Origin of the sequence: Pseudoalteromonas sp. PPB1 (genome assembly GCF_015356275.1) — a bacterium.
Taxonomy (GTDB): Bacteria; Pseudomonadota; Gammaproteobacteria; order Enterobacterales; family Alteromonadaceae; genus Pseudoalteromonas; species Pseudoalteromonas rubra_D.
The window spans coordinates 164,475-218,185 of record NZ_JACEQV010000008.1; the positions used below are offsets into that span (position 1 = coordinate 164,475).

At 45.7% G+C, this 53,711-nt stretch carries 42 protein-coding genes, 1 tRNA gene and 2 pseudogenes; 42 read left to right on the forward strand and 3 right to left on the reverse strand.

Annotated features, from left to right (window positions below; translation table 11 throughout):
* Positions 1 to 549: 549 nt before the first annotated feature.
* Together IY568_RS10500 and IY568_RS10505 are read left to right on the forward strand one after the other, a co-directional pair.
* Positions 550 to 1,251 (forward strand): hypothetical protein, encoded by a 702-nt coding sequence (locus IY568_RS10500; RefSeq protein WP_194867511.1) that lies wholly within the window; start codon positions 550 to 552, stop codon positions 1,249 to 1,251.
* An 80-nt stretch (positions 1,252 to 1,331) separates the two neighbouring features.
* Positions 1,332 to 1,469, forward strand: coding sequence for a hypothetical protein (locus tag IY568_RS10505; RefSeq protein WP_171045019.1), 138 nt, complete (start codon positions 1,332 to 1,334; stop codon positions 1,467 to 1,469).
* 51 nt (positions 1,470 to 1,520) lie between these two features.
* Here the strand turns inward: IY568_RS10505 and IY568_RS10510 are convergent, their stop codons facing one another.
* Positions 1,521 to 4,514, reverse strand: a complete 2,994-nt coding sequence (locus IY568_RS10510; protein ID WP_194867512.1) for an EAL domain-containing protein — start codon at positions 4,512 to 4,514, stop codon at positions 1,521 to 1,523.
* Positions 4,515 to 4,958: 444 nt separating this feature from the next.
* On the opposite strand from IY568_RS10510, the gene mraZ reads away from it, so the two are divergent.
* The 16 genes from mraZ (at position 4,959) to lpxC (ending at position 22,647) form a co-directional block, all read left to right on the forward strand.
* Positions 4,959 to 5,417, forward strand: coding sequence for a division/cell wall cluster transcriptional repressor MraZ (gene mraZ / locus IY568_RS10515; protein ID WP_040644569.1), 459 nt, complete (start codon positions 4,959 to 4,961; stop codon positions 5,415 to 5,417).
* Positions 5,418 to 5,438: 21 nt separating this feature from the next.
* A complete protein-coding gene (gene rsmH / locus IY568_RS10520) occupies positions 5,439 to 6,374 on the forward strand; it encodes a 16S rRNA (cytosine(1402)-N(4))-methyltransferase RsmH (RefSeq protein WP_125558907.1) in 936 nt (311 codons plus the stop codon).
* On the forward strand, positions 6,374 to 6,694 hold the full coding sequence (gene ftsL, locus IY568_RS10525; protein ID WP_194867513.1) for a cell division protein FtsL: 321 nt from the start codon (positions 6,374 to 6,376) through the stop codon (positions 6,692 to 6,694). Before rsmH ends, ftsL begins: the two co-directional genes overlap by 1 nt.
* Positions 6,691 to 8,505, forward strand: a complete 1,815-nt coding sequence (locus tag IY568_RS10530; protein ID WP_125558911.1) for a penicillin-binding transpeptidase domain-containing protein — start codon at positions 6,691 to 6,693, stop codon at positions 8,503 to 8,505. Before ftsL ends, IY568_RS10530 begins: the two co-directional genes overlap by 4 nt.
* On the forward strand, positions 8,495 to 9,973 hold the full coding sequence (locus tag IY568_RS10535; protein WP_194867514.1) for a UDP-N-acetylmuramoyl-L-alanyl-D-glutamate--2,6-diaminopimelate ligase: 1,479 nt from the start codon (positions 8,495 to 8,497) through the stop codon (positions 9,971 to 9,973). The genes IY568_RS10530 and IY568_RS10535 overlap by 11 nt, the downstream gene beginning before the upstream one ends.
* On the forward strand, positions 9,970 to 11,373 hold the full coding sequence (locus IY568_RS10540) for a UDP-N-acetylmuramoyl-tripeptide--D-alanyl-D-alanine ligase (protein ID WP_194867515.1): 1,404 nt from the start codon (positions 9,970 to 9,972) through the stop codon (positions 11,371 to 11,373). The genes IY568_RS10535 and IY568_RS10540 overlap by 4 nt, the downstream gene beginning before the upstream one ends.
* Positions 11,367 to 12,449: a phospho-N-acetylmuramoyl-pentapeptide-transferase gene (mraY, locus tag IY568_RS10545; protein WP_058796498.1), complete on the forward strand. Its 1,083-nt coding sequence runs from the start codon at positions 11,367 to 11,369 to the stop codon at positions 12,447 to 12,449. Before IY568_RS10540 ends, mraY begins: the two co-directional genes overlap by 7 nt.
* A 22-nt stretch (positions 12,450 to 12,471) precedes the next feature.
* Positions 12,472 to 13,797, forward strand: coding sequence for a UDP-N-acetylmuramoyl-L-alanine--D-glutamate ligase (murD, locus tag IY568_RS10550; RefSeq protein ID WP_194867516.1), 1,326 nt, complete (start codon positions 12,472 to 12,474; stop codon positions 13,795 to 13,797).
* Entirely contained in the window at positions 13,791 to 14,966 is a 1,176-nt protein-coding gene (gene ftsW / locus IY568_RS10555; RefSeq protein WP_010383646.1) for a cell division protein FtsW, read from the forward strand. Before murD ends, ftsW begins: the two co-directional genes overlap by 7 nt.
* Positions 14,963 to 16,027: an undecaprenyldiphospho-muramoylpentapeptide beta-N-acetylglucosaminyltransferase gene (gene murG / locus IY568_RS10560; RefSeq protein ID WP_125558920.1), complete on the forward strand. Its 1,065-nt coding sequence runs from the start codon at positions 14,963 to 14,965 to the stop codon at positions 16,025 to 16,027. Before ftsW ends, murG begins: the two co-directional genes overlap by 4 nt.
* A gap of 38 nt (positions 16,028 to 16,065) precedes the next feature.
* Positions 16,066 to 17,475 (forward strand): UDP-N-acetylmuramate--L-alanine ligase, encoded by a 1,410-nt coding sequence (gene murC, locus IY568_RS10565; RefSeq protein WP_125559181.1) that lies wholly within the window; start codon positions 16,066 to 16,068, stop codon positions 17,473 to 17,475.
* On the forward strand, positions 17,472 to 18,380 hold the full coding sequence (locus tag IY568_RS10570) for a D-alanine--D-alanine ligase (protein WP_125558921.1): 909 nt from the start codon (positions 17,472 to 17,474) through the stop codon (positions 18,378 to 18,380). The genes murC and IY568_RS10570 overlap by 4 nt, the downstream gene beginning before the upstream one ends.
* Before the next feature lies 1 nt (position 18,381).
* Positions 18,382 to 19,161: a cell division protein FtsQ/DivIB gene (locus IY568_RS10575; protein ID WP_125558922.1), complete on the forward strand. Its 780-nt coding sequence runs from the start codon at positions 18,382 to 18,384 to the stop codon at positions 19,159 to 19,161.
* Positions 19,158 to 20,393: a cell division protein FtsA gene (gene ftsA, locus IY568_RS10580; RefSeq protein ID WP_049863436.1), complete on the forward strand. Its 1,236-nt coding sequence runs from the start codon at positions 19,158 to 19,160 to the stop codon at positions 20,391 to 20,393. The genes IY568_RS10575 and ftsA overlap by 4 nt, the downstream gene beginning before the upstream one ends.
* Positions 20,394 to 20,413: 20 nt before the next feature.
* Entirely contained in the window at positions 20,414 to 21,628 is a 1,215-nt protein-coding gene (gene ftsZ / locus IY568_RS10585) for a cell division protein FtsZ (protein ID WP_125558924.1), read from the forward strand.
* Positions 21,629 to 21,723: 95 nt separating this feature from the next.
* Positions 21,724 to 22,647 (forward strand): UDP-3-O-acyl-N-acetylglucosamine deacetylase, encoded by a 924-nt coding sequence (gene lpxC, locus IY568_RS10590; RefSeq protein WP_010383639.1) that lies wholly within the window; start codon positions 21,724 to 21,726, stop codon positions 22,645 to 22,647.
* A gap of 37 nt (positions 22,648 to 22,684) precedes the next feature.
* Here lpxC and IY568_RS10595 read toward each other — a convergent pair whose 3' ends face one another.
* Entirely contained in the window at positions 22,685 to 23,170 is a 486-nt protein-coding gene (locus IY568_RS10595; protein WP_125558928.1) for a DUF721 domain-containing protein, read from the reverse strand.
* A 421-nt stretch (positions 23,171 to 23,591) separates the two neighbouring features.
* Between IY568_RS10595 and secA the strand changes: the two genes are divergently transcribed.
* From secA to nagP, 5 genes are all read left to right on the forward strand, one after another.
* Positions 23,592 to 26,300 (forward strand): preprotein translocase subunit SecA, encoded by a 2,709-nt coding sequence (gene secA / locus IY568_RS10600; protein WP_125558930.1) that lies wholly within the window; start codon positions 23,592 to 23,594, stop codon positions 26,298 to 26,300.
* A 76-nt stretch (positions 26,301 to 26,376) separates the two neighbouring features.
* On the forward strand, positions 26,377 to 26,784 hold the full coding sequence (mutT, locus tag IY568_RS10605) for an 8-oxo-dGTP diphosphatase MutT (RefSeq protein WP_125558932.1): 408 nt from the start codon (positions 26,377 to 26,379) through the stop codon (positions 26,782 to 26,784).
* A 39-nt stretch (positions 26,785 to 26,823) separates the two neighbouring features.
* Positions 26,824 to 28,893, forward strand: coding sequence for a M13 family metallopeptidase (locus IY568_RS10610; protein ID WP_194867517.1), 2,070 nt, complete (start codon positions 26,824 to 26,826; stop codon positions 28,891 to 28,893).
* A 175-nt stretch (positions 28,894 to 29,068) separates the two neighbouring features.
* Entirely contained in the window at positions 29,069 to 31,654 is a 2,586-nt protein-coding gene (locus IY568_RS10615; protein ID WP_194867518.1) for a family 20 glycosylhydrolase, read from the forward strand.
* Positions 31,655 to 31,912: 258 nt separating this feature from the next.
* On the forward strand, positions 31,913 to 33,214 hold the full coding sequence (gene nagP, locus IY568_RS10620) for an N-acetylglucosamine MFS transporter NagP (protein ID WP_125558936.1): 1,302 nt from the start codon (positions 31,913 to 31,915) through the stop codon (positions 33,212 to 33,214).
* Between the two features lie 243 nt (positions 33,215 to 33,457).
* Here nagP and IY568_RS10625 read toward each other — a convergent pair.
* Positions 33,458 to 33,533 (reverse strand) — tRNA-His (locus tag IY568_RS10625).
* Positions 33,534 to 33,717: 184 nt separating this feature from the next.
* Between IY568_RS10625 and IY568_RS10630 the strand changes: the two genes are divergently transcribed.
* From IY568_RS10630 to IY568_RS10720, 19 genes and pseudogenes are all read left to right on the forward strand, one after another.
* Positions 33,718 to 34,533, forward strand: coding sequence for a mechanosensitive ion channel family protein (locus IY568_RS10630; RefSeq protein WP_010383629.1), 816 nt, complete (start codon positions 33,718 to 33,720; stop codon positions 34,531 to 34,533).
* 21 nt (positions 34,534 to 34,554) lie between these two features.
* Complete coding sequence (locus tag IY568_RS10635; RefSeq protein WP_125558939.1) at positions 34,555 to 35,355, forward strand: DUF481 domain-containing protein; 801 nt, start codon at positions 34,555 to 34,557, stop codon at positions 35,353 to 35,355.
* 125 nt (positions 35,356 to 35,480) lie between these two features.
* Positions 35,481 to 38,099: a polysaccharide biosynthesis/export family protein gene (locus IY568_RS10640; protein WP_194867519.1), complete on the forward strand. Its 2,619-nt coding sequence runs from the start codon at positions 35,481 to 35,483 to the stop codon at positions 38,097 to 38,099.
* A gap of 17 nt (positions 38,100 to 38,116) precedes the next feature.
* Entirely contained in the window at positions 38,117 to 39,064 is a 948-nt protein-coding gene (locus IY568_RS10645; RefSeq protein ID WP_194867520.1) for a hypothetical protein, read from the forward strand.
* A 26-nt stretch (positions 39,065 to 39,090) separates the two neighbouring features.
* Positions 39,091 to 40,029 carry an exopolysaccharide biosynthesis polyprenyl glycosylphosphotransferase gene (locus tag IY568_RS10650; RefSeq protein WP_228553267.1) on the forward strand — a complete coding sequence of 313 codons (939 nt, stop codon included), beginning with the start codon at positions 39,091 to 39,093 and terminating at the stop codon, positions 40,027 to 40,029.
* Complete coding sequence (locus tag IY568_RS10655; protein WP_194867521.1) at positions 40,029 to 40,772, forward strand: glycosyltransferase family 2 protein; 744 nt, start codon at positions 40,029 to 40,031, stop codon at positions 40,770 to 40,772. Before IY568_RS10650 ends, IY568_RS10655 begins: the two co-directional genes overlap by 1 nt.
* A 13-nt stretch (positions 40,773 to 40,785) precedes the next feature.
* Positions 40,786 to 41,643, forward strand: coding sequence for a glycosyltransferase family 2 protein (locus tag IY568_RS10660; protein WP_194867522.1), 858 nt, complete (start codon positions 40,786 to 40,788; stop codon positions 41,641 to 41,643).
* Positions 41,644 to 41,645: 2 nt separating this feature from the next.
* Positions 41,646 to 42,608 (forward strand): EpsG family protein, encoded by a 963-nt coding sequence (locus IY568_RS10665; RefSeq protein ID WP_125558951.1) that lies wholly within the window; start codon positions 41,646 to 41,648, stop codon positions 42,606 to 42,608.
* Positions 42,609 to 42,660: 52 nt separating this feature from the next.
* Positions 42,661 to 43,839 carry a glycosyltransferase family 4 protein gene (locus IY568_RS10670; RefSeq protein WP_125558953.1) on the forward strand — a complete coding sequence of 393 codons (1,179 nt, stop codon included), beginning with the start codon at positions 42,661 to 42,663 and terminating at the stop codon, positions 43,837 to 43,839.
* A gap of 1 nt (position 43,840) precedes the next feature.
* A complete protein-coding gene (locus tag IY568_RS10675; RefSeq protein ID WP_194867523.1) occupies positions 43,841 to 44,365 on the forward strand; it encodes an acyltransferase in 525 nt (174 codons plus the stop codon).
* Positions 44,366 to 44,870: 505 nt separating this feature from the next.
* Positions 44,871 to 45,928: pseudogene (rfbB, locus tag IY568_RS10680) on the forward strand (dTDP-glucose 4,6-dehydratase).
* Positions 45,929 to 45,940: 12 nt separating this feature from the next.
* Entirely contained in the window at positions 45,941 to 46,816 is an 876-nt protein-coding gene (gene rfbA / locus IY568_RS10685) for a glucose-1-phosphate thymidylyltransferase RfbA (RefSeq protein WP_125558959.1), read from the forward strand.
* A 3-nt stretch (positions 46,817 to 46,819) separates the two neighbouring features.
* Positions 46,820 to 48,262, forward strand: coding sequence for a lipopolysaccharide biosynthesis protein (locus IY568_RS10690; RefSeq protein ID WP_194867524.1), 1,443 nt, complete (start codon positions 46,820 to 46,822; stop codon positions 48,260 to 48,262).
* 2 nt (positions 48,263 to 48,264) lie between these two features.
* Positions 48,265 to 49,353, forward strand: a complete 1,089-nt coding sequence (locus IY568_RS10695; RefSeq protein ID WP_194867525.1) for a DegT/DnrJ/EryC1/StrS family aminotransferase — start codon at positions 48,265 to 48,267, stop codon at positions 49,351 to 49,353.
* Positions 49,350 to 50,126 (forward strand): formyltransferase family protein, encoded by a 777-nt coding sequence (locus IY568_RS10700; protein ID WP_194867526.1) that lies wholly within the window; start codon positions 49,350 to 49,352, stop codon positions 50,124 to 50,126. Before IY568_RS10695 ends, IY568_RS10700 begins: the two co-directional genes overlap by 4 nt.
* A gap of 4 nt (positions 50,127 to 50,130) precedes the next feature.
* Entirely contained in the window at positions 50,131 to 51,012 is an 882-nt protein-coding gene (locus IY568_RS10705) for a 1-aminocyclopropane-1-carboxylate deaminase/D-cysteine desulfhydrase (protein ID WP_230090658.1), read from the forward strand.
* Positions 51,013 to 52,026 (forward strand): ATP-grasp domain-containing protein, encoded by a 1,014-nt coding sequence (locus tag IY568_RS10710; protein ID WP_194867527.1) that lies wholly within the window; start codon positions 51,013 to 51,015, stop codon positions 52,024 to 52,026.
* A gap of 27 nt (positions 52,027 to 52,053) precedes the next feature.
* On the forward strand, positions 52,054 to 53,178 hold the full coding sequence (locus IY568_RS10715) for a TDP-N-acetylfucosamine:lipid II N-acetylfucosaminyltransferase (protein ID WP_125558971.1): 1,125 nt from the start codon (positions 52,054 to 52,056) through the stop codon (positions 53,176 to 53,178).
* 87 nt (positions 53,179 to 53,265) lie between these two features.
* A pseudogene (locus tag IY568_RS10720) lies at positions 53,266 to 53,581 on the forward strand (UDP-glucose 6-dehydrogenase); the annotation flags it as partial.
* Positions 53,582 to 53,711: the final 130 nt, after the last annotated feature.

Here is a 53,711-nt window from a genome sequence, read left to right on the forward strand (position 1 = left end):
AGGGAGCATCGGACATTGTTTTCTTTGAGAGTGTGATATCTCAAGCGCAGGGAGAAAAGGAAATTGGACGAACCAAACAAGCAATCGTGCTTATGGCGCTGATGTTTACTTTATTATTTTGTGTAAAACTCTGTAAGGTGAAATCGGGAGCCGAGTAGCTAAAAGCGGTGAAATGATGTTAGATGTTTTTATCTTTTTGTACTTACTCATTTGTACAACACTCTGGTTTGTGGATGTCACACGCTTTCACTTAATTCAGCGCAGCTTTGAAGGCATCCAAATTGCCGGTATATTGATTTCGGTGAGTTTTTCCGGGATATACTTTTTCTCAGGTCAGTTTGTTAAGTTGATACTTATCTTACCTTTTTTCATCTATTTGCAATCAAAATTTAAAACGTTCAAACAGATCAGCTAAAAGTCAGTATCTGAATGGAGCACGTTTATGTCCTTATCGAAGTTTGTGTTAGATATATTACGACTGTGCCTGAAGAACTGATATGTTTTGGGACCCCGAAGAAGCTTACTGAAGAAGTTATTAGGAATTGAGATATGAAGCTTATTTATGCTGTTTTGCTTTTATTCGTAGCTCTTACATCGAAAGTAGTTAATGCGACCAGTTTCGAGGGGGATATTTTGACACCCACAAAAGAGGTGTGTGATAAGTTTATTGAAGAGGGAGTTAAGCAAAGAGAGCCCGACTTATCCAGGTCTTATGCAGATTCGCTTTTTGTAAGCCAGCTAGATACTGTTGCACGCTGTTTGTATAAAAGGGGTCGTTCTAAACTTGCGATAGAGTTTTGGCTGCTGGCGTCTTCTTATGGCTCGATTTCGGGTGGAGAGCTTGGTGGCGTGTTTTTAATTGTACGTGCGGAAAATGTGCTTCAGATGCATGCAGGTTTAGCCTTGTTGCGCCAAACAGCTGAGCGTAGTGCTCAGGTGATGAATCGATACCATGTTCTTCGTGCGCTGGCATTATTACAGGGAAAATTTGAAAAGAAAAACAGAAAACTAGCGCTTAAAAATCTGGTGGATGCCTGGAAAGCGGGTTCTGCTCAGGCCACCTACTTAATTGCCTACTTCATTGAAAAAGGGATTTATAAAAAGAGTGAAAAACTGTCGAGTGCATACTGGAAGAAAGAGGGGGATAAACTGAGTGGAAATATTGGTTATAACCACTTTATTGATAATGCGCTATTGAGTGATGTATATGGGCCCCTTCTTAAGGGAATTAGAAACGGACAAGATGGCTAAAAGATAAGTCAGTCACTGACTGTTTTCACAGAGTGGGTGTGCGATGTCTTGCCCTGTCGTCAGATTGTGGACAGTGCTTCATGACGGTGAGCAGTCCACAATATTTTGTCGGTAAGATCCTGCGCAGTGGCTGTACTTTGCTGGGCCTTCTGTCAATTAAACCCCATGCTTTGGCTGTGTTGCGCCACCTGACACCACCCATGTTCTTTCGCCATTAGTTCTCACGGATATGCTTTAAAGAGGGTCACAGTGGTGTCTCTTAATTGCCGCTACCGTAATTTTTCTGACAGCAAAGCCTCTAAATCAGCCTGACTCATAGGTTTGGCGTAAAAGTACCCCTGGCCAAAGTCACAGCCAGCCTGTTTGAGTAGCTCATGTTGCGTAGCGGTTTCTATTCCCTCAGCAATCACTTTGAGCCCCAACTGGTGTGCCATCATGATCATGGTTTCACACAGCACCAGGTCGTCGTCATTATGCTCTATACCGTCAACAAAGCGTTTGTCTATCTTGATAAAGTCGGTGTCCATCTGCTTAAGATAAGCAAGGGAGGAGTAACCGGTACCAAAGTCGTCCAGCGCAATTGAAAAGCCTTGCTGGATAAGCTGGGCAAGACGTGCCTGACTGCGGCCTTCCCCCTGCATCATAAGGCCCTCTGTGATCTCAATGACAACATCTTCAGGCTTCAAATCAGCGTTGTTAAGCTGATCTTGCCACTTCAGCAAGCCGGTATGTTTGGCGTTGAATTGAACCGGCGATACGTTCAGGCTGATCTGAAAGGTACCATGTTGCTGCTGCAGGTGGCTGAGTGTTTGCAGGGTTTGCTGGAAGGCAAATTCACCCAATTGGTGGATCAGCTGGGTCTCTTCTGCCAGCGGAATAAAATGTCCGGGGCTGATCATGCCCTTGTCGGGGTGTTGCCAGCGGATCAGTGCTTCGGCCTTATGAATTTGCTGATTATGCATCGTTACAATTGGCTGATAGTACATCACAAACTGCTCGTCGGATAAGGCCTGACGCATATCTCTGAGCATGAGCAAGCGTTGTTCGCTTTGCTGGCGTAAGGCGGTGTCGAAACAGGCATAACCATTACGGCCCAGAGCTTTCGCCCGATACATGGCCTGATCAGCGGCTTTGAGCAGCAGTTCACTGCTATCACCGTCTCTGGGGCTGAGTGCAATGCCTATACTGGCACCTATGTGACAGTGCTCACCCTCGAGGATAAAGTCTTGCTTAAACAAGCTGAGCACTCGCTCTGCCAGCGCGATGGCATCGCTTTCAGTGCGGCAGTGTTCACAGATAATGACAAATTCATCGCCACCGATCCGCGACAAGGTCACGCCAGGTTGCTCCAGTGACTGCAATACTTTGGCAACCTGGGCCAGTAACTGATCGCCATAATAGTGCCCTAAAGTGTCGTTTATATCCTTAAAGTGATCGAGGTCGAGCAGCAGGATGGCCAGCGAGATATCAGGTGTTGCAAGCAAAGTATTAAGGTGCTTTTTAAGGCTATTTCGATTGGGTAGATCGGTCAGTGAATCATAGTGACTTTGTCGCCAAAGTTGCTCATCTTTCAGTTTGTTGTCGGTAATATCCGTAAAAATGGCCACTCTGCGATAAGACGAACCTTGTTCATCATAGACCGTATCTATGGTGAGCCACTCAGTATACAGTTCGCCATTTTTGCGTTGGTTGACTATCTCACCTTGCCAACGACCTGTCTCGTTGAGGGCATGCCACATCTGGCGATAAAAAGCGCGATCATGTTTACCTGAGTTGAGGATCGCAGTGGTTTTTCCAATTGCTTCCTGTGCGGAGAATCCGGTCACGGTCTCAAATGCCAGATTCACATCCAGGATGTAGCCATGAGCATCGGTGATGACCATGCCTTCACTGGAGTTGTTATACACCAGTGCTGCCAGGTTGAGCGCCTCTTCCTGACGTTTACGGTGGCTGATATCTCGGATCACGATAACGGCCTCTTCACCATGGTTCATACCCTGAACGCGCACTTCATACCCTTGCTGGGTGTCACCCTGGGTGTATTCCAGCAACAGGTGTGGTTGATCTTTAAGGAGTGTCAGCGCAACCCGGATCCGTTTATGGATGTGGTTTGGAAACAACTCGCTCAGAGTATTGCCCTGTTGTACCAAGGAGCCGTGTTTAGCAAGTACTTGGCCCTGTGCACTAACGCGCAAATAACTGTCGGGTAATGCCGAGAGTAGCGTTTGTAGTTCGGTGTGTTTATGGCTTAACTGTTGCTCGGTTTGCAGGCGCACATTGGCCATGCTTTCAAAATGTTCACCCAGCTTTGCCAGTTCCTGCGGCATAGTGTGACTGGTGAGGTCGACTGAGCGCCCCTGTGCCAGTGCTGCGATGGCCTGTTTGAACTGGGTCAATGGGTGTAACAGGGTTTTGTGCAGGCGATGACGTGCCAGCCAAATAAGCAGGCATAACAAAACAAAAAAGCTGCTCAGGACCAGCGCAAAGTGACGCTGTGTTTGTTGCCATGCGGCTTCGAACGGGAAAGCAAAGTAGATGGTCAGTTCGCCGCGTGCGGCGAGTAACGGCAGGCGAATATAAACATAGTGATGACCATTGGCATCACTCAGCAATACCGCCTGTTCATTCAGACCATCAGGCCAATCTTCGGCAACGGCTCTGCCTAGCGGCTCATTGCTGTATGGGTATTCGGCAACAATGGCGCGAGTGTGATCAGCAACCATCACGCGTGTGCCCTGTGGCAGCGTCAACCGGGACAGGGAGCGGCTCCAGTGCGATAGACGTTTTACCGCAATGATCACCATCGCGAGCTGGCCATCCTGATAAACCGGGTGGGCAAAGTTTAGTGTGGCGGTGTTAATGCTCCTGTCATGTTGATATTCACCGATACTAAAGGTGCCTTCATCTATCGCTTGTTGAAAATAGGGTCGATCGGCGATGGAGATGGGACCAGATATCTTAGACAAAGAGCAGGTTACCGTGCCATCGGGTGTTGCCAGGCCAAAATTGGCGAAGCTGGGAGACAGGTGCTGTGCACTCGACAACAACTGAGGGCAATGACCGCTTTGATGTTGCAGATTTTTGGGCTGGTAGGCCAATTGTTGCAGCAGCCGGCGTGTAGCGGCGATTTCGGCGTGTTGCAGGGTGGCAACCTGATTGGCGTACATCAGGGCTTGCTGCTCTTGTAGCTGCAGCATATTGCTGCGCTGTGCGAACAGTAACGCCAGGATCAGCAAAAGACCAGGCAGACTGAGTACTAGCATCAATCGGTAAAATCGCTGTTTTATTGATATTTCTTTAATAATAAACGCTCGCCTGGGTTTGAGGTGGCGGCATGATACAAGCGCAGGGCGCTTTAACCAACCCGTTTAAGCTAAATACTAGTCGAGAGTTATTAATTTTTCGGCCTTTTGGTAACACCACAGTGGCTAAAAATTTCATGAATGAAATATTCTCTAGTAATCAAAAAAGGGACGTTTTTGTGTGCAAAGATCCCAGATTATTTGTCTGCCCACATTTTCCCACCGATTTCATGGAGTTCCGCAAAACCCGCGATTTTTCTGGCCTGTAGACGAGTTAAGCCGTGTGATCCAACTTGACAAAAAGGCTTGTCAAGCCCTAGACTGTCATCCTGTGGGAAAATGTGGGTTAGAGTGGATCAAATTGGATCAAAGATTAGCTTATCGTAACAGGCCAAGCGGGTAATTATGTTCCGCGGCGCAAACTCTCTGAGTCTCGATGACAAAGGGCGCTTCTCGATACCTACCCGGTATCGCCAACCGCTGTTGTCTGAAGAACAGGGAGCCGTGATCTGTACTATTGCGATCAATGAACCATGCCTGTGGCTTTATCCGTTGTCGGAGTGGCGCGAAATTGAATCCCGATTACAACGACTATCCAATACTAACCCCAGAGTCAGACGCTGGCAGCGCATGTTATTAGGACATGCGGAAGAATATCAGCTGGACAAAAATGGCCGTATTCTGCTGGCGCCCACGTTGCGTGCTCATGCTGGTCTTGGCAAAAAGCTAATGCTGGTGGGATTGCTTAACAAATTTGAGATTTGGGACGAAGCTCGCTGGTATGAGCAAATGCAGGCCGATACCGAGATAGAGCGCAGTGGTGACGTGGAAGCGTGCCCTGAGCTGGACGACTTTTCTTTATAACTGGGGTGAAAACCAAATTTTATGGCGACAGAATGGCAACATATATCAGTGCTGATGGCTGAAACGCTGGATGCATTGAATATCCAACCCGATGGTACCTATATTGACGGCACATTTGGCCGCGGGGGTCACTCGGGTGAAATACTGAAGCGGCTGAACGAGCAGGGTAAGTTACAGGCCATCGATCAGGATCCGCAAGCGATTGCGGCCGCTCAGAAATTTGCCGACGATCCGCGTTTTAGTATTGCCCATAATCGGTTCTCGCACATTGAGAGCGTTGCCCGTGAGGCCGGCCTGTTGGGTCAGGTCGATGGTATTTTGCTGGATATTGGTGTGTCGTCCCCTCAGCTGGATGACGCTGAACGTGGCTTTAGCTTTATGAAAGATGGTCCGCTGGACATGCGGATGAACCCGATGGCTGGCCGCAGTGCTGCGCAGTGGCTGGCGGAAGCTGAGCTGGAAGATATGGTGTTTGTGATCAAAAAATATGGCGAAGAAAAATTTGCCCGCCGGATTGCGACCAAGATCATTGAAACCCGTGAGCATACTGAGATCACTTCCACCAAACAGCTGGCAGAGTTAATCGATGAAGCGGTGCCGGTAAAAGACAAGCATAAGCATCCGGCAACACGTACCTTTCAGGCCATCCGTATTTACATCAACAGTGAGCTGGAAGAAATCCAGACGGCATTGCAAGCCGCACTGGCGGTACTGAAACCTGGGGGTCGCTTGGTTGTGATCTCGTTCCATTCTTTGGAAGATCGCATTGTTAAGCAGTTTATCAAGAAACAAAGCAAAGGGGAGGCTGTGCCGCGCGGTTTGCCACTGACAGACGCGCAGTTAAAACAAAACCTGACGTTAAAGTCCGTAGGTAAAGCCATTAAACCCAGTCAGGCTGAAATAGATGCCAATCCGCGAGCACGTAGCTCGGTACTGAGAATTGCCGAGAAACTGTAATGAAAAAGCATCAGCGTCAGCCGAAGTTGTTCTTAGAGATGTGCCAGTTGTTACTGGCCAACAAGCTGACGTTTGTTCTGCTGGCTATGACCTTAGGGTCGGCGCTTGCGGTGGTGCAGGTAACTCACCTGACTCGCCAACAGCTGATAGAGCAGGACAGGTTATTACAAAAACGCGATGAGCTGGATCTGGAGTGGCGCTATTTGCTGGTTGAGGAAGAGTTTTACTCACAGCATGCGCGCATTGAAGAAGTGGCCAGAACTCAGTTACAAATGAAGCGGCCAACCAGTAAAGAAGAGCAGGTGATCGTATTACCATGAGCCCGGCGAAAAAGACCTCAGTCAATTTAATCAGCTGGCGCTTTGCGCTGGTCAGCGTGATGCTGGTGCTGGTGTTTGCCGCGCTGATCGCCCGGGCTGCCTATTTACAGGTGATTGAGCCCGATAAAGCCCGCTCTGAAAATGCTAAACGGACGGTCCGGGTTGAAACCGTGCGGGTGCAGCGCGGTATGATCTTCGACCGTAACGGGAAAGAGCTGGCAGTCAGTGTGCCTGTTGTCAGTGTCTATGCCGATCCCAAAGCGCTGGACAAAGCATTATCAAAAAAAGTGCTGAGAAAAGCCCGGCGCAATGGTGAAGATACTCAGGCTTTGGTTGATAACACGGCCGAACTGAGTGCCCGTAAACAGGCATTTTATCAGGACGAAGTACGCTGGCGTGAGCTGGCAGATGTACTGCAAATTAAACAAGAAAAGATAGACAAACGCCTGCGCGATAATCCCAAGCGTCGTTTTGTTTATTTAAAGCGCCAGGTGACGCCCGCGGTTGCCAATTATATTCGTCAGATGCGCCTGCCTGGGATTCATTTGCTTGATGAATCTAAGCGTTATTACCCCAATGGTGAAGTGACAGCGCATGTGCTGGGTGTAACCAACATTGATGGTATCGGCATCGAAGGTATTGAAAAGCTCTATGATAAAGCGATGACGGGCACCGAAGGGCGCCGCACCATTCGTAAGGATGCGCAGGGGCGTGAGGTCCAGGTACTGGCAGAAGAAGAACGGGTAGAGCCGGAAGATGTGCACCTGAGTATCGATCTGCGGATCCAGGCTATCGCATATCAGGCATTGAAATCGGCGGTATTGACCTATCAGGCAACATCGGGATCGGCCATGGTGGTCGATGTGCATAGCGGTGAGATTCTGGCGATGGTCAACAGTCCGAGCTTTAATCCCAATGATATGAGCGATGCAGCGCCCTATAAACGTCGCAACCGTGCCATTACCGACCTGTTTGAACCGGGGTCGACACTTAAGCCTCTGGCTGTATTAGCGGGCCTGGACCATGGTGTTATCCAGGCAGACGACACCATAGATACCTATCCAGGCTGGATGCGCCTCAACGGAGGCCTGGTTAAGGACGAGCGCAATCACGGTGAAATGACACTGCGCGAAATTCTTAAAATTTCCAGTAACATGGGAGTAGCTAAAATCAGCCAGATGCTCCCAAAAGAGTATTTTGTTGGCCTATATCAACAGGTTGGCTTTGGTGAAGACACCGGTACTATGATGATTGGCGAGAGTTCAGGCTTGTTCTATCCTAATCGCCGGTGGTCAGACTTTGAGATTGCGACCCTGTCTTATGGCTACGCTGTTTCTGTCAGTACCGCACAAGTGGCCAGGCTCTATGCGACGTTTGGCGCGGGGGGGATCTCCCGGCCGCTGACCATTATGAAGCAGGACGGACCGGTGCCTGGCGAGCGGCTGTTCCGTGAAGAAGACGCACTGGCAGTTGTTGAGATGATGGAGTCGGTCTTTGAAAAAGGGGGCACTGCATCCAATGTGATTGTTGATGGTTATCGGGCTGCTGCTAAAACTGGTACGTCGGAAAAGGCGATTGCCGGCGGGTATGGTGACGAGTACGTGGGTTATTTTGCCGGTGTTGCACCGGTCAGTGACCCTCGTCTTGCGGTGGTGGTTATGATCAATGAACCAGGTGGCGATGTTTATTACGGAGGTCATACGGCAGGACCTGTGTTTGCTGAGATAGTCTCTAATGCACTGAGAATTTTAAATGTGGCGCCGGACAAAGACCGCGTTGCTTATTTATCGAGGCCTGACAATGACACGTGACCTGAGCCAGGCACTGGCTTACATCGGGGTTTCATACCCAACGACAGTGATTAATGAATTGCGCCTGGACAGCCGTGAAGTGGGTCCGGGCGATTGCTTTATTGCACTTCGCGGTCATCAGCAAGATGGCGGCCACTTTGTTGCTGCGGCGCTGAGTCGTGGTGCTGCATTGGTGCTGGCGGATGCAAACTGTGTTGTTGATGTAGTAGATACGCGCGTATTGCAGATCTCCGGGCTGGCAGCCAAAGTGGCTAAGCTGGCTGCGCTATTTTATGGTGAGCCCAGTCATGCCATGACTTTGGTGGGGGTGACGGGGACAAATGGTAAGTCCACCACAACGGCGATGATAGCGCACCTGGCCAGTGCATGTGGTTTGCCAGGTGCCGTGATTGGCACCCTGGGTTATGGTGCACCTGATTTGCTCACGCCGCTGAATAATACCACTCCGTCTCATGTGGATTTGCAACGTATTTTAAATGAGTTGCGTCACAGTTATCAGCTGGCTGCTATGGAGGTATCGTCCCATGGACTCGTGCAGGGACGGGTGGCCCAGTGCCAGTTTGATGTGGCAGTGTTTACCAATCTCAGTCGCGACCATCTTGATTACCATGGCACAATGGAAAATTATGCCGAGGCGAAACTACAACTATTTAGTCACTGTGAGCCGAATTTTGGGGTGGTTAATATTGATGATCCCTGGGCACAACGCTGGCTACAAGCGAGTAAAATCGCCAATCCGGTGGGTTTTGGTCGCAAGCCGGCTGATGATCAATTACATGAAACGTTACACCACTTTGTATATTTTAGTGAGGCGCAATTTAACAGTCAGGGGATCCACTGCCGATTTCATACCAGCTGGGGTGACGCTGAGATCAGAACTCCCCTGTTTGGTGAATTTAACCTGTATAACCTGAGCGCAGCATTTGCAGTTTTACTGACTCAGGGGATCCCTTTAACGCAGTTGATTGAGGGGGCGGCGAAATTGCAGCCCGTGACTGGCCGCATGCAAGCTATTGAAGTGGCTGGAAAGCCAACGTGTGTGGTGGATTATGCCCATACACCAGATGCACTAGCACTGGCGCTGCAGGCACTGCAACAGCATGTTCCAGGCAAAGTGACCTGTGTGTTTGGCTGTGGTGGTGAGCGTGATAAAGGTAAGCGCGCGCTGATGGCGCAGGCGGCTGAACGGTATGCGGATACCGTGGTGATCACCAGTGATAACCCACGGGGGGAAGATCCTCTCGCCATTATTAACGACATTAAGGCTGGGCTCAGTAAGCCTGAGTATGCTCTTTGTCAGCCTGATAGGGCGACTGCCATACGCGAGGCAATTCAGGGGGCTGATCAATACAGCGTGATCCTGATTGCCGGCAAAGGGCATGAGGACTATCAGATCATAGGTAACCAACGCCTGGCTTTTAGTGATATTAGCTGGGCTCAGACAATATTATCAGGGGAAAGTGCATGATCAAGATGGATCTCTCTTGGCTTGCGGATGTATTGAACGCCCCTTTTGACGGGCAAGACCGCAGTGTTTCAAATGTAAATACAGATACACGTACAATTAGCGAAAACGAAGTGTTTCTGGCACTCAAAGGGCCAAATTTTGATGGCCATAAGTTTGTTGCTCAAGCGCAACAAAAAGGCGCGATTGCCGCCATTGTGGACCATCCAGTCGACGTTGATATTCCTCAGCTGGTTGTAAAAGATACCAGGCTTGCGCTGGGACAACTTGGTCAGGCTGTCATACGTCAAGTGTCGCCAAAAACTCTGGCGATTACTGGCAGTGTGGGCAAGACCACGGTTAAAGAAATGTCGGCGGCTATTCTTTCCCGTCTGGGCAAAGTGCTGGCCACGGCCGGAAATTTCAACAATGACATTGGCGTACCATTGACCTTACTACGACTCAGTGAAGACGATGAGTTTGCGGTCATTGAATTGGGTGCAAACCATATAGGTGAGATAGCTTATACCAGCGATCTGGTCAATCCTGATGTGGCTGTGGTGTGTAATGTTGCACCAGCACATATCGAAGGTTTCGGCTCAATAGAAGGGGTTGGTCAGGCGAAAGGGGAAATTTTCTCCGGGCTCAAAGACAACGGCGTCGCTGTGTTGAACTGCGACTGTCGCTTTGTGCCAATGTGGGAACAAACTCTGACCACTCAGCGTATCAGTCGTTTCTCAATGGAACAACAGCTTGATCTGTGGGTAGAGGATATCAATCTGGATACATTGGGCCGCGCTACCTTTTCACTGTGTCAGGGGACGCAACACGTTACTATCACACTCCCATTACCTGGTGAACACAATGTGATGAATGCCTTGATTGCGGCATCTTGTACCCTGCAGTTGGGTGCGACGCTGGAAGATGTCAAAGTGGCATTGGAAAATATGGCAGAGGTCAAAGGTCGGGTTAACCTGATCGAAGTGTCGGACACGCTGCGGGTAATAGATGATAGCTACAACGCTAATGTTCGATCGGTAAAGGCTGCCATAGACTTGCTAGCAAGTATGCCAGGCTATCGCGTGTTTGCGCTGGGTGATATGAGCGAGCTGGGCGAAGAGGCGCGGCAATATCATGAAGAAGTGGGCGAATATGCTAAAGAAAAAGGCATTGAAGCGCTGTTTTCTTTAGGGGTGTTGAGCCGCTATGCCAGCGATGTGTTTGAAACTGCGAATCGTCACTTTTCTCAGCGAGAGCATATGCTACTGGCAATTCAGCAATTACTGGCGCAGCGCGATGAAATCTGCACTGTGGTGGTTAAGGGGTCGCGCAGTGCACGTATGGAGCTACTGGTCGCTGATCTGGTTGAGGCTTCAAAAGTGAAAAACAACGATGCTGATAGTGAAGAGGAAAAACCATGTTAGCCTGGTTAGCAGAATATCTGACGCAGTACTATAGCGGCTTTAACGTTTTCTCTTATCTGACATTACGCGCGATCCTGGGGATCCTGACCGCGTTAATGATCTCTTTGTATTTCGGACCTAAATTGATCCGGAGCTTACAGAGAATGCAAATTGGCCAGACTGTTAGAGACGACGGTCCGGAATCACATTTATCTAAGTCAGGTACACCCACCATGGGTGGGTTATTGATTTTAGGTGCTATTTTTGCAAGTACGCTCCTGTGGGGCGACTTAGGCAACAAATACGTCTGGGTCACCTTATTTGTGATTGGTTCATTGGGTGTCGTTGGGTTTGTTGACGATTATCGTAAAGTGATCCGTAAAGACAGCAAGGGCCTGATAGCCAGATGGAAGTATTTCTGGCAGTCCGTGATTGCGATTTCCGTAGCTGCATTCATTTATTTCACTTCTACGGACCCGTCTGAAACGGTGCTGGTGGTGCCCTTTTTCAAAGATGTACTCCCTCAGCTTGGGCTGTTTTATCTGGTGATGAGCTATTTCGTGCTGGTGGGAACGTCCAATGCGGTGAACTTGACCGATGGGCTCGATGGTCTGGCCATTGTGCCGACCATTTTAGTGGCATCCGCCCTTGCCATTATCGCTTATGTCACCGGTAATGCCGTGTTTGCAAATTATCTCCACATTCCTCATATAGCCTCTGCCAGTGAACTGGTGGTGGTCTGTACGGCGATTGTTGGCGCTGGGCTAGGGTTTTTGTGGTTCAACACCTACCCGGCACAAGTCTTTATGGGTGATGTCGGCTCGCTGGCGTTAGGTGGCGCACTAGGTATCATCGCCATTTTGGTGCGTCAGGAGTTGGTGCTGGTCATTATGGGTGGTGTATTTGTGATGGAAGCCTTGTCGGTGATTTTACAAGTGGGCTCCTACAAGCTGCGTGGACAGCGGATTTTCCGAATGGCCCCGATCCACCATCATTATGAACTAAAAGGCTGGCCGGAGCCCAGGGTGATTGTGCGATTTTGGATTATCTCAATCATATTAGTGCTGGCGGGGCTGGCAACCTTAAAGATCCGCTAAAGCAGTACACTAAGGTGTTGATATGGGTTATTTAGAAACCTTAAAAAATAAACACATTACTGTGCTCGGACTGGGTGTAACCGGTCTGGGCATTGTGCGCTTTTTGGTGCGCCACGGTATTACGCCTAAAGTTGTTGACTCTCGACCTGTGCCGCCAGGGGCAGACTGGATGAACCATAATCTGCCAGAATGTGAAGCGGTATTTGGCCCGCTTGCTGAGGCTGCACTGAGTGCCACCGATCTGGTTGTGATCAGTCCTGGTGTGCCGTTATACGAGACCTGCGTTGCTCAGGCTATCGCCGCTGGCGTCGAAGTGATCGGCGACGTGGAGTTATTTGCACGGCTGAATGAAAAGCCAGTGATTGCTGTGACTGGCTCAAATGGTAAATCTACCGTTGTGAGTCTGGCTGCTGAAGTGTGTCAGCAAGCTGGTCTGAAGGTCGGGTTAGGTGGCAATATTGGTACATCTGTGCTTGACCTGCTGGAGCAGGACTTTGATGTATTTGTATTGGAGCTGTCGAGCTTTCAGCTAGAAACGACGCACAGTTTGCACTGTCTGAGTGCGATGATTCTTAATATTACCGAAGATCACATGGACAGATACCCGGACTTTGCCGCGTATTGCAAAGCAAAGTTGCGTATCTATCAGCAGGTCGATTGTCTGATCTATAACGCTGAAGACCCGCGTACCTTTGTGCCTCATGACAACGCATTGAGCGTGGCACTTGATAAGGCTGATTGTCGTTTAATACAAGAAGATGGGCAGAGTTACTTTGCATTACATGGCAAAAAGCTATGTCCGGTAGAGGCGCTGGCAATGCCAGGCAAACACAACCAGTTTAATGCATTAGCTGTGATCGCACTATTATCTCCTCTGGGGCTACCTGATAGCGCGTTCACTGCAGCCTTTGGTACTTTTAAAGGGCTGCCACATCGCTGCCAGCTGGTTGCTGATGTACAGGGCGTACGTTATTTTAATGATTCCAAAGCAACCAATGTGGGTGCGACTGTCGCGGCCCTGGAAAGTTTGGCTGGTGAACAAGGCCAGATACTGTTGATTGTGGGGGGGGACGCTAAAGGGGCTGATCTGTCGCCACTCAAAACCCCTCTACAGCACTACTGTAAAACGATTTTTTGTTTTGGTAAGGATGGCGCTGACTTTATGCCATTACACCCTCGCAGCCAAATGGTCAGCAATCTGAGTGAAGCGGTGGCGCTGGCTGCTCAGCAGGCAACGGCCGGAGATCTGGTATTACTGGCACCAGCTTGTGCCAGCATTGACATGTATGCCAACTATATGGCCCGTGGTGAGGAGTTCTGTCGATTAGTTGAGGGGCAGACATGCTGAGTATGACCGCACTGCGACACAACTTCACCCCAACCTCTTCGGATTCGTTGTTCGATGTCCCGTTGCTGTACGCCATGTTGTGCCTGGTTGGGATTGGGTTTGTAATGGTGACCAGTGCATCTATGCCGGTGGCTGAGCGCTTGTATGATAATCCGTACCACATTGTTACGCGCCACAGCATGTTCTTGGTAATGGCAATGGTGTTGTTCTGGCTGAGCACCACAGTGCCCATGACCTGGTGGAAGCGATTTAATCCATATTTACTCTTACTGGGTTTGGTACTGTTGGCCGTTGTGCTGGTTGTGGGACGCGAAGTGAATGGATCAAAGCGCTGGTTGCCCGTTGGCCCAATCGGTTTTCAGGTTGCTGAAGCCGCGAAACTGTTTTTCTTTAGTTATATTGCCGGCTATTTGGTCCGTAAACGGGATGAAGTACAGGAAAACCTCAAAGGGTTTGCAAAACCCATTATTGTGTTTGCTGTGTATGCTTTTTTGATCCTGATGCAGCCCGACCTGGGGACTGTCGTGGTGATGTTTGTCACCACCGTCGGGCTGTTGTTTTTGGCCGGTGCAAAACTTTGGCAGTTTTTTGCTCTGATGCTGACCGGTGTGTTACTGGTGGTGATGTTGATCATTTTTGAACCCTATCGTATGGCGCGTGTGGTTGGTTTTCTTGAACCCTGGGAAGACCCCTTTGGTAAAGGCTATCAGTTAGTGCAATCTCTGATGGCCTATGGCCAGGGGGGCTGGTTTGGTCAGGGGTTGGGTAACAGTGTTCAGAAGTTACAGTATTTACCGGAAGCACATAACGACTTTATCTTTGCCGTGGTCGCTGAAGAACTCGGGTTTATCGGCGTATTTTGTGTTTTGATGACGCTGGCCACACTGGTCTTCAGAGCTCTGCTCATCGGGCAAAAAGCACTCAAAGCAGGTAAAGAATACGAAGGCTATTTAGCGCTTGGTATTGGGATCTGGTTTGCGTTCCAGACCGTGGTTAATGTCGGTGCCAGTGCGGGTATGCTACCAACCAAAGGGCTGACTTTGCCCTTCATCTCCTATGGAGGCTCGAGCTTATTGATCATGACCATTGCAGCTGGTTTGTTACAGCGCATTGACTTTGAGACTAAGCTGTCGACGCGTCAGGCAACCTCGCGCGGAGGTAAAAAATGACCAAACGATTACTGGTGGTCGCTGGTGGAACTGGCGGACATATTTTTCCGGGAATTGCGGTGGCCAAAGCACTTGAGGCACAGGGCTGGCAAGTATCCTGGATCGGCACCGCAGATCGGATGGAGGCGCAAGTGGTACCTGCGCATGGGATTGACATCGATTTTGTTAATGTCAAAGGCGTGCGTGGTAATGGCATTAAACGTTTGCTCACTGCCCCGTTAATGGTGCTTAAAGCTGTGTTTGCAGCTAAGGCGATTATTCGCAACCGCCGCCCGGATGTGATTCTTGCAATGGGAGGCTATGTGACCGGACCTGTTGGCCTTGCTGCCAAGTTGGCTGGAGTCCCTTTGGTGATCCATGAGCAAAATGCAGTGGCCGGACTGAGCAATAAATTGCTGGCGCGTATTGCAAGCAGAGTATTGGCTGCATTTCCCCACGCTTTTGCCGAGCGCAGCCATGAGGTTGTCGGTAATCCTGTACGCTCAGGCGTGGCTCAGATAAGTCCAAAGCGGCCAGGTCAGGCTGTCAACGTGTTAGTGGTGGGCGGCTCTTTGGGGGCTAAGGTGCTGAATGATACAGTGCCTGAGGCTATGGCGCTGCTTATTGAGGCGACATCGTGTGATTTACAAGTCTGGCATCAAAGTGGCAGGGGGAATGATACCGGCCTTGAGGCTGACTATCAGCGCTATGGCTTGCAGGCCAAAGTAGCAGAGTTCATTGATGACATGGACCAGGCCTATGATTGGGCCGATGTGGTGGTGTGTCGCGCAGGTGCTTTGACTGTCAGTGAGATCGCGGCCGCGGGCAAAATGGCGGTGTTTGTGCCTTTGCCTCATGCCGTTGATGACCATCAGACTGCTAATGCGCGTTTCTTAGTGGATGAGTCGGCGGCCTTGTTGATCCCGCAGTCTGACTTATCTGCACAGCATTTATGTGACACTTTGGTACCTTATTGTCGTGACCATGCCCTGATCTGGGAAAAAGCGAATAAAGCAAAAGCCTGCGCTCAGCTGTCTGCAACTCAGTCAGTCGCAGCGATTTGCGAAGAAGTAACGAATTAAAAGAGATAACAGTGAAAGAAATTAACAGACGCAGAGCCATGAGGCGCATTAATACCATCCACTTCATCGGAATTGGTGGCGCTGGTATGGGCGGTATTGCGGAGGTATTGGCCTTTGAAGGGTACCGAATTACGGGTTCTGACATTGCTCAGAATGCGATGACGGAGCGTCTTATTCGTGCTGGGGCTGAAGTCTTTATTGGCCATGATGAGAATAATATTAAGGATGCTGATGTCGTGGTGGTCTCCAGTGCTATCGATACCAGCAACCCTGAGATCCAGGCAGCCAAGCGTGCCCGGGTGCCAGTTGTTCGCCGTGCGGAGATGTTGGCTGAATTGATGCGTTTTCGTCATGGTATTGCGGTGGCGGGCACACATGGTAAAACCACAACGACCAGTTTAATTGCCAGTATTTTTGCTGAAGCCAGGTTAGATCCAACCTTTATTATTGGCGGCTTGCTTAACAGTGCTGGGAGTAATGCGAAGGTTGGGAGTAGCGATTACCTAATCGCAGAGGCGGACGAAAGTGATGCATCATTCCTGCATTTGCAGCCCATGGTCTCGGTGATCACGAACATCGAAGCGGATCATATGGATACGTATGATGGTGATTTCGAAAAGATGAAAGACACCTATGTCGAATTTATACATAACTTGCCGTTCTATGGCCTGGCGGTGGTGTGTACTGACTCGGAGGTAGCCAAAGAGCTATTGCCTCGGTTCGCCAGACCTGCAATTACCTATGGGGAAAATCCCGAGGCGGATTACCGTATGGTGGACTTTGAACAAACGCAGAGTCGCAGCTGTTTTAAAGTGGTACATAAATCTGGTGAGCAGATCGAGGTAACGTTGAGCATGCCCGGTAAGCACAATGCACTGAATGCCACTGCGGCCATTGCGGTGGCAAAAGATCATGAGATTGGCAATGAAGCGATTCTTGCTGCTCTGGATAAATTTGCAGGGATTGGACGCCGCTTCCAGCACTATGGTTCGTTCCAAAATGAACGTGGTGAAGTGATGTTGGTAGATGACTATGGTCATCACCCGTCGGAAGTGGCTGTGACGATCCGTGCAGCTCGTGCAGGCTGGCCAGACAAACGTCTGGTTATGTTGTATCAACCGCACCGTTATACCCGTACCCGTGACCTTTATGAAGACTTTGTGAAAGTGCTCAGCGAAGTCGATCAGTTGTTGTTGTTAGATGTGTATAGTGCGGGGGAAAGCCCCATTGTCGGGGCCGACAGTAAGAGTTTATGTCGCAGCTTGAGACAGCGTGGTGTGGAGCCAATCCATGTTGTGGACGGCCAGGACTTAAAAGCGGTTCTGGCAGATGTATTACGCGATAACGATCTGGTGATCACTCAGGGCGCTGGGAATATTGGGCAAATCGTAAAACAACTGGCAGCAACAGAGTTGTCGGTCGAAAAGCTGAAGCAAGGTGTATTATGAGTAAGTTTGGCAAAGTCGCGGTGTTGCTGGGTGGCTTGTCTGCTGAGCGAGAAGTGTCACTAAAGTCGGGTCAGGCAATTATCAACGCTCTGGAAGAAGCGGGCATTGATGTGGTGCCATTTGATCCGGCTGAGCGTAATTTGTGGGAACTAAAAAGCCTGCAAGTTGATCGGGTATTTATTGCCTTGCATGGTCGTGGTGGTGAAGATGGTACTGTGCAGGGGGCGCTTGAGTTTATGGGCTTGCCTTATACCGGTAGCGGTGTGTTGGGCAGTGCATTAGCGATGGATAAGGTCCGCTGCAAACAATTGTTTGAGTCTGCCAAGCTGAGTACGGCTCGTTATTGTGTGGTCACAGCGACTCAGGAAATTGATACCACGGCACTGATGGCCAAATTCGGCAAAGTCATGGTTAAACCCAGTCATGAAGGCTCCAGCATCGGCATGACTCAGGCGACGTCGGCGCAGGAGCTGCAAGCCGCGCTCAATGAAGCATTTAAATACGATGATGAAATTTTGATTGAACAATGGATTGAGGGCCGCGAGTTTACCGTCGCCATGCTTGGGGAAGATGCGTTACCAGTGATAGAAATGCGCACGCCTCGTGGGTTCTATGATTATCAGGCTAAGTATCAGGTCAACAGTACGGAGTACTATTGTCCGGCAGACATCAATACCGCTTACACTGAGCAGTTACAGGTGATGGCTAAACATGCTTTCGAGTTGGTGGGCGCAACTGGTTGGGGCCGAGTGGATGCGATGCAAGATGGTAATGGCCAGTTTTATCTTCTTGAAGTGAATACGGTCCCTGGTATGACAGAGAAATCACTGGTGCCGATGGCCGCGAAGCAAAATGGGTTGTCATTTAAGCAATTAGTTATTCGCATTTTGGAGCAAACCCTTTAATATGCGTGCTCTTTTGGGAAAAATCGTCGCGTTAAGGCAAAGCATCAACTGGTCTTTGCTGTTTGGTGTCGGCTTTTTCCTGATAGTGCTTATTGGTCTGATGCAAAGTGGATTGTGGATCCGAGACTGGTTGACTCAGCACAGAGACACTCAAATTAAGACGCTGACGGTGCTTGGTCAGCCCTATTACACAGCCGAAAATGACATCGTCCTGGCGATCCGCAAAACGGATCTGTCGAGTTTTTTTGAACTGGATGTCAAGGCGGTACACGATGCAGTGCAAGCGTTACCTTGGGTAGCCACTGTCTCAGTCAGGAAGCAGTGGCCAGATGCTTTGCAGGTATATGTAGTGGAGCATCAACCAGTAGCGTATTGGAACAGTGACCTGTTATTAAATCATGCTGGTGGCGTATTTCAGGCTAACAGCACACGACTGCCAGAGACTTTGCCCGAGCTGTATGGTCCGGAAGGCAGTGAAGTGGAAGCCTGGCAGACGTTTTTACAATTAAAAGAAATGCTGGCTGTCAATCAGTTTAATTTGGTCAGCCTGGCACTCTCTGAGCGTTTTGCCTGGCAGCTATGGTTGGATAATGGCATACGGCTTAACCTCGGTCGGGAAGACAAAGCACAGCGTGTGCAACGATTTATAGATGTTTATCCGAGGCTGGAAAAGCCTGAGGGAGCTCAGGTCGATGTGATTGACCTGAGGTATGATACGGGACTGGCGGTTAGCTGGAAGTTCAGCCAGAACGAAGACAATAAAGATAAGAGTAAAGCATGACCAAGTCGGCAGAGAGAAACTTAGTGATTGGACTGGATGTGGGCACCTCCAAGGTGGTCGCAACGGTTGGGGAGATCACCGCAGACAACCAGTTGAGTATTGTGGGTGTCGGGAATCAGGTTGCCCATGGCATGGATAAGGGTGGCGTGAATGACTTGAACCTGGTGTCTGACTCCATCAAGCGGGCCGTTGATGAAGCCGAGTTGATGGCTGATTGTCGAATTAGTTCAGTATACTTGGGGATTTCGGGTAAACACATTCAGTGCCAGAACGAAAGTGGTGTGGTTGCGATTAACAATAACGCGGAAATTACCGATGACGATATTGCCAATGTGATCCACATTGCACGTTCAGTGCCTATGTCAGCTGAACGTAAGATGTTGCACTCACTGCCTCAGGAATACAGTGTGGACATGCAAGAAGGCATTAAAAACCCACTGGGTATGAGTGGAGTGAGAATGGAAGCTAAGGCGCACATCATTACCTGCTCAAATGACATGGCAAAAAACATCGAGAAATGCGTCGAGCGTTGTGGTTTACAAGTCGACCAGCTGACCTTTACGGCACTGGCATCCTGCTACTCTGTGCTCACTGAAGATGAGAAAGAATTGGGCGTGGCAGTGGTGGATATTGGTGGTGGTACCATGGACATTGCTATCTATGTCAATGGCGCACTGCGTCATACTGCCGTGATCCCGGTCGCTGGTAACCAGGTGACTGGAGACATTGCAAAAATTTTCCGCACCCCTATTTCTCACGCGGAATCGCTGAAGGTACAATATGCCTATGCCAGTAGCCAGATGGCCAGCAACGAAGAAACGATTGAAGTACCCAGCGTAGGGGGGCGACCTGCGCGAATTATGTCTCGGCATACCTTATCTGAGGTCGTCGAGCCCAGATTTCGAGAGCTGTTTGAGCTGGTGCTTGAAGAGATCCGACGTTCTGGATTTGAAGATCAGATTGCCGCAGGGATCGTACTGACCGGCGGCAGTGCAAAAATGAAAGGTGCATTGGAAGTGGCAGAAGATATCTTCCAGATGCCCGTTCGTGTTGGTAAGCCTGTAGGGATAACAGGGTTAACCGATTATGTTGATGATCCGGCATACGCAACAGCGGTAGGTTTGTTACAATACGGCCGTACGCTGCAAGTCAAGAATGCACACAGGACAAAAGCGGATGCCGAAGATGGTTGGTGGAACCGGATCACTAAGTGGTTCCAAGGCGAGTTTTAAGCTCAAGTCGGAGAGTGAAGATGTTTGATATTATGGAACAACACGGCGAAGAAGCCGTTATTAAAGTCATCGGCGTTGGTGGCGGCGGTGGTAATGCCGTAGAACACATGGTAAAGCAGGAAATTGAAGGCGTTCGCTTCATTGTGGCGAACACGGATGCGCAGGCACTGCGTAAGTCGTCAGCCGATGTGACTGTGCAGCTGGGGACTCAGATCACACAAGGTCTGGGTGCCGGTGCGAATCCTGAAGTAGGTCGCAGCGCAGCAGAAGAAGATGTTGAGGCTATCAAAGCCAGCCTGGAAGGAGCCGATATGGTGTTTATCGCTGCCGGTATGGGTGGCGGAACAGGCACAGGCGCAGCACCCGTTGTGGCACGTGTTGCCAAAGAGCTCGGTATCCTGACTGTCGCTGTTGTAACGCGTCCTTTCGACCTGGAAGGCAAGAAGCGTATGGCTGCTGCCGATCAAGGCATAGGTGAGTTGTCAGAAATTGTAGATTCACTCATCACAATTCCTAACAACAAGTTACTTAAAGTTTTGGGTAAAGGCACTACATTATTAGATGCCTTCGCTAAAGCGAATGACGTATTGTACGGCGCGGTGCAGGGCATTGCTGAGCTAATTACACGTTCAGGTTTGATCAATGTGGACTTCGCGGACGTACGTACGGTTATGTCTGCGATGGGTACTGCAATGATGGGCACCGCTGCGGCCAGTGGTCCAGATCGGGCACAGGAAGCGGCTGAAGCTGCGATTTCCAGCCCACTGCTTGAGGATGTTGATTTAACAGGCGCGAAAGGCATCTTGGTTAACATCACCGCAGGTATGGACATCACAATCGAAGAATTTGAGATTGTGGGGAACCATGTGAAAGCATTGGCGTCTGAAAATGCAACAGTAGTTGTGGGTGCGGTTATCGACCCTGAAATGAGCGAAGAGCTGCGTGTGACTGTGGTTGCTACTGGGCTCGGTGGTGAGCGCAAGCCGCAATTTGGCATTGTTGATAATGGCCTGAAAAAGGCGGTTGGCTCTGACAGCGAAGGTGGTAAAGGGCAGAATATGTTTGTGCCAAGCTTTACACAAACAGCGAGTGAAGGTAATGAACCTGAGCAAGGTAGCGCCGCGCCATCTGAGCCTAAATCGCCAAGCACACCAGCATCTTCGAATAACGCTGGTGGCAAGGAAAAAGGGGATTACTTTGATATCCCTGCGTTTTTACGCAAACAATCTGACTAAGGTCAGGTTAAAAAACAAACGATTGGCAGCTGGTTCTATCTGTGATAGAATTTGCGGTCTATTTATTCATTAACCAGTCAGAAGCGGACGAACCTATGATAAAACAACGAACGATTGCTGAAGTCGTTAAAGCCACAGGTGTAGGATTACACAAAGGTGAAAAGGTCACGATCACTCTCCGACCTGCGAGCGTAAATACGGGGATCGTATTTCGTCGCGTAGATCTCGACCCGGTTGTCGATTTTGAAACAACCCCTGAAGCTGTGGGCGACACGCAATTGTGTACTTGTTTAACCAACAAAGATGGTGTTCGTTTGTCAACAACGGAGCATCTTATTGCTGCTGTTGCTGCATTGGGAATTGATAACCTGATCGTTGAGCTGGATAGTGCAGAAGTACCAATTATGGACGGTAGTGCATTACCTTTCATTTACTTGCTGCAAAAAGGTGGGATTGCAGAGCAGAATCAGGCGAAGCGCTTTATTCGTATCAAAGAAAAAGTGCGCGTGGAAGACGGCGATAAGTGGGCAGAAATTGAACCTTACGATGGCTTCCATATTGATTTTGAAATTGCGTTTAATCACCCGGCTATTAATGCCAGCCGCCAACGTATTGGCCTGGACATCACAGCGCAAAGCTTTACTGAAGAGATCAGTCGAGCGCGTACTTTTGGTTTTATGAAAGACATCGAGTACATGCATGCCAACAACCTTGCGTTAGGCGGCAGCATGGATAATGCGGTAGTTTTGGATGAATTCAAAGTGCTGAATCCGAACGGGTTACGCTATAAAGATGAGTTTGTTAAGCATAAAATCCTGGACTGTGTTGGCGATATGTTTATGGCAGGGCACAACATCTTAGGTAAGATTACGTGTTTTAAATCAGGACACGGTCTGAACAACAAGTTATTGCGTCAGGTTATGGCGACAGAATCTGCCTGGGAATGGGCAACATTCGACGAGCCAGTGACTATGCCGGCACCAGGCATGGAAGTGGATTCGACTCTAGCCACTGCCTGAATCGCAAATTAAGTTAAGAAAATGACGCTCTGTAGCGTCATTTTTTTTGTCCGCCATGTTTAGCAAGGCGCAGTAATTTTTCCTTTAATCCGGCTGGAGCAAGCTCGGCAAGCGCCATTAAATCGTCTGCTGTTTGTGCACTCATGTGCCGGCCAGTATACGTTTCCTGTGGTGCTTTTACCTGGTTCACAGGCTGAGTCAGGCGCTGTTGTGCTTCGGGATTTGTGCCTATTTTCACTTGGCAACAATCATGCAAACCTGCTGCTCGAAAACTGCTCAGGATCTCCATTTTCAGGTAATTTAATCGGGTTGCTAAGGTCGCTGATGCGGCTTCAACGTATAGGGTCCCATCTTGATAGTTGGCAACACGGCATTTTTTACTTAGCACGGGGCCCAGCGCATTGTGCAGGGGCTGTTGTAATTCAGCGATGCCTTGTGCTTTTTGCACATAACCATGCAGCTTATCCGACCAGCTGCCGGCTAACTCGTCCAGGGGTTTCGGATCAAATCGGTTTTTACTCATAGTAATAACTCACTAGCGTGTACCTTACAGGCAATCGGCCACTTCCCTTTAAGTATAACGCGTGCGCGTCATTACAGATAGCACAATGCGTTTGTGGTGACGGTTGAAATACGCAGGCATAGCCCACATAGATAGGGTTAGTACCTCGAAAACTGTGTCTCTTTTCTTTTTCTGGAAGCCGATAATGCGGCATTGCCGGTGTGTCATGAGATGGTTTGGGTGTGTTTCGCCTGACTTGTATGGTTAAATAGGAACAGATTACTTTTTGATGGTTTGCAGACGCGCATAGTCTGGTATGATAGGGCACAAATTTAACTCGGCACACAGCAAGGTCCGACTTTGTCGCCAACAGGACGAGCGAGCGTGATAACCGCGTTACCCAAGTAGGTGCTCGCAAATAGATGAGTGAAATGGTTTAAACATGATAACGAAAATTTTTACCAAGATTTTTGGTAGCCGCAACGACCGAATGATTAAAAATCTGAGAAAAACGGTCGCCCTGATAAACGCCCTAGAAGAACAATACAAGGCGCTGTCAGACGAACAACTGCAAGCTAAAACCGCGGAATTCAGACAAAGATTTGAGCAAGGTGCTAACCTGGACGACATGCTTCCTGAAGCCTTTGCGACGGTGCGAGAAGCCTCTAAACGGGTATTTGGCATGCGTCACTTTGACGTGCAAATGATCGGTGGTATCGTGCTGCACCAGGGTCGAATTTCTGAAATGCGTACAGGTGAAGGTAAAACACTCACCGCGACACTGCCTGCCTATTTAAATGGTTTGACGGGCAAAGGCGTACATGTCATTACTGTGAACGACTATCTGGCCAAACGTGATGCTGAGAATAACCGTCCATTATTTGAGTTTCTGGGCCTGACAGTTGGCTGTAATGTGCCGGGTATGATGCCTGCTCAGAAAAAAGAAGCATACGCGGCGGATATTACCTACGGTACCAACAATGAATTCGGTTTTGATTATCTGCGCGACAATATGGCGTTTAGCATTGAAGAGCGCGTTCAGCGCCCATTGCACTACGCCGTTGTGGATGAAGTTGACTCCATCCTGATCGATGAAGCGCGTACACCCTTGATCATTTCTGGTCCGGCAGAAGACAGCTCTGAGCTATACACTAAGATCAATACAATCGTGCCTGAACTGACCTTACAGGAAAAGGAAGATGAAGAAGGTGTCGAAGGTGATGGTGATTTCACATTAGACGAAAAGAGCAAGCAGGTACATTTAACCGAGCGTGGTCAGGTTAAAGTTGAAGAGTTATTGGTTAAAAATGGCCTGATTGAAGAAGGCGACTCGCTGTATTCAGCAGGTAACATTACGTTGCTTAGCCATGTCTATGCGGCGTTGCGTGCGCACAAACTGTATCAAAAAGATGTCGACTATGTTGTAAAAGATAATGAAGTCATCATTGTTGATGAACACACAGGTCGTACGATGGAAGGACGTCGCTGGTCTGAAGGCTTGCACCAGGCGGTGGAAGCAAAAGAGAATGTGCGTATCCAGAATGAAAACCAAACGTTGGCTTCCATTACCTTCCAGAACTATTTCCGTTTATATGACAAACTGGCGGGGATGACGGGTACCGCAGATACAGAAGCGTTTGAATTCCAGTCCATCTATGGCTTGGATACGGTTGTTATCCCAACCAACAAGCCAATGATCCGTGATGATCGTGCTGATCTGGTTTATCTAACTCAGGATGAAAAGTTCGAAGCAATTCTGACCGATATTCGCGATTGTCAGAAGCGTGGTCAACCTGTCCTGGTTGGTACCATTTCCATCGAAAGCTCTGAATACCTGTCGCACTTCCTGCGTAAGGAAAAAATTGAGCACAATGTCCTGAATGCGAAATTCCACGCACAGGAAGCTGATATTATTGCAGATGCGGGTTTACCGGGTACCGTGACGATTGCAACCAACATGGCTGGCCGGGGTACGGACATCATGCTGGGTGGTAACTGGCAGAATGACGTGTCCAAGCTGGAAAACCCAAGCGATGCGCAGATTGACGACATAAAGGCACAGTGGCAGAAGCGACATGACGCTGTTCTGGAAGCGGGGGGTCTGCACATTATCGGTACTGAGCGTCATGAATCTCGCCGTATCGATAACCAGCTACGTGGTCGTTCTGGTCGTCAGGGTGATGCGGGCTCAAGCCGTTTCTACCTGTCAATGGACGATGCATTGATGCGTATTTTTGCCGGTGAGCGTATGACCAACATGATGCGCAAACTGGGCATGCAACGTGGTGAAGCGATTGAGCATCCATGGGTTAACCGTGCGATTGAAAATGCGCAGCGCAAAGTCGAAGCACGTAACTTTGATATTCGTAAACAGCTGCTTGAGTACGATGATGTTGCCAATGACCAGCGTCGAGTGGTGTATGAGCAACGCAATGAGCTGCTGGAAGAAGGTGATATTTCTGAAACGATTTCAGCTATCCGGGGTGATGTCATCAATAGCGCGATTGATCAGTACATTCCGCCGCAGAGCCTGGCTGAAATGTGGGATATTCCGGGCCTTGAAGAACGCCTGAAGAATGACTTTATGGTTGAGCTACCGATTGCGCAATGGCTTGAGGAAGACAACAAGCTGTACGAAGAGCGTTTACGCGAGCGTATCGGCGAAGAAATTGATGCCTCATATAAGCAAAAAGAAGAGATGGTTGGTGCACAGGTACTGCGTCAGTTTGAAAAGGCTGTGATGCTACAAAGCCTGGATCAGCACTGGAAAGACCATCTTGCGGCAATGGACCACTTACGTCAGGGCATCCACTTACGTGGTTATGCACAGAAAAACCCGAAACAGGAATACAAGCGCGAGTCGTTTGAATTGTTCTCTGAAATGCTCGAAAACCTTAAGGTTGACGTGGTCGGAGTATTAAGCAAAGTGCAGGTGCGTGCTGAAGAGGATGTTGAGAAAGTTGAAGAGCAGCATCGTCGTAGCGAGCAGGCTCCACGTCAGTATCAGCATGAAGAGTCTGAGCCTGTGGGCGGTGAAGCACCACAAGGTGCTGCGGTCGCTGCACGCACTGAGCCTAAAGTTGGACGTAACGAACCGTGCCCATGTAAATCGGGTAAAAAGTACAAACAGTGTTGCGGTAAGCTGAAATAAGCTTGCAGAAACCCTATGAAAAAGCGACCTAGAGTCGCTTTTTTTATCTCAGAAAAACAGAATATTTGAGTTAGATATGACAAAGAAAATTGTGAATGTAGCGGTCGGTGTCATCATTCGAGATGCACAGTTTTTTGTATGTAAACGCGCGAAAGAACAACACCAGGGTGGGCTATGGGAGTTCCCGGGTGGAAAGATTGAAGCGCAGGAGACGGTGACTCAAGCTTTAGCCAGAGAGTTAAAAGAAGAAATTGGTATTGATGTGCATAGTTCTGAACATTTACTCGTGATTGAGCATGACTATGGCGATAAACAGGTTAAACTGGAAGTGCATAAGGTCGAAGATTTTTCGGGACACGCAGTGGGTCTGGAAGGGCAACCCAGTCAGTGGGTAAACTGGAATGAGCTCAATCAATTGGCTTTTCCAGCAGCCAATGTGGCGATCCTTGAAGCGCTGGCACAACAGTATGGCGTGGATCAGTAACAACGGCCGTTGAGCAAATTTGATGTTAAGGGTATAAAGATGAAGAATATAACAGTCACTGCTGCCGCGGTTGCACTTGCACTAGGTCTGACAGCTTGTAGCGAGCCTGTGAAAACCGAATCGCAATCAGAAGTTACTCAAGCTGAGAGTAAGCTAAACTCAGGGATCGCGTTGAATAATATTGACAGTGCCGTTCGAGCACAGGATGATTTTTATTATCACGTAAATGGCAAGTGGTTAGCGCGCACAGAGATACCGGCAGACAAATCGAATTATGGTTCATTCACCGAACTGTATGATGCATCACAAAAAGCACTGCGAAAAACACTGGAGCAGGCTGCGAGTAACGATCAGGCCAAGCCCGGTTCGGATGAAGCTAAACTGGGTGATTTCTATCGAAGTTATACGGATGAATTGGCTCGGGAAGAGTTGGGGACAACACCGTTGGAGTCTTACCTGGCACCGTTTCAGGCATTACAAAATAAATCTGAGTTGCCAGCATTATTTGCCCGGGCTTTATCTCAGGGTGGTACCACACCACTTAGCTGGTATGCAAACAACGATGCTAAAAACTCGACCGTGAATACACTATACCTGTGGCAATCAGGCCTGGGTTTACCTGATCGTGATTTTTATCTTCAGGATACGGAAAAATTCACACGCATTCGCGCCGAATATAGCCAGTATATCGAACGCTTGTTGCAGGTTATGGGTTATGATCAGCCCCGTGCGCAGCAAGCGGCTAAGCACATCATGGCACTTGAAACCGCTTTAGCTGAAATTCAGTGGTCACGGGTTGAAAGCCGGGATGCGGATAAAACCTATAATAAGTTTCAGGTTGATACGTTGAATGCACAACTGCCAAATTTTGACCTCTCAGCTTACCTGAAAGGGTTTGGTTTAGAGACCAAAGAGCTGGTCGTGACTCAGCCAAGTTATCTGCAAGGCTTATCTGATTTGATTGGCACCACTGAAATAACCGCCTGGCGTGATTATCTGACTTTCCACTTTGCCAGCGACTATGCACAGCTGCTACATAAAACGGCGGTTGACCTGAAGTTTAACTTCTATGGTAAAACGCTGCGCGGGCTGGAAGAGCAGGCACCTGTGTGGAAGAAAGCGGTGAATGCCAGCAATGACGTATTGGGCGAGCTGCTGGGTAAAATTTATGTCAAAGAGTACTTTCCGCCAGAAGCCAAAGCCCGCATGGGAGAGCTGGTCGATAATTTGATCAAAGGATTTGACCAGTCAATTGATGAGCTGGAGTGGATGAGTGCTGAAACAAAGCAGGCCGCGAAGGTCAAGTTAAGCAAGTTTACACCTAAAATTGGCTATCCGGACAAATGGCGTGACTACTCTGGCCTGGAGATCAACGCCGACGATCTGGTGGGGAACTATGTCCGTTATAATGAGTGGGCCTATCAGGACATGGTGGGCAAGGTCGACAAACCGGTTGATCGCAGTGAGTGGTTCATGACACCGCAAACGGTGAATGCCTACTATAATCCTGTGAATAATGAAATTGTGTTCCCTGCGGCCATTTTGCAACCCCCATTTTTTAACTTGGACGCGGACGATGCTGTTAACTATGGCGCGATTGGTGCCGTCATTGGCCATGAGCTCGGTCATGGGTTTGACGATCAGGGGGCCAAATATGACGGTGATGGCAACTTACGCAATTGGTGGAGTGAACAAGATCTGGCGCAATTCCAGGCGCGCAGTCAGAAGCTGGTTGAGCAATATAATCAGTATCAGCCTTTTGAAGACGCAAATGTGAACGGCGAACTGACGCAGGGTGAAAACATTGGGGATTTAGGCGGCCTGAGTGTGGCGTTAAAAGCTTACCAATTATCCCTTGAAGGCAAGCCCGCCCCTGTGATTGATGGTTACACCGGAGAGCAGCGCTTTTTTATGGGATGGGCACAGATCTGGCGTCGACAATATCGTGATGAAGAATTGCGTAACCGTTTGATGACAGATTCGCATTCACCCAGCCACTATCGTGTCATTGGGGTGTTGCCTAACATGCCTGCATTTTATGATGCGTTTGATGTTAAAGAAGGCGACAAAATGTATCTCAAACCGCAAGAGCGGGTCAAAATCTGGTAAGTGTTTACTGCTATTTTAGCCGCCAGAATATGGCGGCTTTTTTGTATTAACCGATTGATAAAATTGAATATAGAGATCTTGTAAGGAAAAATTGATAGCGCTGTCATTTTTTCTTCTATATGATGGTATTTACAACAATTTGAAGTTTGCGCTCAGCGCAGGTTAAGGAGCCGGAATGAAAATACAGAAAAAACTGCTCACCCGGGCCATCGCGGCCACGCTTTTAGTCCCGATGATGGCTAAAGCCGCCTGGGATAGCTCGCAACTGCAAGCCTTTACTGATAACACCACCTTTATGTTTGCGGTAGAAAATAATCACCATAATGGCAGCAGTAGTTTTCTGGCTTCTATTACCTTACAAAATAACTCCAAAATTGCCTTACCGGCCGGTGAAAGTGACTGGCAGATCTATTTCCACTCAATCAGAAAAGTTGCCACGGAACAGGCCGCTGGCCTAAAGTTTGAACATGTGAATGGTGATTTGCATCGTTTAGTACCGACCAAAGCATTCGCCGGGTTAAAGCCGGGTGAAACCTTGGAAATCCCCTATGAAGCTGCTGCCTGGATAGCTGCATATACCGACTTTATGCCCCGGGCTTTTATGGTTAGTGGTAACGCAAAGCCGGCTGTATTCACCAACACAGACAGTGAGAATATGCTGGATTTTGTTGCCCCAATTGTGCGTGATAACCAGCTGGATCGTCATGCCGAGCCAGAGGATTTATCTCCGCGCGCTACAGCATCATGGCGTTATGAGCAAAATCAGCAGACTGGTAAGCTTTCACGCGAAGATGCCTTGAAACGCATTATTCCCAAACCAATGGATGTCGATTTTAACCGGGGTTATGCTGAGCTCAGCAACCAATGGCAGATCCGTTATGCGGGCAGGCTAAAGAGCGAAGTTTCGGTATTTCAGGAAGATTTGGCCGACTATGGGCTCCAGCTGGACGCCCAGCCAGACCACATCAGTGCCGGTAAAACCAAGACCATTTATTTGCAAGTCGCAGAATTAGCCGAACTGGGCAGTGAAGGCTACCAGCTCGAAGTTGACGACGACAAAATCGTGATCACAGGCCATGACAATGCTGGTGTGTTTTATGGTATTCAGAGTTTGCTTGCTTTATTCCCGGCTGAGCAACAAGGCCAGGTCAACGTGCCTAACGTTGACATCAAGGATGCGCCGCGTTTTGGCTGGCGTGGTATGCACTATGATAACGGTCGCAATTATCATGGTAAGGAGGCTCTGTTCAAGCTGGTTGAGCAAATGGGGCGCTACAAACTGAACAAGTTCCACTGGCACTTTTCTGAAGATGAAGGGTGGCGGCTGGAGATCCCGGGTTTACCAGAGCTGACCGATATTGGTGCTTATCGCTGCTTTGACTTAGAGGAGCGTGAGTGTTTACTTACACAGCTTGGTACAGGCCCGCACAAATCAGGTTCGGGTAACGGGTATCTGACCCGAGATGAATTTGTGGAACTACTGAAATTTGCCAAAGCACGTCACGTCCAAATCATCCCTGAGATTGAAGGTCCAGGCCATGCAAGAGCATCAATCAAGGCAATGGAAGCGCGTTATCATACACTCATGGAAGCAGGCAAACCTGAGCAGGCACGTGCTTATTTACTGAGCGATCCTCAGGACACCTCAAAGTACATCACAGTGCAGAATTATACTGATAACTCTATGAATGTGTGTCAGGACTCGACTTACGCATTCATTGAAAAAGTTACTTATGAATTGCAAGGCATGTATCGAGAAGCTGGTACGCGTCTGACGAATCTGCACTTCGGCGGAGATGAAGTCGGGGCTGGTTCCTGGGTAGACTCTCCTGTCTGTCAGGCTATGTTTGCCGATCCCAATAATGGGGTTGCAGGCCCAGCTGATTTGAAACCTTACTTTACTCAACGTGTTGCAACGCTGTTTGCAAAACGCGGAATTGCCCCGGGGGCATGGGAAGACGGTCTGATGTATGACCGGGTCAACCCATTTAACCGTGATGCATTTCCAAATGAAGTCTTTACAGCAAATGTTTGGGATAATATCTGGGAATGGGGGGTTGCTGACAGGGCACATCGTCTGGCAAATGATGGCTACCAGGTTGTGTTATCACATGGCACGCACCTGTACTTTGATCACCCTTATGAGCCGCACCCTGCTGAACGCGGATATTATTGGGCCGCGCGCTATACTGATAGCAAGAAAACGTTTAGCTACATGCCGAATGATGTTTATGCCAATGCCGACTTTACGCGCAGTGGTGCACCGATTGAAAATTTAGAGGCGCTGGTTGGTCGCGCGATGCCTGCGCTAGAAAAGCCAGAAAACATCCTCGGTATTCAGGGTCAGGTCTGGAGTGAAACTATCCGTACTGAAGCACAGGTACAGGCAATGGTGTTCCCGCGATTACTGGCGATGGCAGAACGAGCCTGGCATAAAGCAGGTTGGGAAGGAAAGCGTATCGATAAGAAACGCTTTGCTCAGGACTGGCGCGGATTTTCAGCTGCACTGGCGTTAAAAGAACTGTCTAAGCTAGACAAAGCCGGCGTTAACGTGAATTTACCTGTACCTGGGGCAAAAGTGATTGACGGCCAGCTGCATGCCAACAGTGCTTTTGAGTACCTAACGATTGAAGTCAGCCTCGATAGTGGTGTGAGTTGGCAAACTTACACTGCTCCGATGAGTGTAAGTAACACTGATGGCGTATTATTACGTACCCGTTTAGGCGATAAAAAGTTCAGTCGTACCACCCAGTTAGATTAATCGTCTGGTCACTTTGTTGTGGGGAAGGTGTTATTGCCTCCCCATAACGAGAACAGTTGATTACAAAACTAACTAGAAAAAGGCTAAATTTTAACGTAAAGTTAAATGTCAGCGCTGTCATTTTGACTCTGAGTTGCCAAAAGCCGTCATCATGCTGCGACTGTCTGGGCCGATAGCACAGAAAATAATAATCCGGATTACTTTTAATTCGTTTTAATCCGACCTGTATTAATCTTAATTAGCAACAAGAAGAGTTTTATGGAAGCGACAGTGGAAAAAGATGACCTCGAAAAGCAGAGTGTCTGGTTACCTATGACACTTGCTGGCTCAATGTTTTTTATATTGGGCTGTATCACCTGGTTAAATGGTGCTATCACACCATTCCTTCAGCAAATGCTGGAACTGAGTCCGCTACAGGCCTCTTTCATTATTTCCTCATTTTATATCGCCGTAACCGTTGCGGGGATCCCCTCAGCGATGCTGATAAAGCGAGTTGGGTATAAAAATGGCATGGCTATTGGTTGTGCAGTCATGGCGTTGTCTGCGCTGATGTATATTCCGGCAGCGAAGATGCAAATGATTGAGATCTTCTTGTTCGCGCAACTAATGATCGGGGTTGGTCAGACGGTGCTTCAAACCGCGGTAAACCCTTATGTAGTAAAAATGGGCTCAGAACGCTCTGCTGCAGTGCGTGTGTGTATTATGGGATTGCTGAATAAGTCGGCCGGTGTAATTGTTCCGATCGTATTCGCTGCCGTGGTTGTAAGCGGTGTTGTGAATGAGGGTGAATCACTGAGTCAGGCTCAGAAAGATATGATGGCGAATAGCCTGATAGCACCTTACCTAGGTATCGCAGGGCTGATTTTCTTATTTGCTGCATTTGCTAAGTTTTCTCCATTACCAGACTTAGTGTTTGAAGAAGAAGGTCAAACCAGTAAAGGGGAAGTGAAAGAAGCCCTGAGCCACCCCCATCTCGCTTTGGGTGTGATCGGTATTGCACTGTATGTTGCGGTAGAAGTGATCGCTGCAGACACCATTGGTTCGTACGCTTTGCAGTTAGGGATTGCTGATTACTCTGTCATGACTTCCTATACTATGGGTTGTATGCTGATCGGTTACGCGATTGGTATCGCGCTGATCCCACGCTTTATGTCACAACAAAATGCACTCGTCATGTCTGCAATCGCTGGTATTGTTACCGTTTTTGCTGTAGTTTTAGGGGACAATGAATCGACTGCTCTGGCAAATTTACTGCTTGTTCCATTTGGTGGCCCTCAGCTGCCGGATCCGCTTCTATGTATTGCTCTGTTAGGCTTTGCAAATGCGATGGTGTGGCCTGCAATTTGGCCTTTGGCGCTTGATGGCTTAGGGCGTTTGACAGGTACAGCATCAGGCCTGTTGATCATGGGTATTGCAGGGGGCGCGTTAGGACCGCTGTTAATCGGAGTCGGTAATGTTGCAGGCCTTGGCGCTCAAGGTGCGTATAGTTTAATGCTACCCAGCTATCTGTTTATTCTATTCTATGCCCTAAAAGGTCATAAAATGAGAAGCTGGAAATAGCGAAAAGAATTTCTATCTGTAAAGTAGAAATAATCCCGTGTGTAATGCCACCGTAAGGTGGCATTTTTTATGCCTAAAAATTGACATAATCATTGATATGTAACGAAAATGTGTCTATATCTAGCATGAAGGATATAGTTATGTAAACCTGATACAAATGGACAATTGGATCTTGTGTAAGCAAAATTAATGCGAACAGAACGTTTTTGATAAATAAAAAAGGGGATGGTAACAAGGGGAAAGTGGGGCGACTGACGAGGCTTGAACTCGCGACAACCGGAATCACAATCCGGGGCTCTACCAACTGAGCTACAGCCGCCACAAATAGATAACACCTTTGCTGGTGTGGCGCGCATAATACATAAAAACACGGGCTTTGCAAAGGGTTAAATTGAAAAAAATCTCAAAGAAGTTTGTTGAGTATCCTAATCTGTAAAGCGAATATTCATACTGGCGGAGTACACTCACCCCGCTATCTCACTCAAGTGCACACAGGAGTCACTATGGAATCAATCGTTCATTGGGTCGATGATAACTCTTCTCTTATCATTCACTATCTTTTACAGGGGCTATTAGCGCTTGTTATCTTCTTTGTAGGTATGAAACTGGCAAAGCTTGCTGCAAACCTCACAGAAAAGGCGTTTAACAAGCGTAAGGTAGACAAAGCCGTTGGCGCGTTTGTCGGCAATATCGCATACAGCATTGTGTTTGCAGCAACCTTACTTATGGCGCTTTCACAGGTTGGCATAGAGACAACCTCTTTTGTGGCCATTCTCGGTGCTGCTGGTTTGGCAATCGGCTTAGCATTGCAAGGCTCGTTGTCGAATTTCGCTTCTGGTGTTTTGATTATTATTCTCAGGCCATTTAAGTCTGGAGATTATATCGAAGCGGGTGGTAAAGGGGGCAGTGTACAGCGTATTGAGATCTTCTCTACTGAACTGAGAACACCGGATAACAAGGTTATCATCATGCCAAACTCAGCGATTATGTCGGGTGCAATCGTCAACTACTCTCGTGAGAAAACACGACGAATAGACTTGGTTATCGGGGTAAGCTATGAGGCTGATCTCAGAGAGGCAAAAAATGTGTTAAAATCCGTGCTGGACAAAGATCAGCGGATCCTGAAAGAGCCCGCTTATACGGTCGCTGTACTAGAAATGGCGGATTCAAGTGTCAATTTTGTTGTGCGCCCTTGGGTGGCGACTTCTGATTATTGGCCCACTTACTTTGACCTTGTAGAGAATATAAAATTAGCATTGGATGATGCTAATATCGAAATTCCATTCCCACAAATGGATATTCACCTTCACAAAGACTAATTAATGACAGGTTTATAGGCAATGAAATTAAAATTATTATCTCTGTGCGTATTGGCAGCGATTAGCACGAATGTTGCTGCAGAAGAAGCCCCTGCAACGAAGCCAAAACAGGAAAAAGCCTGGGATATCACCAGTGAAGTGGGGGCCATTATTACCAGTGGTAACACCGAGACCACAACACTCAAAGGTGCGCTTAAAGCCAAGCATAACCTTGAAAACTGGCGTAATGAATACAAACTGGACGGTATCTATAAGGAAGATGAAATCGAAAATGATGATGGTGAACGCATCAGCGAACGCACCAATGAGAAGTACTCTGTGTCTATGCAGGGTAACTATAAGCTGACCGAAGACCATAGCCACTTGTTTATCTATGGCTCGTACGATTCTGATTACTTTGGTGCTTATCGCAGTGAAACCGTTGTATCGGTGGGTTACGGTTTACGCCTATTGAGCCTGGACACTATGTACCTGGATGCTGAAATTGGTCCAGGTATGAAACGTTTTGAATATCAGGACGATAGTACCGAGGTGGATGAGAATGGTAACCCGCTTGCTGGCACCACAGATAATGAAGTGATTGGTGTTGCCAAGGTAGACTTTGAGTGGCAGGTATCCGATAACGCCCGTTTCACGCAAGTGGTTGGGGTGGAGTACGGTGATACCAACACTAAAACAACGTCTGAATCAGCATTGATGACTAAAATTAACGGATCTTTGCAGATGAAGGTGGCGTACAATATTACTCATAACTCAACAGTCGACGAAGGCAAAGAAAATACCGATACGGAAACATCTTTGACCTTGGTTTACAGCTTTTAACAAAGCTTGTACTTAAATTCACAAAGAAAATACTAAAAGGGGCGAAAGTCCCTTTTTCTATTGGCGACTATTCGTGTAAAATATCGAATCTTTTTTATCTTTGTACAACTAGTAGCAGGTTTGGAATGTTCTTAAAGCGCTTTTTTGCACTAATGACACTCGTTTTTAGTTCCATTATTTTGGCATTTAACCCAACACCAGAACAAATAGCACAATTTAAGAAACTGCCAGAAGAACAGCAACAGGCGCTAGCTAAGCAATATGGTGTAGATATTTCCACACTTGGTTCTGCCACTACTTCGGGGGCAGTAAACCCGCAAACTAAAAAAGAAAACATAAATAGCATACTACCGAGAGACATCGAGCGAGAAGAGGAAGAGGTGGTTGAAGACCCCTTGAAACCTAAGGTGGAGGAACTAGAGCCGTTTGGTTATGACTTATTCTCTGGTGAGCCAACTACTTTTGCTCCAACAGAGGCAGTTTCGGCTCCTCAAGGTTATATCATTGGTGTTGGTGATGTTATTTCGGTCAACCTCTACGGTAAAGAAAGCCATTCTCATCGTGTTATTGTGGATGGTGAGGGCATGCTAAGTATTCCTGACTATTCACCCGTGAGTGTTGCTGGCCTGACCTACAGTGAATTAAAAAAATTGCTTCAAGAGAAAATAAAACGTGAGGCAATTGGTTTAAATGCTTATGTGTCGCTTGCAGAACTTCGCTCTATTCGAGTCATGGTTGTAGGCGAAGCCTATAAACCTGGTAGCTACGTGCTTTCCCCACTGTCTACGGTTACTCACGCGCTGTTTGCGAGCGGTGGTTTGAGTGATATCGCATCGTTACGTAGAGTACAGGTTAAACGTGACGGTAATGTTGCAGCTGAGCTTGATTTATATGATTTGCTTTTAAGAGGTGATAGTGCAGGCGACATCACACTGCGCGATGGAGATGTTGTTTTTGTACCATCTGTTGGCCCTCAGGTTAAAGTCGAAGGAATGGTTAGAAGAGCTGCTATTTTTGAATTAAAAAATGGTGAGTCTGCACAAGAACTTAAGCAGATGTTTGGGGGGTTTAAAGCTGAGGCTTACCTAAAGAAAGTTCAGGTTAATCGTGTTGTTGACAATGCTGTCAGCAGTGCGTTATCTGTTGATTATCGAAATGCATCTGAAACAACCTATGTGCCTCAAGGAGGCGATCATATTAAAGTGATGCCTGTCGGAGAAACGATTGTCGATTCTATTACACTGATAGGTGCCGTGACTCGACCAGGTCACTATCAGTGGAAAGACGGCATTTCGGTAGATCAGATCCTGACTAATTTAAAAACGGATTTGCTACCGCAAGCGGACTTAGAATACGCCATTATTGTTCGGGAGCGAGATCAACTCAGTAATATTGACGTACTGCAGTTTTCAATAAACGATGTGCTCACTGGCAAAAAAGTGATGCTTCAAAAGAATGATAAGCTGTTTATCTTCAGTCGCTTCTCTTCTGCGCTTGAAGAAGAAGAGGTGCTTGTAAACTTAGCACTTACAGCAGAGCAAAAGAGCTTACAAGAGAAGGTGAAGCTTTGGCATTTGTACGAACACAGCCAATTCGAGCAAAAAGTATTATTTGGTCTTAGCCTTGACGAGAAGTCAGTTGGAATTAAAGAGCGCTACTTAGAGAAAAAAGCAGCAGGCCTGGCGCCTTTTAGCCGAGAGCAATTATTAGCCCCCATAAACTTAAAACTACAACAACAGGCGAGTGTTGGCAGTCAGGTTGCAACCTTTGAGGTACTCGGTAAAGTTAAATTCCCAGGTATCTACCCTCTGGCTGAAAATGCCACAATTGAAGATGCAATTGATGCTGCAGGCGGCTTGCTTGAGTCAGCTTATGCTGAGTACTTTGAGCTTACTCGTTACGCTGAGACAGGAGAAATATCGAACCTCCGTCTGGATTGGAACGCAGAAACGGCTGAAGAACGCTTACAAAGCCGAGACACGGTAAATATTCTGACAAAGCCAAATTGGCAAGAAAGTTATCGCGTTAGTTTGCAAGGAGAAGTTAATTTTCCTGGTACGTACAGTGTTAAACGAGGTGATACGTTACATAGTTTGATCCAAAGAGCGGGCGGCCTTACAGGCTTTGCAGAGCCCAAAGCCGCGATCTTGACTCGCGAATCGCTTAAAGAACAAGAAGAGAAACAAATAGAAACGCTGTCTGAAAACTTGCGCAAAGATCTAGCCGCCAGAAGCATGCAAAAATCAGTTTCTAGTGCTTCATTGAGTTATTCAGACATGAACAAGATAATGGCCGATCTCTCAAAAGTTGAAGCAGTTGGGCGATTAGTAATTGATTTGCCTAGAATCCTATCAAAGATGGAAGATGTTGTTTTGCAAGATGGGGATACATTATATGTACCTGTATTGCAGGATTCTATCTCGATTATCGGAGAGGTGAATTACCCGTCAGCGCACTTATTCAGAAAAGGGATCAGTTTGGATGAATATATCGATCTCAGCGGTGGTATGAAGGATAGGGCTGAAGAAGATCAAATTTATATCATCAAAGCGAATGGTTCAGTTGTATTGCCAAGGAAGTCGAGCTGGTTCGCAGTTGAAGATCATCAGGGTGGGCTAGAAGCCGGAGACACCATTGTAGTGCCTATGGACTCCTCACATATGGACAACTTTACTCTCTGGAGCACGGCAACCCAAATCGCCTACCAGTTAGGTATCGCACTTGCCGCTATTACTAGTCTTTGATGCAAAGGTATTTCAATATGCAGGACAATAATATCACCGCGAAAAGTTACCTCGATGAAGAGGTCGATTTTATAGACTTGATATATTTCATACTGTCTAAGTGGCAAATCATTCTATGTGTATCTGTGGTTGCGTTTGTTGCAACCTATTTGGGGGTCTCTCAGTTACCAAACGAATACAAAAGTGAAGTTCTGGTGTCACCTGTATCATCTGCTAAGTCTTCTCCGAGTAACAGTGCAATTGGCGGTTTAGCTGCTTTGTCAGGGATTAACTTGGGTGGGGGAGATGATAAGACACAGTTGGCTCTTGCTACGTTAGAAAGTAGGAAGTTCATTGTTGACTTTATTAACGAGCATAATTTAAAGCCGGCATTTTGGGCTGCAACAGGTTGGGATCAAAGCAATAATGAACTGACTTATGATGATGAACTCTATGATAATGACAGCAAAAGCTGGAAAGAAAGTGAAGATGGGCTAAGCTTCGAGCCAAGTGATTTACAAGTCTATGCAGTCTTTTTAAAGGATTTTTTCACTATAACTCAAGATAAAGATTCGAGCTTTGTGACAATTACCTTGACGCATTATTCTCCGCTTTTCGCTAAAGAAACATTGGATAAGCTGGTTGACTATGTAAATCAATATTTCAAATACAAAGAAATAAACGATGCGGAAAAGAGCATAAGCTATTATCAAAATCGAATCGAAACCCAAGCTCTCGAGTCGTTGAATCAAGTGCTTTATAAGTTAATCGAAGAAGAAGAGAAGAAGAAAATGATGGCTACAACAAGAGAAGAGGCGATGTTTGAAGTAGTTGATCCGCCTTTTATTGCTGAGTATCCATTTTTTCCCAGAAAAGGCCTTTTTTCAGTGCTGGCTGCTGTGGCTGCGCTCTTTCTAACATCTTTAGTACTAATGCTTAGATATATACTTATAACTTTGTCTAACCAGCGTAGCTGTCAGAAATAGTTTAGTGTAGGTAGGAGTTATATATCTTGAAGAAATTACCGTTCAGATCTACGGCATTTAAAGCTCGTAACCAAGGCACTGTCTACCTATATAGCCCGGAAGATCGGATTGAGGTACTCAGCAAACTATTAGAAGGCTGCGGATTTAAAGTGGTATTTAATGATTATACCGTTACCTCATTCGAGAATAAGGTGCTATGTCATTATGAGTCTAGCCGCTTGGAAGCTAAGCAAAACCTGTTTCTTGTAGAAGCGACTGAGTATGGTGCTTGGGTAGAACCTTTGGTGAGCTATTTAGATGAAAGAAATGGTTATACTGAAGTAGATTTATTGCATAGCAGCTATTTTTTGCACCAAAAATCATTCACTATTCTGTCGTCTAAACGGACGCAAGTTGTAAAGCGCACTTTAGACATACTGTTTTCGTTTTTCTTGCTTGTATTGACTATCCCTATTGCGATGATTACGGCAATATTGATTAAGTTGGAGAGCCGTGGTCCGGTACTTTATAAACAACAAAGGACTGGACAGTATAACCAAGAGTTTCACGTAATAAAGTTCAGGTCTATGCGTCAGGATGCTGAAAGTAATGGCGCACAATGGGCATCAAAGTATGACTCGAGAGTTACTCGCGTGGGTAAATTCATTCGTAGGACCAGAATTGACGAGCTTCCTCAGCTTATAAACGTGTTGAAAGGAGAGATGTCTTTGGTCGGCCCTCGTCCAGAACGAGAAGTATTCATTAAAGAATTGGAAAAGAGGATCCCCTACTACCGTTTTCGCCATGCGGTAAAGCCAGGTGTAACTGGGTTAGCGCAGACGTCTTATCGTTATGGTGAGTCGGTGGAAGACGCTGTGTGGAAGCATAAATATGATATCCATTATATCAAACATCATCGAACTCTGACCGATCTGAAAATTTTATTAAAAACGGTGAAAGTTGTCATTTTTGGTATGGGCCAGTAATGACTCCTTTAGTATCTATTATAATGCCGAGCTATAATGCTGAAAAATTCATAGATGAGGCGATAAATTCAGTTTTAAATCAGTCTTATGAGTATTGGGAATTATTGATTACCGATGATAACTCACAAGACGGTACGCAGAGTATTCTTGAAAATTATGCTTCTCAAGATCCGCGTATCAAAGTGCAAATCCAAACAGAGAATCAGGGCGCGGGAGTCGCGAGAAATAATGCCATCTCTCGAGCTAAAGGTGATTTTATTGCGTTTCTAGATTCGGATGATATGTGGCACCCCGATAAGTTAAAAATTCAGCTGAACTATATGCTTGAGCATAAGGTTGATTTTACTTATACGGCCTATCAAAAGGTAACGCATGGCAAACTGGCTGGCACGGTTGTGCCTGTTGAATCTGTAACACGCTCTGAGCTGTTAAAAAGTAATGTAATTGGTTGCTTAACGGCGGTGTACAATGCAAAACGTTTAGGCAAGTTCTATATGCCTAAGATACGCAAACGCCAGGACATGGCATTATGGTTGAAGATATTAGAAAAAACGCCTAAAGCGCATTGTATAACTCAAGTACTGGCATTTTATCGTACCGATGTTGGCATGAGTCAGAATAAGGTGGAAATATTGAAATGGCAATGGCGTTTGTATCGTGACGAGGTTAACTTGGGCTTATTAAAATCCTGCTACTATTTCCTCCATTATGCCATCAAAGGCTTTGCAAAAAGTCGCAAATAGGTTGTCTTCTACAATGCAGCTAATCTCTGTCATTATTCCATTTTATTCAAAGAATAGCGGGCTACTAATCAAATCCGTTAGAAGTGCGCTGAATCAATCTTACACACATCTTGAAGTCATTGTTGTTGATGATTGCTCACCATGTAAAGCGGAAGATGAGCTTTCCTCATTGCATGATCCAAGGCTTAGGGTAATCCGACATGCAACGAACTCTAATGGCGCCACCGCGAGAAATACCGGCGTGGAAGCAGCGTCTGGAAGTGTCATTGCATTTTTAGACTACGATGACGAGTGGTATCCTGAAAAATTAAATAAGCAGTTGAGCTTGCTAAACGAGAAAGGCTTAAACCACGTTATCTATAGCCGGTGTAAAATTATTGAGCCATCGGGCAGAACATTCACTAGACCACGACGTGCCATCTCCCAACATGAAAGGGTTGGTGATTATCTATTTGTTGCATGTGAGATAATTCAAACGAGTGGCATAATGTTATCTGCTAGTTTAGCTCAGCGTGTTCAGTTTGATGATCTAAAGCGTCATCAGGATTATCAATACTGTTTGGCTTTGGAACAGGTTGGAGCAACTTTTACATTACTTGATGAAGTTGTATATGATTTTGTTCAGATCCCCAAGCTAAACGACTATTTGTTCTCTGCTATGTGGTTAGAGAATTACTCATCATACTTGTCAGATGAAGCAACCAAAGGTTTTAAGAAAATAGTTATATTACGAACAATAATAGCGCACAAAAAGTATGTTGAAGCATTGCTCTATTCTGTGAAAAACAATATAACTACAAGCTTTTTTTCCATTTTTTTAAAGAAAGTGGTTAAAGGTGCGTTACCTAGTGTTATTTTGGAAAAGCTTTAAAAATGCGCGTCAGTAGATTTGTCAAAGTGGAAAGTATAATCAGCCTTTTCGTCGGGTTGATTGGTGTTTCATGTGTATTTGCCTTGATGAACTATGATAGAGCACTAAATGTAGACTACAAAAATTACGAAAGTAATTATAATAATGATTGGCATCAATTTGAGCTAGGTTTTGAGTTTTTGGCTGACTTCTTTCAGTTCTTTTCTTTGAGCTTTGAAACCTTCTTTATGTCAGTCCTTTTTTTAATAGCAATATTGCTGTTTTTTCTTTATAGAAAACCCGCGATTATGCTCTTTGCATTGCCTAATTTGATATTATCTTCTCAGGGTTTTATTGGTACGCAGCTTCGATACTCATTAGCTTGTATTATCTTTGTGATTGTTTTTAGGAAATTTCACAATAGTAGGCTCATATATATTTTAGCACCTATCACTAGCGTTTTTCATTTTGGAGTGATACTTGGTGCTATGTTTGCAATCTATCAAAAACTTTTTTTTGGCGTCTCGAATGGATTGAAGTCTAAAAAGAATGTGTTTTTTAGTTTGGCTTTTGTACTAGGTTTAATATTGCTAAAGTTGGTTATAGAGTATCTTTTAGTGAGCTTTGGCTATTCTTATTATGTGGGTACAAAGTACAATGTCGGACGCTCTCTGGCGGGTACTCTGTACTTGATAATCGCACTTTTTTTTATTGTTCTTTTACTAGTAAGTAAGGTAAAGATAGTATATCCAGAACTTGTCTTCCTTTCCTTTTTTGTTGTGATTTTTAGTATTGTGATTAGCGATTTCACTGTGATATCTGGACGATACTATAAACTTTATTTGTTGTTAGAGCCTTTCTTGTTGTATGCGTTTTACAAACAAGTAGGGCGTTATTATAAAGGTGTGCCATTTTGGCTACTTTTCTTAGTATTGTCTCTCTCTAAGTTAAGTACATTAAACTTAACCTTTAGTCTAAATTTCTAGCCGTGCTAAGGGTTATACACCTTTATTTCCATATTGAGTAAGTGGGTTTTTTATGAAAATTGTAGCTTTTGTAGGTGAAACTTTTGAGTATTATGATGGCTATTGTTATACAAAGCCAACATCGGCGGCATTTTTGCAAGATCTTGTTGGTAAAGACAATGTTTATGTCTGTTCACCAATGAAGGAAGTTTCTGAGCAACCGACTACATTTAGTACCAAGGTGGCGCATTCTCACTTCTACCCTTCGCCAGCATATAAATCCACAAAAGACTTCACACTGAAATCAATTACTAAAGCTGGGTACTTAAAAGCGTTCCAGCAAAGTGCAGATAAAGTGATTGCGGAGCACCCTGGTGCGTATTTTTGGATCCGAACTCCTTCGATGGGGAGTATTGTCTTTGGTCTGCAAGCGCTTAAAGCCGGTGAAAAAGTTATCCATCATATGTGCGCCGATGCTTCTAATACGTGGCGTGGTAAAAAGTATAAAGGAATAGAGAAGCTGCTCGGCTTTCTATTATCAAGGCTCATTCGTTGGCAGCTAAGAAAGATTTGTAAACACGAAAACACCATTAATTTGTGCACAGGTGACGTGCTTGAGGACTTTAGCCGTACGTACTCCCCTAGTAATACTCACCAATTTGTGGATGTTATGGTGAAACAGCCAGAATTGATAAATGCACCATCGCCGTCTAATCAGGAAAGGCTTAATTTACTTTTTGTTGGACGTATTGTCGAAGATAAAGGGGTTTTTGATTTACTGGAGGTTGTTTACCGCCTAAAAGGTAAAGTAGCGGCAACGATAGTTGGTGGTGGACCGGAGCTTGAGTCAGCGCAACGGATGTCTAGTAAGCTGGGTCTGGAAAATCAAGTAAGGTTCATGGGTCAGCTTAAACACTCGGAGCTTTCGAAACTATACGATGCTTCGGATGTTGTGGTTGTGCCTTCAAATAATCATTACGAGGGTTTTCCGAGAGTTATAATGGAAGGGTGGTCTCATCACAAACCGGTCATTGTATCCAACGTTGGTGGTGTTAAGGCGTTTGTAAAAGATGGTGAAAATGGATTGATTTTTACACCAGGTTCCAGAGATGAACTTTATAGCAAGCTCGAAAACTTATTATCTGATGATGCACTATTGAATAAGCTAACAAGTGGTGCAAAAAGTATGTCTGAAATATCCCTCCAGAATTACTGGTTACAGCAATTGAATAGTATTTTAGAGGTGAGGTAGTATGAAGCACAAGGGGTTGCTGTTATATACTTGGTTCATTCGTTTGTTTTTAGGGTGGTTACCAGATATTCCTTTCATCATGAGATTTCGGGGAGCATTATATAGTTTAGGGATGCCGGCGTGTGGCAAAAATTTTCAGGTTTCTTCCAATGCGATAATTAGAAATCTTGAAAACTGCTATTTTGGTGATAATGTTTATTTGGCGCCCTTCGTCGTTGTAAACGCCATAGATAGAATAACCTTAAATAATGGTGTTATGATAGGCTTTAGTAGTGTATTAGTTTCCGGGAATCATACACTGCAACATGGCTCATTTAGATATGGTAAATCGGATACCAAGCCAATTTCTGTGCTTGAGGGAGCTTGGGTCGGAGCAAACTGCACACTAACCGCGGGGTCCGTATTACCACAATCATCTTTACTTGCAGCTAATTCTGCTCTGACTAAAGAGATGACAGAAGATAATTATATCTATGGTGGAGTTCCTGCTAAGCCTATTACGGCTATAAAAAGTAGCTCTACATAATATTTTAGTCTTTATGAAAAGCGGAATTTTCACTTTTTAAGCTAGGATTATCTGAGATAATCAATAGGATGCTTTATTGACTTGGATTCCGTGTTGTTATAGGTTTTTCTAACCTAAAAAAGCTTGTTGTAATTGTACTTACGATTACTTTGAGCTAGCCTTGGCGGACCAGTTTTTCATTTCAACCTGTGTTTTGGTTTGCCTAAATAAGAATTGGTGTATCAATTCCCTCTTTATGGAAACGCCTTACGAATTCTGCGGTTTATTAGTTGAATATGCAGCTTTAGATTGGCTCGAAAAGCTTAACGGGTAGCATGTACTGCTATTTTTTATTACCAGCAGTTTTTTATGTCGTTTCCGTAGTATGGTAAAAATCACTTTGATTTTACGATATTAAACAAACTGTTAGCGGTATTTTGGCTATTATTTCAAGCATTTTTCATTGCGAGGGTGACATTGAAAAAGGTATAATTCCCTTTTAGTTTTTTTGGCACGAGGTAAAAGCATGAAGCTACTTGTCACGGGGGGGGCTGGGTTCATTGGTTCAGCGGTCGTTAGGCACATAATCAATGAGACAACAGATTCAGTAGTGGTACTAGATAAGCTGACATATGCAGGAAACCTTGAGTCACTCGCTGATGTCTCTTCAAGTGAACGTTATAGCTTTGAACTGGTTGATATTTGTGATAGAAATGAGCTTGACCGTGTGTTTGCTCAACATCAACCTGACGCAATAATGCACCTCGCTGCAGAAAGCCATGTCGATCGCTCGATAGATGGTCCCAAAGAGTTTATCGAGACAAATATCATTGGCACGTATCAATTGCTTGAAGCTGCCAGACTCTATTATCAAGCATTGAGTGATGACAAAAAGTCAGAATTTCGCTTCCATCATATTTCAACTGACGAAGTGTATGGCGACCTGGAAGGCCCAGAAGACCTATTTACAGAAGAAACACCTTATGCGCCAAGCTCGCCTTATTCCGCATCAAAAGCATCCAGCGATCATTTAGTGCGTGCCTGGCATCGTACTTTGCTTTACCCACAATTGTAACTAATTGCTCGAACAACTATGGGCCTTATCACTTTCCTGAAAAGTTAATTCCGTTAATGATACTGAATGCGCTAGAAGGCAAGTCTTTACCTGTGTATGGCAATGGGTTGCAGGTACGTGATTGGTTATATGTTGAGGACCATGCCCGAGCATTATATAAAGTGGTTACAGAAGGGCACGTAGGTGAGACGTACAACATTGGCGGTCACAATGAGAAAGCCAATATCGATGTTGTGAGAACTATCTGTGCGTTACTTGAAGAGTTGGTGCCCACTAAGCCTGATGGTGTTGCACATTATTCAGATTTGATTACCTATGTTAAAGATCGCCCAGGCCATGATGTACGCTATGCTATTGATGCGAGCAAAATTGCAGATGAGCTTGGTTGGGTACCTCAGGAAACTTTTGAATCGGGTATTCGAAAAACGGTTATGTGGTATTTGAACAATCAAGCGTGGTGGACCCGTGTCCTCGATGGCTCTTATTCACGAGAGCGCTTGGGAGTATAATTAGAGTAAGTTATGAAAGGTATTATACTAGCCGGTGGTTCCGGTACCCGTCTTTATCCTATTACCATGGGTGTTTCTAAACAGCTCCTGCCTGTCTATGACAAGCCTATGATTTATTATCCGTTGTCAGTTTTGATGCTGGCTGGTATCAAAGATATTCTGTTGATCACGACACTTGAAGACCAGAGTAGTTTCCAGCGCCTGCTTGGTGATGGCACACAGTTTGGTATCAACCTGGAGTATGCTGTTCAGCCTTCACCAGATGGTCTTGCCCAAGCGTTTATTATAGGTGAATCCTTCATTGGTGAGGACGATGTTTGTCTGGTCCTTGGGGATAATATTTTCTATGGTCAGGATTTTACACCCAAGTTAAAAAACGCTGTAGCGAAAGCCAGGAATGGTGAGGGGGCAACTGTATTTGGCTACCAGGTCCACGATCCTGAGCGTTTTGGGGTGGTTGAGTTCGATGAAAATAAAAAAGCGATCTCAATAGAAGAAAAGCCCGAAAAGCCTAAAAGCAACTTTGCCGTAACAGGGCTGTACTTTTATGATAATCAGGTTGTAGAACTCGCGAAGCAGGTTAAACCGTCACATCGTGGGGAGTTAGAAATTACCTGCTTGAACGAGCTATATTTGAAGCGCAATAAACTGAATGTTCAGTTACTTGGCCGTGGCTACGCCTGGTTAGATACTGGTACGCATGAAAGTCTCCTTGAAGCGGCGCACTTTGTGGAGACGATCGAGAAACGGCAAGGATATAAAATTGCATGCTTGGAAGAGATCGCCTTTAACAAGCAGTGGTTAAGTAGAGAAGAAATCGCCGCAAAAGCTAAGTTGCTGTCAAAGAATGGCTATGGCCAATACTTGTCTGATTTGCTTAAAGCCTGATTTATGTCGGAGTTACAATCTCAGGCGGCTTCAGGTATTAAGTGGAGCGCAATAGAGCGACTTATTACTCAGCTTGTACAACTGCTTATTATGCTTGTCCTGGCGCGCCAGTTGGGCCCCCAAGCGTTTGGTTTGGTAGGCATGCTGGCTGTGTTTCTGGCAATTAGCCAGGTATTTGTTGAGAGCGGCATGGGTGCCGCTCTTATTAGAAAATTAGATCGTACTGAACAAGACTTTACGACCGCTTTTTATTTCAACATCGCCGTTGGTGTGTTGTGTTATCTTTTACTATACATTTGTGCGCCTTTTATTGCTGACTTTTATCAGCAGCCCCAACTCACCAACCTGCTTCGCTGGCTCGCGCTTGTTATTATTATTCATGCCTTTTCATTGGTGCCAAAAACGATGCTCACCATTGATATGGATTTCAAAAAGTTGGCGGTTGCTTCTTTCGGTGCTGTTACGATAAGTAGTGGCGTTGCGTTGGTGTGTGCATATCAGGGCGTCGGAGTGTGGTCGCTTGTCGCTCAATCTCTCAGCTATGCGTTTAGCCATATTATGATTTTGAACATTGTAAGACCCTGGGCGCCGAAAAGTAGATGCTCCAAAGCATCCTTTGATTACTTGTTTGGCTTTGGATCCAAATTGATGTTGGCGGGGCTACTAAATGGTATTTACCAAAATATTTATCAAATCATTATTGGTAAGTACTATAGTGCTGTGCAGGTGGGGTATTTTACACAAGCCAATCAGTTAGCAAAAACACCGGCTATGACTATGACGACGGTAATACAGCGGGTAACTTATCCTATGCTAAGTCGTATTCAGGACGATGTTGAGCGCTTGAAAACCGCCTATTTAACAACCCTTCAACTTGCTGCGTTAGTCATATTTCCACTATTGATAGGATTAGCTGTTGTTGCCGATCCTCTAATACCTTTAATGCTGGGAGAAGTCTGGCGACCGGCAGCTGAACTGGTTCCGTTTATCTGCTTGGCGCTTACCTTATACCCGATCCATGCAATTAATCTCAACATGTTACAGGTTAAAGGGCGAGCTGACCTGTTTTTGAAGCTCGAGGTTGTTAAAAAAGGCATCACAACCGTTATATTGATTTGTACAGTGCCGCTGGGCTTGGAGGCGATATGTATAGGTATGGTCGTTCAGTCCTGTATCGCATTTTTTATCAATTCTTACTACAATGGTAAGCTAAATGGCTTATCCGTTATGGACCAACTCAGAACACTGCTCTTAATCTTTTTAATGAGTAGTTTTGCCTGCGGTGTCGCTTGGTATGTGTCTACCTTGATTTCAGAACTTGACTGGGTAAGAGTGGTATTTACGATGCTCTTAGCTACTTTCATATACATAGTAAGTGTTCGCTACCTTCAACCTCGATTATATAGCTATATTGTTAAAAGCTTTTTCGCAAAGAAAGAAAATTGACCATGGATAAAATTACCGTAACTTCACCGCTTCTGCCTCCTCTGGAGGAGCTGACACCTTACTTAGAAGATATCTGGCAGCGTAAATGGCTGACAAACAGTGGTCATTATCATCAGGAGCTGGAAGCTGCATTATGTGAGTACCTGGATGTGCCTTACGTTAGCCTGTTTTCTAATGGGACTCTGGCACTTATCACAGCATTACAATCTTTAGGGTTGAAAGGTGAAGTAATTACTACCCCATACACTTTTGTGGCAACGGCACACGCCATTAAATGGAATGGACTCACACCCGTTTTTGTTGATATAGATCCTGATACATATAATCTGGACGTAGGTCATATAGAAGCTGCTATTACAGAGCGTACATGTGCAATTGTACCTGTTCATGTCTACGGTATGCCATGTAACAATGAAGCCATCGAAGCCCTTGCTCGAAAGTATAATCTTAAGGTGATTTACGACGCAGCGCATGCATTTGGTGTAACTGAGAATGGGCATTCGGTATTAAACTACGGTGATTTATCTATATTAAGTTTCCATGCAACGAAGGCATATTCCACAATTGAGGGTGGTGCTGTGGTATGCAAGACTCTGGAGCAAAAAGAGCAGCTGGATAAACTCAAGAACTTTGGGTTTGAATCGGAAAGTGTAATTAGTCAATGCGGTATCAATGCAAAGTTAAATGAAGTGCAGGCGGCATTTGGCCTTGTAACGCTGAAGCATATTGATGACGCAATAGAGAGACGAAAGGGGGTTGCGTCTTTCTACTATGAAAAACTAGGCTCCGTTGAGGGCATTAAGTTATTGACGCCTGAAGACAATATCTCATGGAATTATTCGTATTTTCCTATATTCATTGACGAAACAGCGTTTGGAAAAAGTAGAGATGAGCTGTTTTCTTTGCTCAAGGAAAATAACATTCTAGCTAGAAAGTACTTTTATCCACTGGTAACTGATTTTGAATTATATCATTCATCAGAACAAGAGTTTCCTTGTGCAAAAAAAGTATCCGAGCAAGTACTTTGTTTACCAATCCATGCTGATTTATCCACCGAAGATATGGAACTCATTGTGGGGTTAATTCTATGAAGAAGGTTGTGATATTTGGGGATTTGCCAATCGCGACTAAGGTTGCGAAGTTTATTTCACAACACGATGGTTGCGAAATTTCAGCAGTCGTTATTGGTAATGAGAATCCGACAAACAACGACCCGTGGGATGATGAGCTTCTGCTTGAATACGCAAGAGCTAAATCCATACCTATTCTATCTCTCGATGAACTGAAGAAAACAGAACAAAGTTTTGACCTGGGAATCAGTTGTCGGTTTTCTAAAATAATTAAAAAAGAAATTATCGATAGATTCGGCGTAGGCATTGTTAACTTTCATGGTGGGCTCTTACCTGAGTTTGGTGGGCTTTACAGTACTGTGCATACAATTATATCTGGTAGCAATATTGGTGGTGGTACGCTGCACTGGATAGATGAAGGGATAGACACTGGTAATATTCTAAAGAGATGCGAGTTTAAGGTACAAAACAGTGATACAGGTTACGATCTCTTTGTTAAAACGCAAGTTGCCCTACTCGAAGGTTTTATAGAAATATTTGAAAGTATTTTGAATGGTACTGCAATAGAGACGCCACTTAGCGAACTTACAGAGAAAGGGTATGTGTCTAGGTACTACAATAAAGATAGCCTTAATGGGTTGAGATATATCAACCTGGAAAAGATAGACTCTGATGCCTCCTTGAGAATTATCAAAGCGTTCACTTTTAAGGATTATCCCTCTGCCTATACTAAAATTGGAAATAGTAAAATAAAGTTATCATATGAGAAAACCGATGACCCCGTTAGTCTATAGCCCAATGGCTTCCCGTAAACTGGGTGTTAATGTTTACCTGAAACGCGACGATTTATACCCTATCTCGGGTGGTGGTAACAAAGGTCGAAAGGCAGAGTATATCCTCTCCAAGTGTCTAAGCGATGGTTGCAACGCTGTAGTCACTTGTGGAGGGCTGCAATCAAACCATGTGAGAGCAACAGCTATAAAGTGCCGAGAATTGGGTATTGAGTGCACAATAGTCATTCACAGCTCCCCAGTTTCTCGATCGACAGGTAACCTCAAGTTGTTGGAGTTATTAGGCGTAAACGTCGTATATTGTGAAATGTCTGATGTATCCGATGTCATGGATAGAGAAATGGATCGCTTTAAATCAAACGGGTTAACTCCATTCTATATTTGGGGAGGAGGGCATTCATACGAAGGTACCTTAGCCTTCTTTGATGCTGTCAAAGAAGTTGAATGTCAATCCGATGTAGACTTCGACTCTGTTTTTGTTGCAAGTGGAACTGGTGCTACCCAAGCCGGTTTGCATTGTGGATTTAAATCCTTTTTCCCTAAAACCAAAGTATATGGCATTAGCGTTGCCAGAGAACAAGCGCGAGGCACAGAGGCTGTACGGCAATCTGTTGAGGAATTCATAGAAAAGTATGGTTTAGATAAAACCTACTCAAATGATATTTTCTTTACAGATCGATATCACTTCGGTGGTTATGAAAACAGTTCTGAATTATTAACGTCTAAAGTTATAGAGGTTGCTAGAAGCACAGGCATTGTTCTCGATCCAACCTATACCGGGAAAGCCTGGTTTGGTATGGAAGATATGATTAAATCAGGAAACTATACGAGCCAAAGTAATGTTTTATTTTGGCATACAGGTGGACTATTAAACTTGATGGCTTGTTAAATGAATATATTATTGACTTCGGTTGGGCGCAGAACATACCTTGTTGAATACTTTAAGGAGGTTCTCTCTTCATTAGGGGGAGTTGTACATGCCTCAAATAGCATTGATACATATGCAATTCGGCAAGCTGATAGATTTACGATTACGCCTAATATATACAGTGAAGACTATATCGACTATTTGATTGATTACTGTAAAGAAAATGAAATCGATATGCTTATATCCCTTTTTGATATAGATCTTCCTGTTTTAGCAAAGAATAAGTCGAAGTTTGCTAATAATGGTATTCAGGTTGTTGTGTCAGATCAGCATGTGATTGATACCTGTAATGATAAGTGGAAAACATATGAGTTTTTGACACAGAATGATATTATTACACCGAAAACCTTTCTTAATCTTGAAACTGCATTATCCGCGCTAGATGAGAAAAGCTTGAATTTCCCCCTTATCGTTAAGCCTCGTTGGGGGATGGGGTCAATAGGAATATATAAGGCAGAAAACCGTGAAGAGTTAGCTGTTTTTTATAAAAAAGTATTGAATGATATTAAAAATTCTTACTTGAAATTTGAATCTCAGGCTGCTTTGGAAGAGTCAGTTTTAATCCAGCAAGCTATTTTGGGAGATGAATATGGGGTTGAGGCGATTAACGACCTATCTGCTAATTTTGTCACTAGTTTCGTTAAACACAAAATAGCAATGAGAGCTGGAGAAACGGATCAAGCCGTCACGCTTGACAACCCGCACCTCGCTGAAATTGGCCAACGTATCGCTGAAAAACTAGCTCATATTGCAGTCCTTGACATCGATTTTCTCGAGCAGGATGGGCATTTTTATGTGCTCGAGTTAAATGCTCGGTTCGGTGGTCAGTATCCTTTCTCACATTTAGCGGGTGCCAATATTCCTAAGCAAATAATTGAGTGGGCTATGGGCAAGGGCACTTCAAGAACGAATATCACGGTCATACCAAATGTTCGTGCTGGGAAAGAGCTCGTTCCGGTTATAATCAGCAAATAAACATTTAATAACTTAAGTATGTGATAGATGAAAATTGCTCACTTTATTCATGATGAAAAATTCCCTGATTTCGCTTACATACAGTTTGAAGCGGCAGCTCCAGGTTGCTCAGACTACTTTATTGTGGGCGAGAAACGAGAGCTAAAATACGTAAAAAAAATTGAACCTAAATTCATACCTGCAAAGTCTTTTTCGGATGCCGCTTTTCTGAAAAAGCTAGCAGGCTATGATTTGATAGTTTTACATTCACTCACGATGTTCAATAAAAGGTTGGTATACAACCTTGATAAAAACATAAGAATTTTATGGGTAGGAATGGGTTATGATTACTATAGCTTGATCAATGGTGAATTGGTTCTACCTAAAACCCACTCGATATTGAATAAAGGAAGTTTTCAAGGTAACAATACTTTCCTGGCTTTGAAGTCAAAGCTAAAGAAAGTATTGAAAATTGAAGTAAGTTGGAGCTATTTGTTAGAGAGGATTGACTACTTTTCACCTGTGCTCTACGGAGAGTATACTAAATTACAGTCTTTATATCCCTTAATGAATTGTAAGTTCATAGATTGGAATTATGGTAGTACGTGTAATGTGTTAAATAGCCTAAAAGACGTTAAGGTATCTGGAAATAGTGTGCTACTCGGTAACAGTGCAGCCCCTCCTAATAATCACATTGAAGCGCTGGACGTACTTCACTCCCTTATGGGCAATAAAAGAACAGTTTATCTCCCACTTTCATATGGTGCCTCATCTAAAGTGAGAGATAAAATTATTCACTACGCTAGAAACTTAGATCTCGATATTGAACCATTGACTGAATTTATGGAGCAGACTGAGTATTTTAAGCTTATTTCTGAGTGTTCACATGTCGTTATGAATCATTGTAGGCAGCAAGGTGTTGGTAATATTGTTGTTGCTTTGTATTTAGGAAGCAGAGTTTTTGTCAATGAGAAGAATGATGCCTACAGTCACTTTAGGGATTTGGGATGTGTCATACATACCATGGCTGAGCTACAGAACTCTCCGGAGCTCCTTTCAGTTGACTTAGATGAAAAGTCAAAGCTTAAAAATAGGGAGATTATCGAAAAGGAAATTAGCTTTAGTCATGTACAAGGGAAAACGAAGAAGCTCATTGCACAGTGTATTGACTGAGCCGAGCCAGGCTTCAGTGGTCATACTTTTAAAGATAGTGGTTACTTCTTTGTTCTTTGAGTCTTTTTAGAGTCGGAAACTAGCAAAATGAATATAGTGGTAGTAGGTACAGGTTATGTCGGCCTGTCGAATGCAATGTTATTGGCACAACATTGCGATGTTGTCGCTTTGGATATTGTTGAAGAACGTGTCTCTAATGCTCAACTCGAAGTTTTCTCCCATCGCCGATGCAGAAATCACTGAGTTTCTGCAGTCAAAAACACAGCCGTTTGTCGCTACGACGGATAAAGCTAGCGCTTATGAACATGCAGACTTTATTGTTATTGCAACACCCACAGACTATGACCCTGAAACTAACTATTTCAATACCAGTTCAGTCGAATCGGTTATCAAAGATCTAGTTGAGTGTCAACGATCACCGAAAACTGATCCACTTTCAGCCTGAATTCGATCATTTAAAATTGATCCACTTGCTTACTCAGGTATTGCGCCTGCTCGGCGCTTGTCTTTCAATCTGTAGCTTTCTCCACTCA

Excerpts from the sequence above, each read along its gene's own strand:
- IY568_RS10500 (WP_194867511.1), top strand. The coding sequence starts at position 550 with ATGAAGCTTATTTATGCTGTTTTGCTTTTATTCGTAGCTCTTACATCG.
- IY568_RS10505 (WP_171045019.1), top strand. The coding sequence starts at position 1,332 with ATGACGGTGAGCAGTCCACAATATTTTGTCGGTAAGATCCTGCGCAGT.
- IY568_RS10510 (WP_194867512.1), bottom strand. The coding sequence starts at position 4,514 with ATGCTAGTACTCAGTCTGCCTGGTCTTTTGCTGATCCTGGCGTTACTG.
- mraZ (WP_040644569.1), top strand. The coding sequence starts at position 4,959 with ATGTTCCGCGGCGCAAACTCTCTGAGTCTCGATGACAAAGGGCGCTTC.
- rsmH (WP_125558907.1), top strand. The coding sequence starts at position 5,439 with ATGGCGACAGAATGGCAACATATATCAGTGCTGATGGCTGAAACGCTG.
- ftsL (WP_194867513.1), top strand. The coding sequence starts at position 6,374 with ATGAAAAAGCATCAGCGTCAGCCGAAGTTGTTCTTAGAGATGTGCCAG.
- IY568_RS10530 (WP_125558911.1), top strand. The coding sequence starts at position 6,691 with ATGAGCCCGGCGAAAAAGACCTCAGTCAATTTAATCAGCTGGCGCTTT.
- IY568_RS10535 (WP_194867514.1), top strand. The coding sequence starts at position 8,495 with ATGACACGTGACCTGAGCCAGGCACTGGCTTACATCGGGGTTTCATAC.
- IY568_RS10540 (WP_194867515.1), top strand. The coding sequence starts at position 9,970 with ATGATCAAGATGGATCTCTCTTGGCTTGCGGATGTATTGAACGCCCCT.
- mraY (WP_058796498.1), top strand. The coding sequence starts at position 11,367 with ATGTTAGCCTGGTTAGCAGAATATCTGACGCAGTACTATAGCGGCTTT.
- murD (WP_194867516.1), top strand. The coding sequence starts at position 12,472 with ATGGGTTATTTAGAAACCTTAAAAAATAAACACATTACTGTGCTCGGA.
- ftsW (WP_010383646.1), top strand. The coding sequence starts at position 13,791 with ATGCTGAGTATGACCGCACTGCGACACAACTTCACCCCAACCTCTTCG.
- murG (WP_125558920.1), top strand. The coding sequence starts at position 14,963 with ATGACCAAACGATTACTGGTGGTCGCTGGTGGAACTGGCGGACATATT.
- murC (WP_125559181.1), top strand. The coding sequence starts at position 16,066 with ATGAGGCGCATTAATACCATCCACTTCATCGGAATTGGTGGCGCTGGT.
- IY568_RS10570 (WP_125558921.1), top strand. The coding sequence starts at position 17,472 with ATGAGTAAGTTTGGCAAAGTCGCGGTGTTGCTGGGTGGCTTGTCTGCT.
- IY568_RS10575 (WP_125558922.1), top strand. The coding sequence starts at position 18,382 with ATGCGTGCTCTTTTGGGAAAAATCGTCGCGTTAAGGCAAAGCATCAAC.
- ftsA (WP_049863436.1), top strand. The coding sequence starts at position 19,158 with ATGACCAAGTCGGCAGAGAGAAACTTAGTGATTGGACTGGATGTGGGC.
- ftsZ (WP_125558924.1), top strand. The coding sequence starts at position 20,414 with ATGTTTGATATTATGGAACAACACGGCGAAGAAGCCGTTATTAAAGTC.
- lpxC (WP_010383639.1), top strand. The coding sequence starts at position 21,724 with ATGATAAAACAACGAACGATTGCTGAAGTCGTTAAAGCCACAGGTGTA.
- IY568_RS10595 (WP_125558928.1), bottom strand. The coding sequence starts at position 23,170 with ATGAGTAAAAACCGATTTGATCCGAAACCCCTGGACGAGTTAGCCGGC.
- secA (WP_125558930.1), top strand. The coding sequence starts at position 23,592 with ATGATAACGAAAATTTTTACCAAGATTTTTGGTAGCCGCAACGACCGA.
- mutT (WP_125558932.1), top strand. The coding sequence starts at position 26,377 with ATGACAAAGAAAATTGTGAATGTAGCGGTCGGTGTCATCATTCGAGAT.
- IY568_RS10610 (WP_194867517.1), top strand. The coding sequence starts at position 26,824 with ATGAAGAATATAACAGTCACTGCTGCCGCGGTTGCACTTGCACTAGGT.
- IY568_RS10615 (WP_194867518.1), top strand. The coding sequence starts at position 29,069 with ATGAAAATACAGAAAAAACTGCTCACCCGGGCCATCGCGGCCACGCTT.
- nagP (WP_125558936.1), top strand. The coding sequence starts at position 31,913 with ATGGAAGCGACAGTGGAAAAAGATGACCTCGAAAAGCAGAGTGTCTGG.
- IY568_RS10630 (WP_010383629.1), top strand. The coding sequence starts at position 33,718 with ATGGAATCAATCGTTCATTGGGTCGATGATAACTCTTCTCTTATCATT.
- IY568_RS10635 (WP_125558939.1), top strand. The coding sequence starts at position 34,555 with ATGAAATTAAAATTATTATCTCTGTGCGTATTGGCAGCGATTAGCACG.
- IY568_RS10640 (WP_194867519.1), top strand. The coding sequence starts at position 35,481 with ATGTTCTTAAAGCGCTTTTTTGCACTAATGACACTCGTTTTTAGTTCC.
- IY568_RS10645 (WP_194867520.1), top strand. The coding sequence starts at position 38,117 with ATGCAGGACAATAATATCACCGCGAAAAGTTACCTCGATGAAGAGGTC.
- IY568_RS10655 (WP_194867521.1), top strand. The coding sequence starts at position 40,029 with ATGACTCCTTTAGTATCTATTATAATGCCGAGCTATAATGCTGAAAAA.
- IY568_RS10660 (WP_194867522.1), top strand. The coding sequence starts at position 40,786 with ATGCAGCTAATCTCTGTCATTATTCCATTTTATTCAAAGAATAGCGGG.
- IY568_RS10665 (WP_125558951.1), top strand. The coding sequence starts at position 41,646 with ATGCGCGTCAGTAGATTTGTCAAAGTGGAAAGTATAATCAGCCTTTTC.
- IY568_RS10670 (WP_125558953.1), top strand. The coding sequence starts at position 42,661 with ATGAAAATTGTAGCTTTTGTAGGTGAAACTTTTGAGTATTATGATGGC.
- IY568_RS10675 (WP_194867523.1), top strand. The coding sequence starts at position 43,841 with ATGAAGCACAAGGGGTTGCTGTTATATACTTGGTTCATTCGTTTGTTT.
- rfbA (WP_125558959.1), top strand. The coding sequence starts at position 45,941 with ATGAAAGGTATTATACTAGCCGGTGGTTCCGGTACCCGTCTTTATCCT.
- IY568_RS10690 (WP_194867524.1), top strand. The coding sequence starts at position 46,820 with ATGTCGGAGTTACAATCTCAGGCGGCTTCAGGTATTAAGTGGAGCGCA.
- IY568_RS10695 (WP_194867525.1), top strand. The coding sequence starts at position 48,265 with ATGGATAAAATTACCGTAACTTCACCGCTTCTGCCTCCTCTGGAGGAG.
- IY568_RS10700 (WP_194867526.1), top strand. The coding sequence starts at position 49,350 with ATGAAGAAGGTTGTGATATTTGGGGATTTGCCAATCGCGACTAAGGTT.
- IY568_RS10705 (WP_230090658.1), top strand. The coding sequence starts at position 50,131 with ATGGCTTCCCGTAAACTGGGTGTTAATGTTTACCTGAAACGCGACGAT.
- IY568_RS10710 (WP_194867527.1), top strand. The coding sequence starts at position 51,013 with ATGAATATATTATTGACTTCGGTTGGGCGCAGAACATACCTTGTTGAA.
- IY568_RS10715 (WP_125558971.1), top strand. The coding sequence starts at position 52,054 with ATGAAAATTGCTCACTTTATTCATGATGAAAAATTCCCTGATTTCGCT.